Annotated in this window: 54 protein-coding genes, 2 pseudogenes and 1 other annotated feature (1 of these 57 cut by a window edge); of the genes and pseudogenes, 19 read left to right on the forward strand and 37 right to left on the reverse strand. The window is 36.2% G+C overall.

The window, feature by feature from the left end:
* Positions 1-16, reverse strand: the 5' portion of a protein-coding gene (gene wrbA, locus NQ185_RS11660; RefSeq protein ID WP_257581979.1) for an NAD(P)H:quinone oxidoreductase type IV. It extends 596 nt beyond the left edge of the window; only the first 16 of its 612 coding nucleotides appear in the window; it begins with the start codon at positions 14-16; its stop codon lies beyond the left edge, outside the window.
* 177 nt (positions 17-193) lie between these two features.
* Here wrbA (NQ185_RS11660) and pssA point away from each other — a divergent pair, with 177 nt between their 5' ends.
* On the forward strand, positions 194-685 hold the full coding sequence (gene pssA, locus NQ185_RS11665; protein WP_257581980.1) for a CDP-diacylglycerol--serine O-phosphatidyltransferase: 492 nt from the start codon (positions 194-196) through the stop codon (positions 683-685).
* Between the two features lie 640 nt (positions 686-1,325).
* Here the strand turns inward: pssA and aspS are convergent.
* A complete protein-coding gene (aspS, locus tag NQ185_RS11670) occupies positions 1,326-2,624 on the reverse strand; it encodes an aspartate--tRNA(Asn) ligase (protein ID WP_257582055.1) in 1,299 nt (432 codons plus the stop codon).
* Between the two features lie 121 nt (positions 2,625-2,745).
* Positions 2,746-2,953, reverse strand: a binding site (T-box leader).
* Between the two features lie 206 nt (positions 2,954-3,159).
* Between aspS and NQ185_RS11675 the strand changes: the two genes are divergently transcribed.
* The 4 genes and pseudogenes from NQ185_RS11675 to NQ185_RS11690 all read left to right on the forward strand — a co-directional run.
* Complete coding sequence (locus tag NQ185_RS11675) at positions 3,160-4,359, forward strand: iron-containing alcohol dehydrogenase (protein ID WP_257581982.1); 1,200 nt, start codon at positions 3,160-3,162, stop codon at positions 4,357-4,359.
* A gap of 41 nt (positions 4,360-4,400) precedes the next feature.
* Positions 4,401-5,771 carry an aldehyde dehydrogenase gene (locus NQ185_RS11680; protein ID WP_257581984.1) on the forward strand — a complete coding sequence of 457 codons (1,371 nt, stop codon included), beginning with the start codon at positions 4,401-4,403 and terminating at the stop codon, positions 5,769-5,771.
* A gap of 242 nt (positions 5,772-6,013) precedes the next feature.
* Entirely contained in the window at positions 6,014-6,787 is a 774-nt protein-coding gene (locus NQ185_RS11685) for a class I SAM-dependent methyltransferase (RefSeq protein WP_257581985.1), read from the forward strand.
* 119 nt (positions 6,788-6,906) lie between these two features.
* Positions 6,907-7,014, forward strand: a pseudogene (locus NQ185_RS11690) (IS3 family transposase); the annotation flags it as partial.
* A 60-nt stretch (positions 7,015-7,074) separates the two neighbouring features.
* Here NQ185_RS11690 and NQ185_RS11695 read toward each other — a convergent pair.
* Positions 7,075-9,741: a cation-translocating P-type ATPase gene (locus NQ185_RS11695; RefSeq protein ID WP_257581986.1), complete on the reverse strand. Its 2,667-nt coding sequence runs from the start codon at positions 9,739-9,741 to the stop codon at positions 7,075-7,077.
* Positions 9,742-9,940: 199 nt separating this feature from the next.
* Here NQ185_RS11695 and NQ185_RS11700 point away from each other — a divergent pair, with 199 nt between their 5' ends.
* From NQ185_RS11700 to NQ185_RS11725, 6 genes are all read left to right on the forward strand, one after another.
* Positions 9,941-10,348, forward strand: coding sequence for a DUF6220 domain-containing protein (locus NQ185_RS11700; RefSeq protein WP_257581988.1), 408 nt, complete (start codon positions 9,941-9,943; stop codon positions 10,346-10,348).
* Complete coding sequence (locus tag NQ185_RS11705; protein WP_257581992.1) at positions 10,345-10,548, forward strand: DUF5957 family protein; 204 nt, start codon at positions 10,345-10,347, stop codon at positions 10,546-10,548. The genes NQ185_RS11700 and NQ185_RS11705 overlap by 4 nt, the downstream gene beginning before the upstream one ends.
* A 58-nt stretch (positions 10,549-10,606) precedes the next feature.
* Entirely contained in the window at positions 10,607-11,701 is a 1,095-nt protein-coding gene (locus NQ185_RS11710) for a sensor histidine kinase (RefSeq protein ID WP_257581993.1), read from the forward strand.
* A complete protein-coding gene (locus NQ185_RS11715; protein WP_257581994.1) occupies positions 11,702-12,391 on the forward strand; it encodes a response regulator transcription factor in 690 nt (229 codons plus the stop codon).
* A gap of 55 nt (positions 12,392-12,446) precedes the next feature.
* Positions 12,447-13,205 (forward strand): AAA family ATPase, encoded by a 759-nt coding sequence (locus tag NQ185_RS11720; RefSeq protein WP_257581995.1) that lies wholly within the window; start codon positions 12,447-12,449, stop codon positions 13,203-13,205.
* A 287-nt stretch (positions 13,206-13,492) separates the two neighbouring features.
* Positions 13,493-14,269 (forward strand): alpha/beta fold hydrolase, encoded by a 777-nt coding sequence (locus NQ185_RS11725; protein ID WP_257581996.1) that lies wholly within the window; start codon positions 13,493-13,495, stop codon positions 14,267-14,269.
* Between the two features lie 473 nt (positions 14,270-14,742).
* Here NQ185_RS11725 and wrbA (NQ185_RS11730) read toward each other — a convergent pair whose 3' ends face one another.
* From wrbA (NQ185_RS11730) to NQ185_RS11760, 7 genes and pseudogenes are all read right to left on the reverse strand, one after another.
* Positions 14,743-15,354: an NAD(P)H:quinone oxidoreductase gene (gene wrbA, locus NQ185_RS11730; RefSeq protein ID WP_257581998.1), complete on the reverse strand. Its 612-nt coding sequence runs from the start codon at positions 15,352-15,354 to the stop codon at positions 14,743-14,745.
* Between the two features lie 232 nt (positions 15,355-15,586).
* Entirely contained in the window at positions 15,587-15,979 is a 393-nt protein-coding gene (locus tag NQ185_RS11735; RefSeq protein WP_257581999.1) for a DoxX family protein, read from the reverse strand.
* Between the two features lie 157 nt (positions 15,980-16,136).
* A pseudogene (locus tag NQ185_RS11740) lies at positions 16,137-16,790 on the reverse strand (sensor domain-containing diguanylate cyclase).
* A gap of 30 nt (positions 16,791-16,820) precedes the next feature.
* A complete protein-coding gene (locus NQ185_RS11745) occupies positions 16,821-17,423 on the reverse strand; it encodes an alpha/beta hydrolase (protein WP_257582000.1) in 603 nt (200 codons plus the stop codon).
* A 31-nt stretch (positions 17,424-17,454) separates the two neighbouring features.
* Positions 17,455-18,063, reverse strand: a complete 609-nt coding sequence (locus tag NQ185_RS11750; RefSeq protein ID WP_257582002.1) for a flavin reductase family protein — start codon at positions 18,061-18,063, stop codon at positions 17,455-17,457.
* 21 nt (positions 18,064-18,084) lie between these two features.
* Entirely contained in the window at positions 18,085-19,023 is a 939-nt protein-coding gene (locus NQ185_RS11755; RefSeq protein ID WP_257582004.1) for a ring-cleaving dioxygenase, read from the reverse strand.
* A gap of 135 nt (positions 19,024-19,158) precedes the next feature.
* Entirely contained in the window at positions 19,159-19,614 is a 456-nt protein-coding gene (locus NQ185_RS11760; protein ID WP_257582006.1) for a MarR family winged helix-turn-helix transcriptional regulator, read from the reverse strand.
* Between the two features lie 188 nt (positions 19,615-19,802).
* On the opposite strand from NQ185_RS11760, the gene NQ185_RS11765 reads away from it, so the two are divergent.
* Entirely contained in the window at positions 19,803-21,608 is a 1,806-nt protein-coding gene (locus NQ185_RS11765) for a beta/alpha barrel domain-containing protein (protein WP_257582007.1), read from the forward strand.
* Between the two features lie 81 nt (positions 21,609-21,689).
* On the opposite strand, the gene NQ185_RS11770 is transcribed toward NQ185_RS11765, so the two are convergent.
* The gene (locus tag NQ185_RS11770; protein WP_257582009.1) at positions 21,690-22,286 is read right to left on the reverse strand and encodes a class I SAM-dependent methyltransferase; all 597 of its coding nucleotides are present in this window, start codon (positions 22,284-22,286) and stop codon (positions 21,690-21,692) included.
* 502 nt (positions 22,287-22,788) lie between these two features.
* Between NQ185_RS11770 and NQ185_RS11775 the strand changes: the two genes are divergently transcribed.
* From NQ185_RS11775 to NQ185_RS11785, 3 genes are all read left to right on the forward strand, one after another.
* Positions 22,789-24,687, forward strand: a complete 1,899-nt coding sequence (locus NQ185_RS11775) for an endonuclease MutS2 (RefSeq protein ID WP_257582010.1) — start codon at positions 22,789-22,791, stop codon at positions 24,685-24,687.
* A 381-nt stretch (positions 24,688-25,068) separates the two neighbouring features.
* On the forward strand, positions 25,069-25,530 hold the full coding sequence (locus NQ185_RS11780; protein ID WP_257582012.1) for a CcdC protein domain-containing protein: 462 nt from the start codon (positions 25,069-25,071) through the stop codon (positions 25,528-25,530).
* A gap of 228 nt (positions 25,531-25,758) precedes the next feature.
* Positions 25,759-26,976: a multidrug effflux MFS transporter gene (locus NQ185_RS11785; RefSeq protein WP_257582013.1), complete on the forward strand. Its 1,218-nt coding sequence runs from the start codon at positions 25,759-25,761 to the stop codon at positions 26,974-26,976.
* Positions 26,977-27,376: 400 nt separating this feature from the next.
* Here NQ185_RS11785 and NQ185_RS11790 read toward each other — a convergent pair whose 3' ends face one another.
* Together NQ185_RS11790 and NQ185_RS11795 are read right to left on the reverse strand one after the other, a co-directional pair.
* Positions 27,377-28,351 (reverse strand): phosphotransferase enzyme family protein, encoded by a 975-nt coding sequence (locus NQ185_RS11790; protein WP_257582014.1) that lies wholly within the window; start codon positions 28,349-28,351, stop codon positions 27,377-27,379.
* A 247-nt stretch (positions 28,352-28,598) separates the two neighbouring features.
* Positions 28,599-28,952, reverse strand: coding sequence for a VOC family protein (locus NQ185_RS11795; RefSeq protein ID WP_257582015.1), 354 nt, complete (start codon positions 28,950-28,952; stop codon positions 28,599-28,601).
* Positions 28,953-29,176: 224 nt separating this feature from the next.
* Between NQ185_RS11795 and NQ185_RS11800 the strand changes: the two genes are divergently transcribed.
* Positions 29,177-29,992, forward strand: coding sequence for a class I SAM-dependent methyltransferase (locus NQ185_RS11800; RefSeq protein ID WP_257582016.1), 816 nt, complete (start codon positions 29,177-29,179; stop codon positions 29,990-29,992).
* Between the two features lie 148 nt (positions 29,993-30,140).
* Here the strand turns inward: NQ185_RS11800 and NQ185_RS11805 are convergent, their stop codons facing one another.
* From NQ185_RS11805 to NQ185_RS11830, 6 genes are all read right to left on the reverse strand, one after another.
* Positions 30,141-30,770 carry an FMN-binding negative transcriptional regulator gene (locus NQ185_RS11805; protein WP_257582017.1) on the reverse strand — a complete coding sequence of 210 codons (630 nt, stop codon included), beginning with the start codon at positions 30,768-30,770 and terminating at the stop codon, positions 30,141-30,143.
* A 108-nt stretch (positions 30,771-30,878) separates the two neighbouring features.
* Entirely contained in the window at positions 30,879-31,367 is a 489-nt protein-coding gene (locus tag NQ185_RS11810) for an NUDIX domain-containing protein (RefSeq protein WP_257582019.1), read from the reverse strand.
* Positions 31,368-31,389: 22 nt separating this feature from the next.
* A complete protein-coding gene (locus tag NQ185_RS11815; RefSeq protein ID WP_257582020.1) occupies positions 31,390-31,887 on the reverse strand; it encodes a kinase in 498 nt (165 codons plus the stop codon).
* Between the two features lie 75 nt (positions 31,888-31,962).
* Positions 31,963-32,898, reverse strand: coding sequence for an aminoglycoside phosphotransferase family protein (locus NQ185_RS11820; RefSeq protein WP_257582022.1), 936 nt, complete (start codon positions 32,896-32,898; stop codon positions 31,963-31,965).
* A gap of 301 nt (positions 32,899-33,199) precedes the next feature.
* Positions 33,200-33,718, reverse strand: a complete 519-nt coding sequence (paiA, locus tag NQ185_RS11825; protein ID WP_257582023.1) for a spermidine/spermine N(1)-acetyltransferase — start codon at positions 33,716-33,718, stop codon at positions 33,200-33,202.
* Between the two features lie 20 nt (positions 33,719-33,738).
* Positions 33,739-34,191, reverse strand: coding sequence for a MarR family winged helix-turn-helix transcriptional regulator (locus NQ185_RS11830; protein ID WP_257582024.1), 453 nt, complete (start codon positions 34,189-34,191; stop codon positions 33,739-33,741).
* Between the two features lie 382 nt (positions 34,192-34,573).
* On the opposite strand from NQ185_RS11830, the gene NQ185_RS11835 reads away from it, so the two are divergent.
* The gene (locus tag NQ185_RS11835) at positions 34,574-35,056 is read left to right on the forward strand and encodes an RNA polymerase sigma factor (RefSeq protein ID WP_257582025.1); all 483 of its coding nucleotides are present in this window, start codon (positions 34,574-34,576) and stop codon (positions 35,054-35,056) included.
* On the forward strand, positions 35,046-35,894 hold the full coding sequence (locus NQ185_RS11840) for a zf-HC2 domain-containing protein (RefSeq protein ID WP_257582026.1): 849 nt from the start codon (positions 35,046-35,048) through the stop codon (positions 35,892-35,894). The genes NQ185_RS11835 and NQ185_RS11840 overlap by 11 nt, the downstream gene beginning before the upstream one ends.
* 214 nt (positions 35,895-36,108) lie before the next feature.
* Here the strand turns inward: NQ185_RS11840 and NQ185_RS11845 are convergent, their stop codons facing one another.
* The 13 genes from NQ185_RS11845 to NQ185_RS11905 form a co-directional block, all read right to left on the reverse strand.
* The gene (locus NQ185_RS11845; protein ID WP_257582027.1) at positions 36,109-36,576 is read right to left on the reverse strand and encodes a VOC family protein; all 468 of its coding nucleotides are present in this window, start codon (positions 36,574-36,576) and stop codon (positions 36,109-36,111) included.
* Between the two features lie 241 nt (positions 36,577-36,817).
* On the reverse strand, positions 36,818-37,432 hold the full coding sequence (locus NQ185_RS11850) for an ECF transporter S component (protein ID WP_257582030.1): 615 nt from the start codon (positions 37,430-37,432) through the stop codon (positions 36,818-36,820).
* Positions 37,433-37,562: 130 nt separating this feature from the next.
* A complete protein-coding gene (locus tag NQ185_RS11855) occupies positions 37,563-38,390 on the reverse strand; it encodes a dihydrodipicolinate synthase family protein (RefSeq protein ID WP_257582031.1) in 828 nt (275 codons plus the stop codon).
* A 99-nt stretch (positions 38,391-38,489) separates the two neighbouring features.
* The gene (locus NQ185_RS11860; protein WP_257582032.1) at positions 38,490-38,879 is read right to left on the reverse strand and encodes an NUDIX hydrolase; all 390 of its coding nucleotides are present in this window, start codon (positions 38,877-38,879) and stop codon (positions 38,490-38,492) included.
* Between the two features lie 102 nt (positions 38,880-38,981).
* Complete coding sequence (locus tag NQ185_RS11865; protein WP_257582033.1) at positions 38,982-39,380, reverse strand: GNAT family N-acetyltransferase; 399 nt, start codon at positions 39,378-39,380, stop codon at positions 38,982-38,984.
* 388 nt (positions 39,381-39,768) lie between these two features.
* On the reverse strand, positions 39,769-41,481 hold the full coding sequence (gene ptsP / locus NQ185_RS11870; RefSeq protein ID WP_257582035.1) for a phosphoenolpyruvate--protein phosphotransferase: 1,713 nt from the start codon (positions 41,479-41,481) through the stop codon (positions 39,769-39,771).
* On the reverse strand, positions 41,481-41,747 hold the full coding sequence (locus tag NQ185_RS11875; protein WP_307000844.1) for a phosphocarrier protein HPr: 267 nt from the start codon (positions 41,745-41,747) through the stop codon (positions 41,481-41,483). Before NQ185_RS11875 ends, ptsP begins: the two co-directional genes overlap by 1 nt.
* A 295-nt stretch (positions 41,748-42,042) precedes the next feature.
* Positions 42,043-42,855, reverse strand: coding sequence for a Cof-type HAD-IIB family hydrolase (locus NQ185_RS11880; protein ID WP_257582036.1), 813 nt, complete (start codon positions 42,853-42,855; stop codon positions 42,043-42,045).
* Between the two features lie 86 nt (positions 42,856-42,941).
* On the reverse strand, positions 42,942-44,381 hold the full coding sequence (locus NQ185_RS11885) for a 6-phospho-beta-glucosidase (protein ID WP_257582037.1): 1,440 nt from the start codon (positions 44,379-44,381) through the stop codon (positions 42,942-42,944).
* 168 nt (positions 44,382-44,549) lie between these two features.
* Entirely contained in the window at positions 44,550-45,986 is a 1,437-nt protein-coding gene (locus NQ185_RS11890) for a glycoside hydrolase family 1 protein (RefSeq protein WP_307000846.1), read from the reverse strand.
* Positions 45,987-46,071: 85 nt separating this feature from the next.
* Complete coding sequence (locus tag NQ185_RS11895) at positions 46,072-47,988, reverse strand: beta-glucoside-specific PTS transporter subunit IIABC (protein WP_257582040.1); 1,917 nt, start codon at positions 47,986-47,988, stop codon at positions 46,072-46,074.
* 467 nt (positions 47,989-48,455) lie between these two features.
* A complete protein-coding gene (gene licT, locus NQ185_RS11900; protein ID WP_257582042.1) occupies positions 48,456-49,304 on the reverse strand; it encodes a BglG family transcription antiterminator LicT in 849 nt (282 codons plus the stop codon).
* 267 nt (positions 49,305-49,571) lie between these two features.
* Positions 49,572-50,900 carry a 6-phospho-beta-glucosidase gene (locus NQ185_RS11905; RefSeq protein ID WP_257582043.1) on the reverse strand — a complete coding sequence of 443 codons (1,329 nt, stop codon included), beginning with the start codon at positions 50,898-50,900 and terminating at the stop codon, positions 49,572-49,574.
* A gap of 170 nt (positions 50,901-51,070) precedes the next feature.
* Here NQ185_RS11905 and NQ185_RS11910 point away from each other — a divergent pair, with 170 nt between their 5' ends.
* Positions 51,071-51,802, forward strand: a complete 732-nt coding sequence (locus NQ185_RS11910) for a MurR/RpiR family transcriptional regulator (protein ID WP_257582045.1) — start codon at positions 51,071-51,073, stop codon at positions 51,800-51,802.
* Positions 51,803-52,054: 252 nt separating this feature from the next.
* On the opposite strand, the gene NQ185_RS11915 is transcribed toward NQ185_RS11910, so the two are convergent.
* The 5 genes from NQ185_RS11915 to NQ185_RS11935 form a co-directional block, all read right to left on the reverse strand.
* Positions 52,055-52,468 carry a hypothetical protein gene (locus tag NQ185_RS11915; protein ID WP_257582046.1) on the reverse strand — a complete coding sequence of 138 codons (414 nt, stop codon included), beginning with the start codon at positions 52,466-52,468 and terminating at the stop codon, positions 52,055-52,057.
* 85 nt (positions 52,469-52,553) lie between these two features.
* A complete protein-coding gene (locus NQ185_RS11920) occupies positions 52,554-52,814 on the reverse strand; it encodes an ArsR/SmtB family transcription factor (protein ID WP_257582047.1) in 261 nt (86 codons plus the stop codon).
* 398 nt (positions 52,815-53,212) lie between these two features.
* Complete coding sequence (gene arsC, locus NQ185_RS11925) at positions 53,213-53,632, reverse strand: arsenate reductase (thioredoxin) (protein ID WP_257582048.1); 420 nt, start codon at positions 53,630-53,632, stop codon at positions 53,213-53,215.
* Between the two features lie 27 nt (positions 53,633-53,659).
* Positions 53,660-54,955, reverse strand: coding sequence for an arsenic transporter (locus NQ185_RS11930; protein WP_307000851.1), 1,296 nt, complete (start codon positions 54,953-54,955; stop codon positions 53,660-53,662).
* A 16-nt stretch (positions 54,956-54,971) separates the two neighbouring features.
* The gene (locus tag NQ185_RS11935) at positions 54,972-55,316 is read right to left on the reverse strand and encodes an ArsR/SmtB family transcription factor (RefSeq protein ID WP_257582049.1); all 345 of its coding nucleotides are present in this window, start codon (positions 55,314-55,316) and stop codon (positions 54,972-54,974) included.
* Between the last annotated feature and the right edge of the window lie 324 nt (positions 55,317-55,640).

Genomic DNA, 55,640 nt, shown 5'->3' on the forward strand with positions numbered 1-55,640 from the left:
ATTTTACGTTTGTCATTTTTTTCTCCTTATTAGAAAATTTTCATAGCAATTGTATTTTTTCTTATACTTAGATTTCTATTCCTAAAAAGATAGATAACGAAGAAACAGGCAATAGCTTCTTAAGAATAGCCGAAGAATAAATAGAAAATGCTATTTAAATACGGAGCACTTGTTTACGTCAGGAGGAACAGCATTGCTCAATCATATAACAAAAGCAGTACCCAATTTATTCACTATCGGAAATTTATTATGCGGTGTTCTTTCAATCACCTTTAATATGAGTGGTTTTTTTCAAGCAGCCTCTATTTTAATCTTTATATCGGCTATTTTGGATCTCTTTGACGGAAGGATAGCAAGAAGATTAAAAGTGAACAGTGAATTTGGCGTAGAACTGGATTCCTTAGCTGACATTGTTAGTTTCGGTGTTGCTCCCGCACTAATATTTCATTCGTTAGCCTCATCATCGATTTTGGCCTCTTTGGCATTTTTTCTTTTTCCAACGATGGGTGCATTAAGATTGGCTAAATTTAGCGTCCAACCAACCATCGGGTATTTTCAAGGATTGCCTATTCCTGCTGCTGGATTACCGTTGGCAGGTATGGGATTGTTTTTATATAGCAATGCATGGATAACCTTAATCCTAGCTCTTTTAATGGTCAGTCCGATCAGGGTAAAAAAACTTTAAGTTTATATTCATGTCACTATCCCAAATTAGTTTTAGTTACACGAATATTCATTCCGAAATGAGAAATTAATAATAGGGGAAAGAACTATCTGGATGTTTGAGGGGGGTTAAATTGTCTCTAAAATGGATCATGCTCGTCATATAATACTATAAGTGCCCATCCCGTGTTTGCATGATAATAAGCTTCAGCCTCTTTAATAATTTGCATTTGCTACTTCGTCATTGTTAATATAGTCACGTACATTTGAAGCTTTCCGAAGTTGTTCCAATACGTCATCATTTTAAAAAAAGCTTTCGTTAATTTTTTTTTCTGCTCTCCCGTCAATTTTTCGTAATTAACCATTTCTCTAAATGGAACAATAATCCCAAATTCCTTCTCAAAAAGCTACGCAAAATCCTTTAATTTTATCACTGATTTGCCTTTTACATATTTATCTAACGTTTCTTTAGTAATATAATCCACTTTTAACCACCTTCCTTTTTCTTTCATTATAGCATACGACTCGGAAGAGATTTTTACTATGGGACTAATTCAAAAAAATCCACTTTGATAAAAAATTTATCAAAATGGACTTAACCTTTCTTTTTTTGAATCTTTACGGAGCAGTCATTATGACTAACAGAAATCCCCACTTTTTTATTATGGTGCAAGACGTGTGCAATCTCTTGGAAATGCGCTTGCTTCGCGAACATTAGACAGTTCTAAAAACTTATATACTAATCTCTCTAGTCCAATGGCAAAACCACCATGTGGGGGACATCCGTATCGAAATGTATCAATATACGACTGAAAGTCTTCTACATTCAAGCCTTTTTCTTCAAAAGAAACCATTAGCAAATCATGCTCATGTATTCGCTGTGCGCCTGACGTAATTTCCAGCCCTTTATACAACAAATCAAAGGAATCCGTAACCGCGGGATTATCTTTATTCGGCATTGTGTACATGGGTCTCGCTTCTTTTGGATAATGTGTGATGAAGACAAAGTCGCTGCCATACGTTTCCTTCACAAATTTTCCAAGCAGCTTTTCGCCTTCTGTATCTAAGTCTCCTATTGGGGATACTTTTCGATACCTTGTTTTCAAAATATGTTGGGCCTCTGTCAGTGTTATCTTAGGAATCTCTATTATGTTAGGAACAGTAACTTCTAGTAGATTTAATTCTTTTTCACACTTTTCCGCTACCTTTTTAAACATATATCTTAAAACATCTGTTTCTAGCTCCATTACTTCATGAAAATCCTGAATAAAGCCGAACTCTACGTCTAATGAAATATATTCATTTAAATGACGGGAAGAGTTGTGATATTCTGCCCGATAAACTGGAGCAACTTCAAAAACGCGTTCCAATCCACCTGTGACCATCATTTGTTTATAAAATTGTGGTGATTGGGCTAAATAGGCTTCTTGTTGGAAGTAAGGAAGTTTAAAGACATTTGCTCCTCCTTCTGCTCCTTGGGAAACAATTTTTGGTGTAAATATTTGTGCGAAATCATTCTCTATTAAAAATTCACTAAACGCGCGCACAAAGGTGGATTGGACTTTAAAAATAGCCTGTACTCGTTCATGCCGAAGCGATAACACCCGTTCATTTAACATTTGATCCAACCCAACTTGCAGCTGTCTTTTATTCACCTCAAACGGAAGGCGCTCTGAAGTGTTTAACACTTTCACTTTCTTTACAAGTATTTCTACACCTAAGTCTGTTTTTGACGTTTCCACAAGTTCACCAACAATTTCAACTACACTTTCCATATCCACCTTATATCCCGCTAATTCGTTTTCCAACACACATTGTATGACACCAGATCTATCACGTAATAATAAAAAACTTATATTTCCTAAGTGGCGGATTCTTTTCACCCAACCTTGTAGTAAAACTACCTTTTCAATAGATGATTTACATTCACGAATGAGTGACCGTTTCAATGTTTTATCCATGTTTTCTCCTCCTATATTTTCGTATTTATTTACATTATCGTTGTCATCGTTGTCATCGTTGTCATCGTTGTCATCCACGGCCACTCACCTCCTTTAAAGAAATACAAAAATCCGCCCCTAAAATAGGGACGGATTTTTCCGCGGTACCACCCAAATTGTCAACATGACCACTTAGACCTAATAACGGTAGGTGCCGTTGGCTTTTACTAAATATCACGTTCAAAGCTACGCTCACAGGTGTCTTTCCACATGCGGTATCGCAATCTTTTCAGCACCGATTGCTCTCTTTAGACCCTTGCATGAGTACTCTTCCTGATCAACACTTTTTATATATTGTATAGTATTTTATTGATTTGTCTTTAAAATTGCAAGATATTTTTGATCGTCTATTGATTTTTTTATTAGATTAATTTGAAGCAACTGGCGTTTTCAATAGGCTTCTCCTAGAAAACTTTGAATTCTAAACTTTGTGAATATGATATGATTAATATGGCAAGTATTTTTCAATAGAAAACATTGAAAGCGTGGAATTATTATGTATAAAGTATACTGCAGAGTTTTTCAGGGGGTTATGAAAATAGTTTCTTTATTCATGCCTTGGCGTGAACCTGAGTTATTAGAAGGAGAAAACAGTTTGATCAAACTGCCTGAACTTTTTAAAAGTATTAAAATTAATAATGTTTTAATCGTCACTGACCCGGGAATTGCCTCTGTTGGTTTGATGGGCGAATTTCTTGATCACTTAAGATTTGAAGGAATCGAGTACGTAGTGTATGACAAAACCGTCCCCAATCCAACTGTAGAAAATATCGAGGAGGCATATCAACTGTACATATCCAACAACTGTATGGGGATTGTTGCTTTTGGCGGTGGTTCCCCTTTAGATTGTGCGAAAGGGGTCGGGGCACGAGCAACAAGACCCGATAAGAGCATATCACAAATGAAAGGTTTATTGAAAATATTAAAAAAGACCCCACCCTTGTTTGCGATTCCTACCACAGCTGGTACTGGAAGTGAGGCAACAGCAGCAGCAGTTGTTTCCAATAAAAAAACAAATGAAAAATACGTATTAATGGATCTTTCACTTATTCCACATTACGCTGTTCTAGACCCACTGCTTATCGTAAATCTCCCAAAACACATTACCGCTACTACAGGGATTGATGCCCTGACACATGCCGTAGAAGCATACATTGGGAAAGGAAACACTACGGAAACAAAAAAATATAGTTTAAAAGCAATACAATTAATTTTTGAAAATCTTTATGAATCCTATTCAAACGGTGCAAACATTCAAGCTCGTAAAAATATGCAAAAAGCGGCATATTTGGCTGGGATGGCTTTCACCCGTGCATATGTCGGTAATGTACATGCGATTGCCCATACCTTGGGTGGTTTCTACTCCACCCCCCACGGACTTGCGAATGCTGTTATTCTTCCATATGTTCTTGAATACTATGGTGAGACTGTTCACAAGCCTTTATCTGAGCTTGCAGATATTGTGGGAATTGTTGATCCAACAGATACTACTGAACAAAAAGCCATGAAGTTTATAGAGGCCATTAAGAAGTTAAATGTAAAGATGGAAATTCCAAATAAAATCAGTGGGATAATGGATGCAGATATTCCTGTGATGATTAATCGTGCTTTTAAGGAAGCTAATCCACTTTATCCTGTACCTAAGATTTTTAGCAAAGAGGACTTTTTCCACCTATATCAACTACTCAGAGAATAAGTTTTTTTCAAAACTTCAGATGAAAAAGGTGAATTTACAAAATGGGAACTTTTACTACTCTAGTTACGAAACAAAAGGGTTTCTTTAGGACAGGAACGACAAGAGATATAACGTATCGATTAGATGCACTTCAAAAATTAAGAATAGCCATAAAAAGTAATGAACAGGTCTTGATTGATGCTTTAAAAGAGGACTTAAATAAATCTGAATTTGACGCGTATACATCTGAAATTGGTTTAGTTCTTGAAGAAATACGTTTTGCTATTAAACATCTGCGTTTATGGGTGAAACCAAAAAGAGTAAAAACACCTATTACTCATATTGGAGCGCGAAGTTTCATTTTATCAGAGCCATATGGAACAGCGCTCATCATCTCTCCATGGAATTACCCGTTTCAATTGGCTATTGTGCCATTAATCGGTGCTATTTCTGCTGGAAACTGCTCAGTCATCAAGCCTTCTGAATTAACTCCGAAAACTTCTAAGGTATTAGCGAAACTTATTAGTGATTTATTCCCCGAAGAGTATATTTCCGTTGTTGAAGGCGACGCGGAAACGAGTCAGGCATTGCTTAATGAACAATTTGATTATATCTTTTTTACAGGAAGCGTTTCAGTCGGGAAAATTATTATGGAGGCAGCAGCTAAAAATCTAATACCTGTAACCTTAGAATTAGGTGGGAAGAGCCCCTGTATCGTTCATAAGGATGCGAACATTAAGCTTGCCGCAAAACGGATAGCTTGGGGGAAGTTTACCAATGCGGGACAAACCTGTATTGCACCAGATTACTTGTATCTACATAAAAGCATTAAGAATCAATTCCTCCAGCAATTCAAAGAAACAACGATTGATTTGTATGGGAAGCAGCCTTTAACCAATGAAAACTTCACTAGAATAGTAAGTGCGAGGCACTTTGGGCGACTTACTTCCTTCCTTGACAATGGGGAAATTTTTATAGGAGGAGGCTATAATCAAGAAAAATTAACGATAGAACCAACAGTCCTTACGAATATCACTTGGGAAGATCCAATTATGCAGGATGAGATATTTGGGCCAATCCTTCCTGTACTTGAATTTGAGGAACTGCCAGATGTACTGGAAGGAATTCATCGTCACCCAAAACCGCTTTCCCTCTATATCTTTACAGAAAATAATAAAGTTCAAGAGAAAGTCCTTAGCGATGTTTCTTTCGGTGGGGGCTGTGTAAATGACACCGTCTATCACTTTGCCTCCCCCTACCTTCCATTTGGCGGTGTAGGAAGCAGTGGAATTGGCGCCTATCATGGAAAAGGAAACTTCGATTCCTTTTCACATCAAAAAAGCATCCTTAAACAAACGACATTATTCGATATACCTTATCGCTATCCAAATGTTAAGAACGGGCTTCAAAAAATAAAGTTTTTCATGAAATAACATAGCTAAACTCGGGTTCCTTAAAAGAGCAGTCAAATATTTACTGTTTTAAGAGATCCGATCCCAATCTGCTGTATACTAATGGAGCTTTGATGAATAAGGCAGGAAATATCAAACTGGTACCGAATTAATCATTATACTTGGAACAATGGGGGGCAGAAAGGTATTTCTATACTTGTTGGTATTAATTGCACCTGATCAGTTTTTGATTAGTTCCTTTAATGACATTCCGGAGGTGCATTGTGAAAGAATCAGTGATTAAGTTTTATGATGACTTTTCAGAAGATTACCACCTTATTTATTTCGATTGGGACGGTGCCATAGTACGTCAAAGTAAGATTTTGAATCGGTTAATAAAAGATAACCTACCTCATTTAAATAACCGTCCAATCTCACTCCTAGACTGCTCCTGTGGCATAGGTACACAAGCGATAGGATTAGCAAAAAAGGGGTATATAGTTACAGCAACGGACATAAGCCCTGCTTCAATTAAGAGGGCTGAACAAGAGTCCGAGTCACGCGGGGTCAAAATTACCTTTGGTGTTGCTGATTTCCGTTCCTTGAAGGAGGATGTATCAGGAGAATTTGATGTTGTTATATCAGTTGATAACGCCATTCCCCACCTTCAATCTGACGATGATCTACAATTAGCAGGCCAGAATATGTATTCAAAATTACGTCAGGACGGCTTATTGGTTATCTCGATAAGGGACTATGACGCGCTATTACACGATAAACCTCGTGCCACTCAGCCAAGTGTCTTTGATAACGGGAAACGGATAACATTTCAAGTGTGGGATTGGCTAGATGACTCAAAAACGTATACTGTAAATCAATTTATGATTCAAGACATTAACAATCAGTGGGAAACGAAACATTTTTCAACAAATTATCGTGCCCTTAAACGACAAGAGCTTAGCACAATTCTAATTTCCTGTGGATTCACTGATGTCAGGTGGCACATGCCTGAGGAATTAGGCTTTTATCAGCCAATTGTTACTGCGCGTAAACGGTGAATATAAGATAAATTTTGTGTCGAAGAAATGTGAAAATCTAGGTGTATTAAATACAGTTCGGTAAATTAAGTATTGTAAATTAATGTTTTAATAAATATCTTGTTTTTAAATTCAAAACAATAGAATTAGAAAAATATATCAATTACTACAATACGAAACGGATGAAGGCAAAATTAAAAATGAATCCGGTGCAATACCGAACTCATTTTACTCAAGCTGCCTGGTGAAATAACCTTTAGGGGTCACTTCATATTCGGGGTTTTTTTATAGTCTAAAACGACTATTTCCTACTTATCAAAGATCCTTCTTCCAGCCTTGACTAATTCATTGGCGATAATTGGGATAAGGGAGATTCCAACAACAAACAACCAGTCCTTTCCAGTTAACACATGGATGCCAAAGACGTCATGCAAAAATGGAATATAGACCAATGCTGCTTGAATGGCTATACCAAGGACAATAGCACCGATTAAGTATTTATTAGTGAATAATCCAATTTGGAAGATTGATTTTTTCTGACTTCGTAAATTTAAGGAATGGAAAAGCTGCGACACACTTAATGTGATAAATGCCATAGTTTGAGCATGTGTAAGAGCATCGTTAGTTATATTTCCAAAATCTATTGTAAAAATTGAACTCGCCCCTGAGTAAAATCGAAGTCCTTCTACAAAAGCAAATAGTGTGATAAATCCAATCAAAAATCCGTTTAGTAATGCAAATGTACCAGAGCCCTTAGCAAAAATACTTTCTTTTGGATTGCGTGGTTTTTCTTTCATCACATCTGGATCATCGGGATCCATCCCTAGTGCAATGGCAGGAAAAGTGTCTGTTATTAAGTTGACCCACAAGATTTGAACAGCCGTTAAAGGAGTTGGCATGCCTAGAAGAACTCCAATAAAAATCGCTGTAATTTCTCCAAGATTACAAGAAAGCAAAAACAAAATGGATTTTTTAATATTTTGGAAGATATTACGCCCTTGTTCAACAGCTGCTACAATGGTTGAGAAATTATCATCCGTTAGAACAATATCTGCTGCACCTTTTGCTACGTCCGTTCCGGTAATTCCCATCGCCACCCCAACGTCAGCCTGTTTTAATGATGGGGCATCATTGACACCATCACCAGTCATCGAAGTGATATGACCATTTTCTCTTAATGCTTTGACGATCCTTACTTTATGCTCTGGTGAGACACGGGCAAATACGCGAGTTTTTTCCACTTTTTCTTGAAGTTCCACATCACTTATTTCATTCAATTGTTGGCCTGTCATTGTTTCAGATATACTGCTTGCAATGCCGAGGTCTTGAGCGATTGCCAAAGCTGTATTTTGATGGTCTCCTGTAATCATCACCGTACGAATACCGGCGTCTTTACACTCAGCAATCGATGCCTTTACTTCTTCCCTTGGCGGGTCAATCATTCCAACGATACCTAAAAACGTTAAATTCTCCTCCAATTGATGATTAAATTCTTTTTCAGAGGAAATATCTCGTTTTGCTACAGCTAATACACGAAGTGCTTCTTCGGACATTTGATTGGAAATAGCGATAATTCCATTTTTATCTTCCTCTGTCATTGGCTTAATCGAACCATCTATAAAGATTGATGTCATTCTTGGCAGCAGTCGGTCTAAAGCACCTTTCGTAATCGAAAAAAGTTGATTTCCATTTTCATGTACTGTCGTCATCATTTTTCGATCAGAATCAAAAGGAATTTCATACACGCGTTTATGTTGGTCTTCCAATTCCTTTTTTGTTAACCCCGTATACATTCCTGCTGCAACTAAAGCGATTTCTGTTGGGTCCCCTGCTTGTTTGTCATCATTCACAACCGCATCGTTACAAAGCATCATCCCTTTAATAAATTGAAGAGCCACTTCACTTTTTATATGAATGTTTGCTAATTCGGTAAATTTTCCGCCCACATACACTTTTGTCACGGTCATTTTGTTTTGTGTTAATGTACCTGTTTTATCTGAACAGATTACACTAACAGCACCTAAAGTTTCAACAGCTGGAAGCTTCCTGACAATTGCATGGTGTTTGATCATTTTTTGAACTCCAACAGCTAAAACAATGGTTACAATTGCAAGCAGACCTTCTGGAATGGCAGCTACTGCAAGGCTAACAGCTATAAGGAACATTTCTAATACTTCGCGGCCTTGAAAATATCCTACAAAGAACATAATGATACAAACGAGAATAGCACCAATTCCTAATATTTTCCCTAACTCGTCTAGTTTCTTTTGTAGTGGAGTACTTTCTTTTCCTTGATTTCCTAACATCTTTGCAATTTTACCGATTTCTGTTTCCATTCCAGTATGAACCGCAATCCCGATGCCTCTTCCGTATGTAGATAGTGTAGACATAAATGCCATATTCCGCTGATCACCAAGAGGGATTTCACCTTGTTCCAACGAAGTAGCGATTTTATCAACGGGAACAGACTCACCGGTCAATGCTGATTCTTCTATTTGTAAATTTGCGGTTTCAACTAAGCGTAAATCAGCGGGAATAAATCGACCGGCATCAATAAAAATAACATCTCCTGGTACTACTTTTTCTGAAGAAATTTCTTTGACGACCCCATCCCGCTTCACGACAGCACTCGGTGTAGACATTTTTTTTAATTCTTCTAAAGCTTTCTCTGCTTTTGATTCCTGTACAATGCCAATCACTGCATTTAACACAATAACAATTAAAATGATAACTGCGTCACTGATTTCACCAACAATTCCCGAGATGACAGCAGCTGCAATGAGAATATAAATTAACATGCTGTTCATTTGTTCCAAAAGCATTTTCCAAATGGTCGGTTTCTGACCCTCTTGAAATTGATTTGCACCATATTTCCGTAAGCGTTCTTCAGCTTCTTGGTTTGAAAGCCCCATCTCAATATTTGTTTGTAATTCCTTCTTTACATCTTCAATCGATTTTGAATACCACAAAGACACCAAAACCCACTTCCTTTTAGAGTTTGAAATTATCTTTATTTTATCTTTTATTTTCAAAATAATCGACAATATTTGGATAAAATTCCATGATTTTGCACCCCCATCCAAAGTTTTAATAATTATTTAAGAACTTCATAAGAAGTGATTTAGAATTGCCTCGTATGATGTATACAAATCAATATTACAGGAGGTAAATAACGTGGAAGAAAATAATCTGAGGGTTCGAGCAGGAAGAATTATATATTTCATATTAGCCATCATATTTGCATTATGTATCATGGTCCAAATTTATTTTGCTGGGGTGGCTATCTTTTTAGACGGCTCAGCCTGGTCTAAGCACATGATGTTTGTTCACCTATTTGGGTTTAATATACCTGTTTTAATGCTGATTTTTACTTTTGTAGGAGCTTTACCACGCTGGGCATATTTTCAGCTTTCCGGGGCATTTATCTCAATTTTCCTTATGTACTTTACGGCAAATATTAAAGCCATTTTGCCATGGGTTGGTCCATTGCATGTCATTTTGGCCTTTTTATTATTCGCTTTATCATGGTCCATTGTGTTGAAAACATGGAAGTTGCTTTTTAAAAGGAGTGAATCAAATTGAAATTGATTATTTCCATTTTTGTAGGAATTATTGGTGGGCTCGTTCTCGGTATAGCCTTATCAAGTATGATTGGAATTTTCGGTATCGTTTTTCTAAATCAACCGATTGGAATTAAGTATCTTCCTTTTTACACAGCAATACTTTGTGCTGTTGTAGTACCGATTTGGAATAATAAGGTGAAGACTGTCAAGCACTCTTGACAGTCTTATTTCTTAGCTGGATGATAATAAATATAATTCAATACTTTAACATTTATGGGTGATAACATTGTCTATTAAGAAGCGATTAATTTTATCAAATATAGGAATGATTATTATTCCAATTATTGGTTTCCTTTTAGTAGAAATCATATTGGGATACTTATTGTTTGTCGTTTTTAAAGGAAATCCTCATGGCTCAGAGATAACCACTTTTCTCAGTCTTCGATTTATTGCGATGGTGATCATTTTAATCATTACAAACGGATTATTAACGTATTACGTATCAAAAAGTATAATCACCCCAATTAAAAATCTATCTATCGCGGCAAAAAAAATTAGTGAGGGGAATTTGGAATATAGCGTAGCCTCACCTAATAAGGATGAGCTTGGAGAGCTAAGTCAAACATTTGAATCAATGCGTCTAAAACTGAAAAGGGCAAAGGCAGCTCAACAGCAATATGAACAAAATCGAGAAGAACTAATTGCGAGCATCTCTCATGATTTAAAAACCCCTTTAACATCCATAAAAGGATATATAAAAGGCATTCAAGACGGAGTGGCAAATTCTCCGGAAAAATTAGAACGTTATATGGACATTATTTATTCGACAGCGAATGATATGGACGGACTTATAGATGAACTATTTTTACATTCAAAGTTAGATTTAAAACAATTGCCATTCCATTTCGAGAAAGTGGACTTATATTCCTTTTTCGCTGATTTTGTTGAAGAATTAGCGTTTAACTTAGAGAAGGAACAAGGGACAGCTACCCTAATCGCTAATAAAAGTGATTCCTATGTAGTAGAAGCTGACAGAGATCAATTAAAACGTGTTGTAACAAATATTGTCCAAAACAGTTTGAAATATATGGATACAAATCAAAAAGAAGTGAAGGTTCAATTATTATCCAAACCGGACGAAGTCATTGTAGAAATGCAAGATAATGGAAGAGGTATGAATAAAGAAGATCTTCCTTATATTTTTGAAAGCTTTTACCGCACAGATACTTCAAGAAATTCTTCCACTGGCGGCAGCGGGCTAGGATTATCGATTGTTAAGAAAATCATTGAAGAGCATGGTGGAACCGTTTGGGCTAATAGTGACTTAGAAAAAAGAACTAGTATATATTTCACATTGAAGAAGGTGATATAAGTGCAAACCATTTTAATCATTGAAGATGAATTACATATTGCGGAACTGGAACGTGATTATTTAGAGGTCAATGGGTTTGAAAGCGATATTGCTACAAATGGTGAGGAAGGGCTAAAACTAGCTCTGACTAATCGCTACAGCCTAATTCTGTTAGATTTAATGCTTCCTGGTATCGATGGATTTCAATTATGCAAAAAGCTGCGGCAAACACTGGATATACCCATTTTAATGGTAACAGCTAGAAAAGAAGATATTGATATTATTCGGGGATTGGGCTTAGGTGCCGATGACTATATCGTTAAGCCATTTAATCCAAATGAGTTGGTGGCAAGGGTAAAAGCGCATATTTCCAGATATGACCGTTTAAATAATCATGGTGGTTACAAACAAAGTGATATTCAAATCGGTAATCTCCTCATTCAAATTGACTCAAGACGAGTGTACGTAAACAAAAAAGAAAAAATATTTACCGCAAAGGAATATGATTTATTGCACTTTTTGGCGACAAACCCTAACATCGTATTCGGTAAAGAACAATTATTTGAACGCATCTGGGGCTATGATTCAATTGGGGACACGACAACTGTTACAGTACATATTAGGAAAATCAGAGAAAAAATTGAAGATGATCCCTCTACCCCTAAATGGATCGAAACAATTTGGGGCGTAGGGTATCGGTTTAAAAAGTAATATGTTGTATTTGTACGAGGAATGCAGCGTAAATACTATATTGGAGGTATATCCTGTGGAGGAATTGCCGGTAGAACATTATATAAGGGGAATAAAGCTAGATCGTAATATTATCACTTCTTTTGATGACTATCCATTCCATTTACCAAGTATAAAAACTTTGGATGAACTATCCTTTCATCCCAATGTTACATATTTCATCGGCGAAAATGGCATGGGGAAGTCAACATTATTAGAAGCTATTGCGGTTGCTGTTGGATTCAATCCAGAAGGCGGTTCATTTAATTTCAACTTTTCCACCTATGATTCACATTCTCCATTAGAAAAGTATCTTAAACTGATAAAAGGAATCCAAAGGCCAAAAGATGGATTTTTCCTCCGTGCCGAGACTTTTTACAATGTGGCAACGAATATTGAGGAATTAGACAGTGAACCATCGCCGGGACCACGAATCATTGATTCATTCGGAGGGCTATCACTTCACCAACAGTCACATGGAGAATCTTTTTGGGCAACATTTATAAATCGCTTTCGGGGAAATGGCATTTATTTATTGGACGAACCTGAGGCAGCATTATCCCCGCTAAGACAATTATCGATGCTAGCACAAATCCATGAATTAGTTAGGAATGGGTCCCAATTTATCATTGCGACCCATTCCCCTATCATCATGTCATACCCTCATTCGAAGATTATAGAACTTAGCGAAGGCGGAGCAAAAGAAACTTTACTGGAAGAAACGAATCATTATAGTATCATGAAACAATTTTTTGATGATAAAGATAGATTACTACATCATTTGTTGAATCATTAATGAGGAAGCATCTCGCTTCTAAGTCAAAAAAGGAAATCCTCCTCATGTAGTAAACCCTATTTAATATGTAATAATTTAGAAATGAGAGTGTTCCGCAATGGAGTTACAGTTAAAAAACAGAGCAAAAAGGAAAAAGATGATAAAACCTCTATTAATAACTAATATTGTTATATTAATAGTTTTTGCAAGTATATTCATTTATCACTCTATATTAACCAGCGTTTCTAAATACCCACCTATTGGAGAATTAGTTAATATAGGAGATTACGAACTACATATGTACGCTGTTGGAAAAACAAACAAACCTTCCCACTATACTTTTAGAATCTGGTTCTGGTACTCCTTCTTCTGTTTCGGATTGGAGATATGTACAACCAGAATTAGCTAAAATTACAAGGGTGATTTCCTATGATCGCGCTGGTTATGGTTGGAGCGGTAATGCTCATAATGACCGAACAAGCGAACAAATAATAAAAGACCTTCACAAATTGCTGGAAGTTTCCGGTGAAAATGGGCCTTTCATTCTAGTCGGTCATTCCTTTGGCGGTTTCAACATGCAATTATTCGCACATCGTTACCCTAAAAAGGTAGCGGGATTGGTTTTGTTAGACTCATCTCTTGTAGGTAAAAGTCCTGAAATTTCTGATTCAGCTCTCCTACTACAACAATCGTTAAGAAAATTAGGTATTATGAGGTTAATGGGTGAACTAGGCGTATTGCCTGTTCCTGAAGCAGTTATGTCTGATAAAAGATCAAAAGAGTTTTTATACCGCAATTTTTATAATAAGGATCAGAAAAGTGAACTTAAGTTTATCACCACTACTGATGAAAATCTATTAAGTATCGTTCAAAAAGAAGGTTTAGGGGATATTCCTACTATAATCCTTTCCTCAAGAGCCGAAGAAAAGGAACATAAAGACTGGCAGACCTCGCAAGATGCTTTACTTCAACTATCCACAAACAGTCAAAGGAAAATAGTTGAACATTCTAGTCACTACATTCATCATGACCAGCCGAAAGTTGTGATTGATAGCATAATAGATGTATTAGAAAAAACAAAATAGCGATTAAAAACAGTAAGTCCTATGTACTTTGAAAAATGAGAAATTGAAACATTTCCGGCAAACTATATCTTCATTTTTTAACAGTCGTAGTTCTATACTATTCGGAAGCACTGACAACAATAAAAAAGTATCTGTTATCATTCTTAATTTCTATTGTTGTTTTTACGATCTTTTAGATTGCGCTCAATATATATTTTAAACAATTAAATTTTGATTTAAAAAGAATATGGCCATCACCTATGCTTGGTAAGAAAATAAAGATATTGCGTACCAACACCCCTGCCATTTTTATTTGAACAGCAGAAACTTTAGTACACGCATGCAGGTTCTGCTGTTTTCACTCACAATAGATAATTTTTCCTCTTGGGTTTCTTTATAAATCAAGCTATTAGGATTCTGTAATTTCGTATCACCATTAAACTGGTTTGTATTAAAAAAGAGCCAATTGATTGGCCCTTTTTTATAGAAGCAAATTATTGATTTCCTTTTTTAACCCATTCCGCAACAGTAACAGTACGTTTAGCTTGATGTTTCACAGCATCCTTAACGTCCTCAATCATTTTACCATCTTGACCAACCGTAACACTTGTTCCATATGGATTTCCGCCTGCTCCAAACAATACTGGATCAGTGTAACCAGGAGGGACAATAATAGCACCCCAATGCATCATGGAAGTATATAAAGATAACAATGTAGCTTCCTGACCACCATGTGGATTTTGTGCAGAAGACATGGCACTGACTACCTTATTCACTGTTTTACCAGTAGCCCATAGTCCACCTTGCGTATCTAGGAATTGCTTCATTTGTGAAGGCATATTTCCAAAACGAGTAGGGACACTAAAGATGATTGCATCTGCCCATTCAAGGTCAGCTGATGTCGCTACCGGCACGTCCTTTGTTGCGTCGACAGTTGCTTTCCACGCTTCATTCCCTTCGATTACCGACTGAGGAGCCAATTCTTGTACTTTTAATACTTTTACTTCAGCACCTGCTTCTTTTGCTCCTTCTTCTGCCCATTTTGCTAATTCATAGTTTGTACCACCCATGCTGTAAAATACGACTGCTAATTTAACGTTTGACATATTTTCCATCTCCTTTGATTTTTTTCCAAATAATTTATTTAAAAACCCCATGTATAACACCTTCTTTTTATTATTTTTTAATAATCCTTATAGGGACCACCCCCATTGAAAATGGTGAACTTCAAGGCTCTACTTTTTTATTCCCTATTGCACGGAATTTTATAATATAACCATTTCATACTTCTCACTTTCGAGATATTTGGGGTAATTTTACTTATTAAAAATGAATTTTCTATGATGTCCTACCTTTTAGCAGCAATTGACCAAGTGAATATAACTTACTACCATTCAAAACCATGTAAATTGACATGACGAGTAGGACAAGATCTAAAGCATAGCCATTTAAGAATCCATCTGGCAATTTCACAGTAAATATTGCACCTATCATGATTGCTCCAAATAGTAGTGAAACAAGCCGAGTTCCTAAACCTAGAATAATTGCAATACCACCGACCAGTTCAATAATAGCTACTATATATGCAAGAAATCCTGGAATTCCTATGCTATCAAACCAACCTACTGTATTTCCTATACCGCCTTGAAACTTTGCTGCTCCATTTGCTAGAAAAACAAGCCCTAACATAATACGAAGTAATAAAGTTCCGATTTCAGTTTTGTTTAACATAAGATGTCTCCTTGAATATTCATTTCCACTTAAGATAATACCATTTAATATATCTCAATTTCAAGATATATGTATATATATTTTTTACTCTAATATTAATACGACTATTTACTATGTTAAAAAAGAATAAATATAAACTAAATTCCATTATTTATTATTAAATATATGCTTGTTTCTTTTTTTCTTTGGCACGATATAGAGCTTTATCAGCACGATATATTAGTGTTTTGTAATTCGTTCCATCCTTAGGAAAAACTGCGATGCCTATGCTAGAGGTTGCTTGGATAGTTAAATCATTGATTTTGTATGTTTCTTGAAATGAAGAAAGCATCCTTTCGCCAATTTTGATAATAGTCTTTTCGTCATTTATTTCCTTCAGCAGTACAAGGAATTCATCTCCGCCAACTCGGCAAAGAACGTCGCTTTCACGTACACAAGATTTTAACCTTTGAACAAATTCTTAAAGGATATGATCTCCGACATCGTGACCATGGGTATCATTTATTGATTTGAACTTATCAATGTCGATATACATGATAGCGACTTTTTCTTTGGCTATTTTCGCAGCTTTAATAGATTTGGTAAATTTGTTTAAAAGTGTTTGATGTTGTTCTTTTGTCAGATTAACGATAAAAGGCGGAAACTTAATACCGTTTAGTTCCTTCGTTTCCCATCCAAGCATGTTTTGAAAAGCTGGATTTGCGTCAATTACTTCTCCATGATGATCAAGGGCGAAAATAGCATCTGTTGAATTACTCCAAATGAGATCCAATACATTATCATTCACAATAGTCTGTGATTCAGATTTCATGATGACCCCCAAATCCGCCGCTAACCGATATTATAAAGTCAAATACCATCTTCTGGCTGCTTCAACTTCCTCTACTGTTAATTGATGCCCTCTATTTTCCCAATGAATGTCGACTTTCGCCTTTGCCTGTTCTAATAATGACTGAAGTTCCATTGATTCGGATGGTGAGCATATTGGATCGTTTGTTCCCGCGGCAATAAACACGGATTTTCCGGACAAATCAGGAAGCTCCATTCCTCTTCTAGGCACCATAGGATGGTGAAGAACAGCAGCCTTTAAAGCATTTTGATAGTGAAATAATAAACTCGCAGCAATATTCGCTCCATTTGAGTAGCCAATGGCAATGATATTATTACGGTCAAATTCATACTTTTTCGCTGTGTCATCAAGGAACTGATTCAACTCTTTCGTGCGGAAGATAAGATCTTCTTCATCAAATACTCCTTCAGCTAATCTTCTAAAAAAACGCGGCATTCCGTTTTCTAAAACATTCCCACGAACACTCAATACCGAGGCTTCGTCATCAATTATTCCTGCAAGAGGCATCAGATCTAATTCATTGCCACCAGTACCGTGTAATAATAATAACGTTGGTTTTTTGGGGTCTTTTCCCTTATTAAATATATGCTTCATTTATTACCCTCCTTATGGTCTGTAGATGATTCTATTTGGGTCTCTCCATCTCAAAGATTTCTCCGATTTTAGCATAATTGGCACCAGCTAATCGACTTACTGCAGCCAATCCTCTAGGATCAATTCTTCCATTTTCATAAAGATCATTTTCAATATGAAACTGAATCACTTTTCCGATGATAAAATCACAACCAGGAACATCGTTATCTCCCAACTCCAAAGAATGCTCCAGTACACATTCCATGCGGATTTTTGCTTGTTTAACACCTGGAACTGAGATTTTGGTACTATCGACTTTCATTAATTGACCCAACTCAATTTCACTCTCATGTGGCGGCAGACTCGCAGCCGTTTTATTGATCTTTTCAACATTTTCTTCATCAACAATATGAACGACAAATTCCTTTTTCTGAATAATGTTCCTAGCTGTATCCTTCTGTCTGCCTCCAGGTCGCTGTATGGATAACGAAATCATTGGAGGATTAGAAGAAACAATATTAAAATAGCTAAAAGGGGCACCATTCAAAACGCCATCTTCGGATAACGAAGTCACGAAAGCAATAGGTCTTGGTATAATGCTTCCGATAAGTAATTTATAATTATCTCTTTCAGAATTTGTGTTAGGATCAATGGAAAGCATTGAATCATCCCTTTTTTGATATTAATCTAATTCTCTTACCTTAATCGGTATCAATCTCTGTTCAAGTTGTTCTCTATATTGTTCATATTGCTCAGGCAGCTTTAACTGTTCTCCCATTGTTGCTGCAGATTCATCGTGAGCAAATCCAGGAGGATCGGTTGCAATTTCAAAGAGAATTTCGCCATGTTCTCTAAAGTAAATGGCATTAAAATAATTTCTATCCTGAACAGGTGTTACACCATAACCATTTTCAGCTACATATTTCTGCCATTCTAGTTGGTCATTGTCATCGACTGCTCTCCAAGCAATGTGATGGACCATTCCAACTCCCATCTGACCTCTTCCAGCTAGGGTTGCTTTTAAATCGATGATATTTCCTATATCTGCTGAAGAACGGAAACGAATAAAGTCTCCTTCTTTACTAATGAGTTCGAGTCCCATTACCTTTTCTAACAATTCAGCTGTTTTGTTCGGTTGAGAAGAATAGAGAGTAGCACCCCCGAAGCCTTTGATTGCGACCTCAGGCGTTACCCCTCCAAAAGTCCATGTATTGATTTCCCCTTCTTCTCGTTCAACAATTTCTAAGTGCAAACCATGTGGGTCATCAAATTGTAAATACTTTTCTCCGAAGCGCTGATTTTTCGTGAAGGATATATTAAACTTCTCCAATCTTTGTTCCCAAAATTCCATTGCACCTTTAGGAACAACATAGGAAGTAACACCAACCTGACCATCACCGATAATCCCTTGACGTGCTCCTACCCACGGGAAAAATGTAATAATCGTTCCTGGTTTACCACCGTCGTCGCCAAAATAAAGGTGATACGTGCCCGGATCATCAAAATTTACCGTTTGCTTGACTAAACGCAACCCAAGGACTCCAGCATAAAAATCTACGTTTTCCTGCGGATGTCCCACGATTGCAGTAATGTGATGGATTCCACTTGTTTTTTTAGACATTTAATTTCACTCCTTTTTAATAAATAATTTTGCGTATTTTTCCCTAATTTAGGGTACAAATCCACTCATAGATTTACAATATTCAAATTGCACCCAATTAATATATTATTAATTCGAGATATATACTTAAAAAAATTACAAACCTTGTGCGTGGTAGCCTAACTTTTTCAATTGTTCAATCATGATTTCTTTTTCATGGCTATCTAAACCTGCACATATCTCTCTAATGGCTTGTTTATGTTTAGGAAAAACTTCATCCATTAATTCAGTTCCAGCAGTTGTGATTGCAGCATAAGTGATACGCCGATCTTTCGGACAAGGTTTTCTTCTTAATAAGTTTTTCTTCTCTAACTTATCCACCACATACGTTATACTGCTACTTGCAAGCAACACCTTTTCTCCAATTTTTTGAATGGGTTGCTCTCCTTTGCTGTAAATCAGCTCAAGAACCGCAAATTCAGTAGGGTTTAAACCTAAACATTTTATATCTTCTTCAACACGTTTTTTTATTGACTCCAAAGCTCGGGTCAAAACAACGAATAACTTTAAAGACAATTCTTCTTCGATTACATCTTTGTTCTCATTGTCCATAATTATCATTCCTCTTTTTTATCTCGAATTCGAGACAATTATATAATTAATGACTCTCATCTGTCAAGAGGTTATTTTTCGAGTTTCATTTTCAATACTTTTCTTGATGACAAGTGGAAGCATTTTAGCTGTATAGTATAATGTTATGTATATAAGTTCTTATTTTTTGGAGAGGAGGGAGTTCTGCCTTGCCTGATTGGTCATATCACACCATATTTAAACCAATACTTCATAAACTCCCTCCTTCCTTTGGTCGAGAGTTTATTCACCGTGGCATGAGCATCTTATCATCCACCTTAATAGGGGAAGCATTGATTGAATTTCTTGGCCATATGTCCCCTTCAAAGAAAATGGAGAAACACTTATTTGGTGTTAAGTTCACCTCTCCTGTTGGCCTAAGCGGCAAAGTTGACCCTCAATTATCTGGACTTACAGCGTTTCAAAATCTGGGATTTGGCTTTCTTGAAATTGGACCAGTTTCCATTAATGGTTCAGGAAAAAAGGGTGAGCTTTTTATTGATCAAAAGCTAGAGGAGATTCATGGATTTTCTGGCGTACCCATTAAGCTTTCTACTATCGAAGAAAAACTACACTCTCTGAAAAAAAAGAAGATGCCATTCTTTATTAGGGTTGAAGGTTCTTTACAAGAAATCAAGCAAATATGCGGAAAACTTCATTCATATAGTGATGGATTTATAATAGACAGCAGCGCTTTTGATACAGCTAATCAGTATGAAAACTTCAAAGAAAAATTAAGCAAACCTGTTATATTGGGTTGTTCTTCAGATGATATGAATATAATTGAAAAGCTGAATGACTATAATCCGAGTGGGATACTACTTGAGGGGTGCCATTCACCTGACAGGATGAGCGACTTTCTTATAAAAGCAAGGAAATCATTTGGTTCCGATTTGCCTATTATTATTTTAAGTAGAATTAGAGAACCTTTTGATGCCGTAAAATTACTGGACAACGGAGCATCGTTAGTCATGTTGGGCTATGATTATGTTTTTGCTGGTCCTGGTCTGCCGAAGCGAATTAATGAAGCATACAGCAACAGGTTTCCGAAAGAATCAGAGTTGTTTAAAGGATGGATTTGGTATTGGTTGTTTGGATTGGCCATTACAATTGCTGGATTCATAGCATTGTTTTTTAGTATGACCGCCATTATCCTTCCATACGATGAAATCTTTTTGGGATTAATGAGAAAGGATATTTTAGATTTCAATCCAGCCATTTTATACTTTATGGCACATGACCGAATGACTCTCTCGGGAACCATGATTTCTGGTGGAATCATCTATATGCAGCTTGCAAGATGCGGGATCAAGAATGGTCTACACTTTGCAAGAAAGGCTGTCAACATAGCTGGTGTAATTGGGTTTCTAGGGATTTTCTTATTTATCGGTTATGGTTATTTCGATTGGCTTCATGGATTGTTTTGGCTTATTTTATTGCCCTTATTTATTATTGGTTATATGAAATCTAAAAATGCCAAGGCAGCCCCGTCAAGCACGAACCTTTTCAATCATCGATACTGGAAGTTAAGTTTAATTGGGCAACTATCATTTATCCTATTGGGGGCTGCTTTATCATTTGGCGGAGTTGTAATCTCAGTCATTGGAGCATCATCTGTCTTTGTTCCAACTGATCTTTCTTATTTATGTCTTACCCCTGAAATGCTTAATGAATTTAATGAACGATTAATCCCTGTTATTGCACATGACCGAGCAGGGTTTGGCAGTGCCCTACTAAGTGTTGGTTTACTAGTGTTGATGCTTGCCTTATGGGGAATTCGCGAAGGTGAAAGATGGGTCTGGTGGACCTTCACTATTGGAGCCATTCCCGCATTTTTATCCGGAATTATCACTCACTTTATTATTGGATATACAGATTTTGTTCACTTATTACCTGCTTATGTTGCTGTAGTTCTATACATGATCGGAGTCATTTGCACCGCTCCATTTTTATTAAAAAAGGGGATTAAAAAATAAGCCACCGAGGCTTATTTTTTATCCCTAGTAAAGATCCCTATATTTCTTTGTTTGAAACTATAACTGTTTTAAATCCTAGATTTACTTTTTTTGAAATACACTCTGAACGACATGGGCGATACCAGTATGTCCACTGCCTTCAATTCTCTCAACTTCTCCAATAAAGAAATGCTTTATAAAATAGCCGGTAAACATCTCTAATAAGGTTTTGGGATCGCAAAGAAATTCGGGATTTCCCGGGCCTCCAGTCCCATATTGAATCTGTTCTTTTGTATACAGCTCACTTACATAAAATCCATTTGGTTTCAGGGACTTCTGTATCCCCTGCATAGTTCGATTAAATATAGGCTTAGGGAAATGTCCAAAAATATGAACAATTGCATCCCACTTTTCCTCTTCCCAAGTGACATCAGCTAAATCATGCAGCTCGGTTTTTACATCTACGGATCGTTCAGCAGCAAGACTTTTAATTTTTTCAAGCCCTGATGGAGCAAAATCCCAAGCAGTTACATCATACCCTTTACTTGCAAGAAATACGGAGTTTCTTCCTTCTCCTTCTGCTATGCACAGTATGTTTCCTTTTGGAATATAAGGCTGCGCCGTCACTAAAAAGTCGTTAGGCTCTTTCCCATAATAATATTCCTCCGAAGAAAATCGTTCATTCCAATGTGCTTTCACTTATCATTCCCTCCGTTCCTATTTAAAATAGTTTATCTTAGATAAACAAGAATTAAACCTTTTTTGGGTTAAATAGGTAATGACGTTATTTACATTTTCCCTCTCAGAATGTATAATTAATGCTGTAAAGCGATTTCAATGAGCATATCCGACATTTAAAAGAGGTGCATTTTGTGAGTGCGGTAGTTTCTAAATAGGAAAACATTTAAAGGAAATAAGATAGTTTTAACAACAGGGGATTTCGGTTATTTTTACACCCTTATTTTGTTATGAATTTATTTCCACCTATGAAGATACCTACCTAACTTTAAAAAACAAGCGCGTCTTTTTATTTATAGAACTATCATTATGATGGTTTTATTAATATATTTACTTTTGCCTTGTTAACGTAAAGCTGCGGTATCTGCCGCGGCTTTTTTATTTTTCACAACAACTCATTGAAATCCTAAGAGTAGGTTTCTTCATTGCTGATCCATTAAATCACTATGAGGAGAATGAAAAAATGAATGAAAGTACTTTTGAAAAATTACAATATAACGAACTAAAAGAAATTGTAAAATCGTATTGCGTTAGCGGACTGGGCAAAGAACTAATTGATAAATTAACCCCTAGTTCTAACCTAAAAATAGTAAAACATCGATTAACGGAAACATCTGAAGCTCGCGTAATTCTGGATGCTGGTGGAAGCGTACCTTTCGTGGGTGTTTCCAACATTGCACATATCATCACAAAAGTAGAAAAAGGCATCATTTTAGACCCAGCGGAGCTCTTAAATATAACTGATTTTTTAAAAGGCTGCCGCAGAATTAAAATGTTTATATCCAGCAAAGAGTTTTTTGCACCGACATTAGCCTCCTATGCTAATTCCATGACAGAATTCATGGGGATAGAAGAGGAAATAAATTTTTCTATTAAAAATAACCAGGTCGATTCGGCTGCCAGCAATGAGCTTAAACGTGTTCGTTACCATATTCAAACGACTGAGCAAAAAATCAAAGAACGGTTAAATAAATTCTTAAACAGCAGCGCAAATCGCAACTATATCCAAGAATTCATAATTAGTATAAAAGATGACCGCTACACAATACCTATAAAAGCTTCATATAAAAATCAAGTATCTGGAACGATCATTGAAATATCGTCAAAAGGTACGACTGTCTTTATGGAACCAAGCGTAGTAGGAAAACTAAATGTTGAATTAGCGGCACTAAAATCGGAAGAAGCCATATTGGAATATCAAATACTAGCTACGTTAACTGGATTAGTGGCGGAAAATCTCCAAGCTATTAATATCAATATCGAGCTGATATCACAATACGATATGATTTTTGCTAAAGCCAAATATAGCAGACAAATAGATGGAATTGAGCCGAATATTAATGAGTATGGGATGATTAAATTAGTTAATTGCAAGCATCCCTTATTATCAGGTCATGTTGTTCCACTTCATTTTCAGATTGGAAGTCACTATCGCAGCTTAATCATAACTGGTCCTAATGCTGGCGGAAAAACAATTGTACTGAAAACGATCGGCCTTGTTACATTGGCAACAATGTCCGGTTTTCATATTACCGCCTCGAAAGAGACAGAAATTGCTGTATTTGACAACGTTTTTGTAGACATTGGCGACAATCAGAGCTTAGAAAATGCTCTTAGTACGTTCTCATCTCATATGAAAAATTTGTCAGAGATTCTTCAATCCGTAAACAACAACACGCTATTACTATTCGATGAGATTGGCAGTGGGACAGAACCAAATGAAGGAGCAGCATTAGCCATCTCCCTTTTAGAAGAGTTTTATCTTAAAGGATGTATTACCGTTGCGACAACACATTATGGAGAAATTAAACGTTTTTCCGAATTGCATAGTGACTTTATGAATGCTGCTATGCAATTCAATCAAGAAACATTAGAGCCGTTATTTAAGCTTCTTATCGGACAATCCGGAGACAGTAATGCCTTATGGATTTCAAGAAAGATGAGCGTGCCGGAAAATGTTCTAAAAAGAGCGGAAGATTATATGAAAAATAAAGAATATCGGTTAGAGCTCTTAAATGAAAGCAAAATCCGAAAACCAAAAGCAGTTGCTGAAAAAATGGTAAATCATATCGATTATCAAAAAGGGGATCGTGTAAAACTACTGGATCACGACGACTTCGGAATTGTGTACGAAGAAAAAGACGAATATCATAACGTTACTGTGTTTTATCAAAATCAATTGATGGAGGTAAATGATAAGCGGCTAGTCCTGGAATTAAAAGCTGTAGAGTTATATCCAGAAGGCTATGACTTAGATACTTTATTTATTGATTATAAAACGAGAAAACTTAATCACGATATTGAACGAGGTTCAAAAAAAGCACTTCGAAAAATTAATAAGGAAATACGAAAAAATCAGTGATTCAAAAAAAAGGTAGCCAAGATAAAAAAAATTCAAAAAACCATTGAATTTTCGAAAACGACATGCTATTTTTTACGAGGTGATAATTTTATATTTAAAAAAGCTCTGTTATTTTTTATTCTTGATTTTGGTGCAGGCATGAGAATTCATAGGCGGAGAATTTCCTTCTAATGTATACAGAGGAAGCTTAAAAGCAGATATAAGCGAAGATATTCCGATTAACCGCTCTAAATAAGACAAAATTCAAAGATTTAGATTATATAAACGGAAAAACTTCCTTTATTTTTACGGAAATATGGGTATTTCCCGATTTAAAAGGAATTTATCCGTTTATTTTTCAAATACAGTGATATAAAAAAATAACTTGAAAGCTGGTTTGAGATGAACTATAGCCCAATTCTCATCATTATCATCCTTGTAGCTGCTTTGATTTTTTATCGTCAAATCATCTCAATGTTTAACCCTATTAAAGGTAAAGGAACGAGGATTATTGCAACTTTATTCTTGTTAACACCAGGATATGCACTAATCATGAATCCTAATGCGGAAGTAACCCCAACAGAAATTACTGTAGCTTTATTGGTAGGATGTGTCTTCTCCGCCCCCTTGATCTTTACGACTGGCTACGAACGACGAGAAGACGGAAGGATTTATGTGAAGAAAAGTCTGGCATTCGTCGTTACATTTTTATTACTTTTCGCAATAAGGTGGACCATTCGTGGATTAATTGATATGGATTCTGATTCGAGAATGCTGCTCTTCTTCGTCACAGCATGCGGGTATCTTATTCCTTGGAAAGTTTCTAGTTATTTTAGGTTTCGCAATGTCTATATATCAAAATAAATTAGAAATAATAAATAGTATTCAATAAGGGACTTAGAAAGGTCCCTTATTTTATATTTAGCGAACAAAAATATAATTCTTACTTCATAATTTCTTCCGAGCTAAATAGATGTTTTCCCATATCAGATCGTACATCCGCTTTTGATATATTAATATTTAATGTATATACTGACTAAGATTACATGAATGAAAATTAGTGATTTTTGAATTTAAAATAGGAGCTGTAAAATGAATAAAAAGAATCCGGTTAGGTTTGCCCTGTTGTTAGCAGCCTTTTCTGCATTAGGGCCATTTACTTTTGATATGTATCTTCCGGCATTTCCCCAATTGACGGAGTTTTTTGGAACAAGTGCTTCAGCCATTCAAGTAAGTATTACTGCCTGCTTGTTAGGGGTGGGTGTAGGACAGATCGTCATGGGGCCTTTGAGTGATGTTCACGGAAGGCGTAAACCTTTATGGATAGCAACGATTGTTTATGCCCTTGCTTCTTTCGGCTGTGCTTTGTCGCCAAACATTGCTACTTTTATAGCTTTACGATTTTTACAAGGATTTGCGGCATCCGCTGGAATGGTCATTTCTCGTGCGATTGTTCGTGATCAGTATAGTGGAGTGGAACTAACGAAGTTTTTTTCACTTCTTACGATGATTGGTAATCTCGCTCCTTTACTCGCTCCGATTGCGGGGAGTGCTGTCATTTCCTTCACCTCTTGGAACGGTGTATTCGTATTTCTAGGATTTCTTGGTATATTTTTAACAAGTATCACTACATGGAAATTAAAAGAAACGTTGCCAGTTGAAAAGCGTGTTTCTAGCAACTTTACGGAGTTATTGCGAAACTTTAAAACATTAATTCAAAATCGGACATTTATGGGCTACGCACTGGCACAAGGAATCATGATGGCCGGTATCTTTGCCTACATTTCTGGAACTCCATTTATCTACCAAAAAATTTATGGCGTGTCGCCACAAGTGTTCGCTTTCCTTTTTGCAATGAATGGAATTAGTTTGATCATAGGGGCGCAGACGGTTAGACGATTAGCAGGAAGGATACCAGAGCGTCGGATTCTCCTGATTGGAATGTCTTTGGCATTTATCACGAGCATTGCTGTTCTGATTGTCGTTCTTTCTCACGGTCCATTATATTCTTTGGTGATCCCGCTCTTTTTATTTGTTGCATCGCTTGGTTTAATTGGTCCTGTCACATTTACATTAGCAATGGAGTCGCAAGGACATATTGCAGGCAGTGCGGCTGCACTTCTAGGTGTACTTCCATTTTTATTGGGTTCCATTACTTCCCCACTTGTGGGAATCGCCGGTGAATATTCTGCCATACCTTTCGGGGTTATTATTTTTACAACTAGTTCGCTTGCCATCATCAACTATGCAATCCTAGTTAAAAGAGATAAAACCGTGACGCCTTCCGAAAAACAAGTGCTTAATCATTAATTGAAAGAAATAAAGAATAAACTTCTCATTCACGATAAGTCTATTAATATGCCAAAATCCCTGGTTTAATCAAAATCAGGGATTTTTTTTAGACGGGGGCATATTATTTTTTAAAAGAAGATGAGACTCAACCCTTTAAGCTGATACACTAGACAACCATATTCTACGTTCATGCTTTTTGAAAAAATAATATTACCGACTACATTTTTACAACATATTTGAAATGTTACTTTTTCGGCATTCTTGACAATTTAATAAAAACGCCCAACCCTGCTAAGAAAAATCCTAAACAAAATAAACTACCTGGACTCCCCCAAACTATTTCACCCATTAAGAAACCTCCTATTTTTGACAAATATAGTTATATTTTACTATATAGCATTGTTAATTTGTCTATTCTTTACAAACTAATAGAAAAATTTATTAAAGGTTGAGCCGTTTCAATCTCTGTTTTTAAACGTAACCATTTCATTTTCCTTTCATCATCTACCGTTTTCCAGTCATAACGTTGGTGAAGAAAATTGTAATCAAGTAATCGACGATAACTTAGAAACTTTGGCATCGCTTTTAACCACCAATTTTCTACAGTATGTACCTCCCGATATCCTTTAAGAAACCAGTCGAGGAACCAAGCTACATGGTCATCGAGTATTTCATTGTTTTTAATTTGTCGGTTATATCTCAAGATGACCGAGTAAAGGACTATGGCGATGTCATAAGCGAACCAATGATAGCAAGAATCATCAAAGTCGAATGCGGTAATCATACTATCGTTAGTTACGAAAATATTGTGCGCATGAAGGTCACAGTGGACTAGACCATAGTTCTTCGAATCTTTTGGAAGAGTTTCTAACCAGATTAATAACTCCTTAGCTTTCTGCCGAGCGATCGTTTCTTCATGTGGCAGGTGCTGCATCATATCCATCCACGATTCCTGCTTCCAATCACGGCGTTTAACATCTTTCAGAGGGACGTAAGACTGGGTAAGTACGTGCATCTGTCCAACTAAGCGGCCCCAATTAACAAACATTTCCTCGTCCCATTCATCATCCGTGGGGGTTCGACCAGGAGCCTCGGAAAACATAGAGGCGTGATACCCACCTGTTACATTTTCAACTAATTTCCCTGACTTTGATGGGAAAATTTCTGGAACAGAAACCCCGTTTTCAAACAGATACCTCATGAAATGCAGCTCTGCTAATGCCTCTTTTTCATTACGCCATTTCTGATTCGATACACGTAATATCCGAGAAGGATACTCATTTTGTGCTGGATATCGATACACAGCATTCACATTTCCACCAACATAAGTTAGTAGACTCACATTAAGTCCAAATGCATTTGATGTTGTTTGCAACACACTTTTATCTACCATTCCATTCACTCTTTCAGATTATTAATCAATAATTCTCCAATTCATTAACTTAGCTCAGCATTACTCGTTTGTTTAATGTGCTCATATTTCTTGAAAAAAGGAATTAAAAAAATCCCGAAGTTATCTCAAAAAACAATCGACTTCAAGGATATATAGCTTTTGCAACTTCCTTTTTTCTGTGCACTTTTATTATATTTAACAACATAATTTTAATCAGACCATAGTTTAATTCTCCATATATAAAGAATTATTTCAGAGGTCCACCAATACAGAATCGATACCCATCAATATCGTAGACAAGAACTTCCCTCATACCATATGACTGATTAGACGGTTCCGCCTCCAAAATGGCCCCTCTTGCCTTAAAGTCTTCATACACTTTATCCACGTCATCCACCCAGATGTACGCATCCATAAATCCATTTACGGTATGGTTTGGACGAATAACTTCTTTACTATCTGCCTTTTTAATTAAAAAACTTACTCCGTCCCGTTCAACAAACTGCCCATCAATCTTAAAGCCAAGTTGGTCTCTGAAATAGTCTTGGGACTTTTTTACATCGGATACAAGTAAACATTGAGACGATTTGTTTAATCTCATAAGCAAACCCCCATTTTGAATAACTTTCACTTAATCTTATTCTCTCTCTGCCATTGAATTCCTGCCTCATCTTACCCTAAACGTTTCATTTTCATTTCTTCTTTGTAATTGGATCTTTTTATGATTTCCTTAATAAAGTTAAAAAAAGTTTAACTTCCATGCTAATAGGCATATGGTATAATCAGTCCGATAATAAGCTACGAATAGAAAAGGATGAGGATAATATGACAGACATTCATACTAATAATATAGAACGTTTTTTAGGATATAGTCAGCTCTATGATCAAAGTCGTCCAATTCCTCCAGATGATATTATCAAAATTTTGACGAGGTATTTGGCACGGAGACCTAAACGAGTTGTGGATGTCGGCTGTGGAACGGGATTGTCTTCATTTATCTGGTTATCTCAAGCAGACGAAATAATCGGAGTAGAACCAAATGATGATATGAGAGAAACTGCGCTCTCCCAATGGCGCACGCAACAGGAGCCAAAAGACCTTCGGTTTATGAAAGGTCTGTCAGATCATTTAGAATTGGAATCTGAATCAGTAGATATCCTCACTTGTTCACAATCCTTTCATTGGATGGATCCGCAGCCCACTTTACGTGAGTTTGCTCGTGTGCTCTGCAATGGCGGAGTCTTTGCAGCTTATGATTGTGACTGGCCCCCGACTTTTACAAAAGAAATTGAAGTACGTTATCAAAACCTAATATCGCTTGCTGAATCACGTGTTGCCGAACTTGCCCAAACTGATCAATTAGCCTTCAAATGGAATAAAGAAAAACACCTTCAACAAATTCGAGATTCCAGCCTATTCCAGTTTTCAAAAGAAATTGTTTTTCACCATTGGGAACGTTGTGATGCAATTCGGTATGCTAATATCGCTTTAAGCCAAGGTGGGTTACAGACGGCATTGAAATTAGGGGCAGGAGATCTAAAGGATGAGGTCAATGAATTCCAAAATCAAGTTCACCGAGCTTTTGATGGTCAATCTCAAGATATTCTTTTTAGTTATCGCATGCGTATTGGAATTAAGTGATTAGAAAAAAATCTTGAAAACAGTTTTTCCAGATTTCGAAACATATGGCGAGTAGTATCAGGAAGTTTATGAGATTCTACAATGATTCTATTCTTCGATTCTTATCCTAACAGTCGAAAATGCCTTTGTACCGGGGAGATAATAGAATTTATGGATTTACGTTATTTTTAAATCTCATTTCCATCAGCTCTGCCATTTGTTTCGAATTTGGATTTCCTTCTTTTTTTAATTTATTAATGATCTCTATATAATCTGTCTCACTGCGGTTTTGACTTAATTTATATGCAGCCTGAATTTCTACCACTATAATCTTAAATCCAACTATACCTTTTATTTGCTTTTTAGTTTTTGAAGATAGATTTTCCCATAGAGCAGCATTATTACGATGACGTTCGTATCTTTGCAATAACAATATAAGGTCTTCCTCCAACTCTTGTTCACTCATAATACTAGCTGTTCCATATACATGGACAGATTGATAATTCCATGTTGGTACATTTTCATGTTTATACCAAGATGATGAAATATAAGCATGTGGGCCTTGAAACATAACAAGAACATTATCATTCGCAGCCTCTAACGTTTTCCATTGAGGGTTTGCATAAGCCATATGCCCAGTGATATAGTAATCATCATCTTTTTTTACTAATCCCAAAGGCAAATGAGTGGCTATTGGTTTTCCTTGTTCAGTTGTGACAATCGTACCAAATGAGTTTTCTTGAACAAAATCCCAGATTTCATCAACATTTGTAACCTTAAAATGATTTGGAGTATACATAATAACCCGCCTCATATATATTAATTGAGTGTTTCAATCATAATGTAGTCTACTTTTTCTTCATCACCCATAACAGCTATAGGTAGGTATCCACTTATTATAAATTGCTTATGTTCTATATACATCATAAGATTTATAATGTGTATTTGTAATTATCTCTTTTTCGACTTTTTGTATACCTAAGGTTGATTCATACGCTGCACTAATAAATTCTTTAGATAAATCAATTACATTACTATTTGATAATGCCTCTTCGATGGAAAAAAACTCGATATTAGAAATTTCATTGATGTCCAACGCTTTAGTTATTCCTGAAATATATTCCATTTCAAAAACTACATAAATGCTTGCTTCTACCATATTATTAACTTGTTTAACCCCATTTCTTAAACCAACTATTCTTTTTGGGTTTAATACTAACCCCGTTTCCTCTTTAATTTCTCGTTTTACTGCTTCTTCCAATGATTCGCCCGGTTCAACAATCCCTCCAGGAATCATCCATAAACCTTTATTCGGGCCGTAATTTACTTGAACTAATAAAACTTTATTATCTTTTATCAAAATTCCGCCTGTCGATACTGAATGTAACGATTTCATTATGTATCTCCTCAACTATTAATTACTTTCCCAGTTGATTTAAAATCTGTTTCAATACGTCATTCTGTGACATATCATTAGTCAATATTGTTTCTCCATCCACGCCGAGATAATCGTTTGGATTCCACCAAGCACGTAAAGACTCTTCCCCAAATTCCATCTTTTTTGGACTAGAGTTGTGACGTATGACTGTTTCCTCAAAAGATAAATCAAAATAATAACTATATGTCTTTTGGTTATAGAAATGGATTAAGTTTTTCAACATTTCACCGTAACGATCTTTATATAAAATCCCTTCCACAATAACAAATTCACATTTACCTTTACCGTACTCTGCGATTTGGCGAATTAAATCAATTGATAGGTTTCCATCTCTATCGTGAACCTTTAACATTTCACGGCGAACGACATCCTGAGATACCAAAAGTGTTCCATGCCCCAAATGACTTTGAAGGCTTTTCGCAGTCGTTGTTTTTCCACTCCCAGAGTTTCCCCGAATGATAATTAGCTTGGATTCCATATTTCCCCCCGCGGATCCTACTTAATCTTGTTCTTTATCCATAGGTGTAAATTTGAGGCAAAAGACAGTATTTATCTAGTCCAAAGCCATATCAACAACTTGTTTCGCAAACGCAGCAAAGGATTCAATAAGATCTGGACTTTTATCAATCGCCCATCTGAGTTTGTCAAAAGCTCTTAACAGCAACAAAGCACTCATACTGGAAAGGTCCTTTTCCTTTAAACCATATCCATCTAAATATGCTTTAAATTCCTCAATATTAGGTGCCTCACCTAGAATTTGGCACTTCATCATTTCAATAATGTCACCATACGGCGCCACAGTTACTTCTGCACTGCCCCAATCTAGTAGAACTACCTGCCCTTCATTATCGATGATTGTATTTTTCAATGAGACATCCCCATGATTTAAAGCAAAATGAAACTTTTCTTTCTTCAAACCTTCGAATAGTTTTCTTACTCTATTCGATTCAGTCTGATTGATTACCCCAAGTTCAATTAACCGATCATTCTCTGTTAAACTATTGATATTATAATTTACATAACCTAGCCAACTACCATCTGATCCTGCATGGGGAGGCGACTGAAACACACCATGTATTGGATTTATCAGGTTTTCCCCGAATCCCTTAACTGGAATCGTATGAATAAGTTTGGCGTACGTGCCAAGTTGCCTCCAAATATCCGGCTTAGGCTTATTACTATCTAATCCGTTCTCTCCATCTACGAAGGTTTGGATCATATACGCTGTTTCGTCAACTATACCAATAGATAACACCTTCGGACTAGGAATGCCAACTGCTCGAGCTTGCTCGATGCACCAACTTTCTTTAACAAAAGTTGAATATGAAGTTGAATTATTCATGCGGACAACAACTTTGCTGTTATCAGTCTCGACTACACAAACTTGATTTACGCTTCCTTTGCCTATTATTTGAAATGATTTTTTGACCCTTTCTTGCAAAAAGTCCTCTGTAATTTGCTCTGCTTTCAAAAGAACTAAATCTACCATGAAGCTCTCCTTAATATCTATGTATTTATAACTGCTTACATTAGGCTAGCAAAAACAGTACTGGAAAACCTTTTGGTGATGGAAACTTATTTTTTCTAAGGAACATTAATTTTTCTATAGAGACATTTTATCACTATCTTTCTATACTCACTTCAACAACACTTCGTTATTTATATGGAAATATCCTTTCATGATTAACATTTTTATTTTCAATTATTTCACACTGAAAGTTGAGTAAACAAAATAATAAACAATTATATTTATTATTAGAATTTTAATTATAACAAGGTTATATAATTTTTTAATTGAGTGTTTTAGTCATAATAAAGTCTACTTGTTCTTCATCACCCATATAGAAAGAGTGGGCTCCTGTTTGAACAAACCCCAATTTCTTATAAAAAGCAATCGCATTTTCATTTTTTTCCCATACGCCTAGCCAGATTTTCTTTTTATTACTTTCTAACGCTATTTCCAAAGCTTTATTTAGCAAAACTTTACCAAGCCCCAGTTTTTGAAATGTATTTCTTATATATATACGTTCGATTTCAAGTGATTTATCACCCATTATTTCAGACTGAGCTTCATTGGTATTAACCTTTAAATATCCCGCTACTTCATTATTGAAGTAAACAAAAAAGAATTGCGAACCACTTTTGGATAACTCTTTTTCCAATTGTTCAAAGTTAAATGCCCTTTCTAAATAGACTTTCATATTTTCAGATGAATTTTGATCTTTAAATGTCTCATTAAATGTTTCATAACTAATTTCTTGAACTGTGCGTAAATCTTCGAGAGTGCACTTTTTTAAACTTATATTCATTTTGATATGTTTCTCCTTTATCAATAATTTCTCTTGTTTCCCTTTTTTACATATTCCCAGTCTTTTTCAATATTCTTTCTTATTCTTTGAAGAAGATTGGAAATGGTTTCCGCTTCTTTCTCGGAAAATCCAGCCAATGCAACGGAATTGGAATAATCATTTTCACTTTTTATAAAAGGATAAACATTTCTCCCTTTCTCTGTTGGATAGAGTTTTTTTATTTTTTTGTTATGATCATCTTCTTTTTTTTCAATCATGCTATTCATTTCAAGTTTTTTTATAGCACGTGATGCTGTTGTTCGATCTACTTTTATCATTTCAGCCAACGTTTCTTGAATAATTCCTGGGTTTTCACATATTCGCACAAGGTACAAATACTGCCCTTTTGTAAGATCATACTCTTTAAATTCTATATTGCTTATTGAATCTAATGCCCTGGCTATCATTCCAATTTCTCGAAGAATTTCCTTCATCATTAACCCCTTAGTGTATATTTTGTTGCAAATGCAATAAAAGTGGCATGCAACTAATTTAATATATTTTTGTTGCATCTGCAACAAAATTTAAACCTTTTAATTCTATCTTTTTCTTTTCTCTACAAAATTGTCTTCCTTCCTCAAACTAAAAAACAAAAATATCCATATTGCAAATAATGCTATAAGACTACCCCGAGAATGATAAAATAATATCCTTGAATATTTCTCAAAAAAAACCTAATTTCTTGGGATTTTAAATATCGTAGATTACACCATGAAAAACAAAAACGAGATAGTTCATATAAAAAATAAAAAAACGAAATAGTTTGTAACGAAACGAAGGTTTTTTAGATATATAGGTTGGAAAGGAGGTAGAGCATTGGGCGAGCTTACGAAAGTCTATGAACAATATGCAGAACAAGTCTTCAAATATTTAATGGTCCTTTGTCATAATTCAGATATTGCAGAGGAGCTAACACAAGAGACTTTCTATCAGGCTATTCGTTCAATCGATACTTATAACGGCGAATGCAAAATGTCGGTTTGGCTTTGTCAAATTGCAAAGCATACATATTATAAGTACGTGGATAAACAGATGAAGCAACCACAATTACAAGATTTGCTGAGCCATTTACCATCAGTAGAAGCAAATCTCATCGAAAGCGAAAATAAAATTGAACTTTATCGGATGATTCATTTGATGGAGGAGCCATTTAAAGAAATACTTTTACTTCGCCTACTTGGCGGACTAACCTTTAAAGAAATTGGAGAAATACACTTAAAAAATGAGAATTGGGCAAGGGTTACCTTTTATCGAGCAAAATTGAAATTAAGAGAGCGGGGGAATATGAATGAAAAATGAATGTTATATAGTGCGTGACTTGTTACCATCTTATATAGATCAACTATGTAGTGAGGAAAGCGCTAGATTTGTAGAGCAACATATTGACATTTGTGAAAAATGTTCTCAACTTCTTCATCAAATGCGTATAGAAGTTGATACTGAAAAGCAACCGGAAATTTCAGCTAGACTAGAACAAAAAAAGCCATTTCAAAAAATAGCATATTTTTTTAATGCACAAAAAAATTTCTCGAAGTTTTTTAAAATTTCCTTTTGGATTGCACTCCTCGCAACGCTGGGGTTTTTTGTATATTCTATAAGCGTATTTTCTAATCTTGTGCATGAGCGAAAAGAGTCCAGTATAGTTGAACAGCAAAAAAAAGATATTATGAAAAAGGCATTTGCCATATTATCAACGGAAGCAAGTATAGATGAAAAAGGACTCCAAACTATTTTTGATGAATATAGTGGGCAACTGCAGCATTTATCCGTATTTTCTTCTAAAATTATAAACGATGTCACACGTTTACAAAAAGGCCCTATAAATACTTTCCCTATTGATTATTCACAAGCAGTACTTATCATTGGAGAAAACGGAAAAATCACGGAGCCAATCATTCCAAGTGATTATGATATTGGTACTGTAGCAATGGCTAATGATCGGTGGATTGTGCAATACGAATATAAAGAGTCGTATCTTAAAACAGTTGAAAATGCCCATCAAATAAAACATTATGCACCTTCTATTTGGACAATCTTTCAGTTGCCGATTGTGTTTACCATCATAACTGTTTTCATTTTAGGAGGTTGGCTATTTCAAAAACGTATGATAAAACCAGTGGAAAACCTATTGGACTAACAACTTGTAGTAAACTAAGTATATATAACTTATTAAGACAAAAAGAACAGAGCTAATTCTACACGTTTTGTAGATTACTCTGTTTTTATTTTTGATCTCAACAATCAATATCCGAAACATCAGTTCCATGATCCTTCATTTGGCTGTATGGTTTATGAAAGTTATTTACTTCTAGAGCATGTGCATATTGTTCAGTTCCGCTTATTTCTGAAGGCTATGGTTGCCATACTTCCCACACGTTTCCATCAGGGTCCGCGAACGTTACATTTGGACCGCAAGTCACCCGATCGCTTAAAATGTTCACGCCATTTTCCTGAAAACGTTCGTAAAGTTCTAGTATATGGGGGGTAACGAAACATCCAACTGCGTGTTGCTTACCTCCGTCTAGTGTCCATGAAAAGCCTAAACGACCGCCTTCTTCCGCCGACTCATGAAGAAACAACGCAGGAATCGTCCCTGTAGCCGGATCTGAAGTGTTGCCGTCAGCTTCGAAAAACCTCATGATGGACATTTTCATCCCTGGCTCAACGATATGATTATTTGCAGGTTGGCATCCTAGATTTTTCTGATACCATTTTACGGATTCGTAGACGTTGCTGACTGGAACATAAATGCAAGTTATTCCTGTAATGTCTCTTATTCTTTTCTCAGCTTTTGCTTCTTCATTCGTTTTTATATCCATATCCCATCTCCTCTACATAATACGGTTATATATCTATCATTATTTTCTATTTCTAAAGAATGCTTTCCTGCTACTAACAAAAAAATAGTGTGTGTCCTTTATTATTCCGCCTAGTTCATTCCAAGTCTAATCCTCACACATAAAAAGAAATATATTAAAAAAACCTGCGCTTGAATGTTCAAGTGTAGGTTTCTTTTTTGATCAAAATTCATACGCTCAGTAGACCTAATTAAAGAATTATTCATTTTTTGGATACCTTCAATAACGGTGGTGCCACTGCCATTGTAACAATTCCAGCAAGGATTGCTTCAGCAAGACCATTTGTTAAAAACACAGTTATAATGGCTTTATAAATGGCACTAATACTACCCGCATTAATTGCTTGAGCATAAGCTTTATTAAATATCAAAGAGATTAAACCCATAACTAAAAATGTGTGAAGGAACGTAGTGAGTAAGCCAGTTACAAATAATGCCGGCTTTTGTTTCCTTTTTATAACTTTTTGAACAACCTTGAATAAGTAATAGGGAATAAACCCAATGATTACTCTTGGAACAAGTGCAATAAATAACGCCCAAAAACTTCCTTGACTTGTTCCTAAAACAGGAATTACTGGTGAAAAAGCAAATGATAACAATGTTGGACTAGTTGTATTAGTTGCAATACTAGTGAATCCAAACATCAGTCCTAGAAAAGCACCAATTTTGGGTCCTAAAATAATCGAGGCTATAATGATTGGAATGTGAATCAAGGTCGCTTTAATGATTCCTAAATGTATAAACCCAAATGGTGTGAAAGCAAGTAATAAAATAATGGATAAAAAAAGTGCGGTTAATGTAAAGTCTTTTATTTTCAACTTCTAACTCCTTTAGTAACCTAAAATTTTTTATATACCTATAGACTTGAACCTCACCCGCCATATTATTCATTTGGATGGAAATCTACATATTAAAGGTTGAGATGAGATAAATACCATTGGAATCGGTCTACAGACTTCCTATTGGACTCCTACAAATCCCCATTGAAATACCTTTATGATTAATGATTTTTTTTAGATTTACAACAGCATTTCCTTGATAAACTTGTTCCATTAGATTTGCTATTGTTTCGCTTTCTTCTTTACTTATTTTCTGCTTCATAGTCAATTTTTGGAACCATTGAATGATGTCCATCGGAGATATATTTCCAGCAATGGAAGAAAGACGATCGTATCCATGTAATACTTTTTCTTCTAAATCGACTTCCCCACCAGCGTAAAAATAGAAATCATTTCTATGAATACCTTTTTTTATTTGTTCAACTTTTTCTTTATTGCCAGCATCTTTTATTCCAACCACTAAGTCTATCTCACTTAATTGAATAATACTCTTCTCTGATAAATCAAATCCAGTTCTTTTTGGGTTGTTATATAAAATGGTCGGTTTATTACTAAGCTGTATAATTCTCTTTGTATAAAAGACAGCTTCTTCTTGTGTCGGTATAACATACGGTGGATACCCAAGCATGACACCTGATAGTTTTGTATGACGAATATTTTCAGCTAATTCTTCCGCCTCTTTTTGTCTAATGGAAGCCACACCAAAAATAATTTCCATATTATTAATAAGTTCTTCTTCCTGATCCAAACGGTTTATTATTTCAATTTTCTCTCGTAGATTTATACTATGCTGTTCTCCTGTAGTTCCGGAAACAAGAACAGATTTTACCCCTCGTCTATACAGATCTTTTATATGGCTCATGGTCCCTTGAATATTTAATGATTCATCTTTCAAAAATGCTGTAGGTACCGCAATATGAACTTTTTCTGTTAACATTTAGTTATCCTCTTTCCCTGTTTATCTACTATTGCTAAACTTCCTTTCGTTTAATAATTTAGACAAAAAGAGCGTTAATCCATCTGATTGACGCCCTTGCTACTTAAATAAGGATTCTATTTTTTGGGCAACTTCCCTTGGTTTAACATCAATGGATGGAAGGTCATCTATCTCCACCCACATAGGGATATAAATCCCTTTGTTTTTATCCGAAAATTCTTCGCCTCGACCAGTACCGAAAGTTCCCCCAACGATTTCCCCTAAAAAGAAAAATTGCTTACCGTTAAAGTCAATTTCAGCAATACATTCACTTACATCAATATCGATGCCTAACTCTTCATACGCTTCCCTTTTTGCTGCCTCTTCAGGTGCTTCCCCTTTTTCTATACCTCCACCTGGAAAAACATAATAAGTTACGCCATTCTTTATTCTTTTAATTAGGGCAACTTTTTTATTTTCAATAATAACAGTCGAACCTCTATCCCTCATAGTAATCCTCCCACCCTTTTAACGACAGCCTTTACTATAATAATTTCGACAAAAAGGTCGCTTCTCCTTTATAAATTAGTCCAACAGGTATATCTTTAACTCTTAAATCCCAGAACATTGCCAAACTCCCCCCGAGCCAGGTACAAAACCACAAGTTTTGTAAAAGTTAGTATTACTTTCCTCATAGGATACAGTTACAATTCCTAATCCATAGCGTTCTGCTTCCCGTAACAATTCTTTTACCAATTTAACTCCAATTCCCTTTTTTTGATACTCAGGATGTACGATAATGTCTTCCATATACCCGTGTTCCAAGCCCATTCCACAAACATACCCAAATGCTATAAGTTTATCGTTTTCATTTCTCACTCCAGCCCAGAAGTTACAACGTTCAAACAAATCAGGATAATCTTTATCACGTCTTCCCCATCCAACAATCTCTCTTAAATCGGGTACCTCATTATTAGATATTGGAAGGTTTATCATAACTTTGCAATCCATTATTTTCTCCCCTTTACTTTTTTTATTTTGGTAAGCCTGAAAGACTATTAATCTCAAATTCTGTTTTAACATCGAAGTTTATATACATACTAATCACCAGAATTTAGTATGTAAGGCTTTAACATTTGTACATATTTAAATTAGCATTTGTGGATCGAGAAACCAACTAAAAAAAACTAGAGGCATACCGCCCCCTTACCGGACGATGTTTAGAGAAAGACGGATTAAAAATAGGATCGAATCAGGATTTGACTCCCTTAAATTGGGCACAAAAAAATCCGAAGTAATGCCGGAATAGAACCGGAAAAACCTTCGGATCGGGAAACTTTTTCTTTCTAAGGAAACCCACCTAGAAAGATAGCTATTTTAAGACACCTAAATTGTTCTTTTATACAATGCTTTCTTTAACTGCCTCAATGACTTCCTTTGTTGTGCTCATTTTCAAGGCTTTTTCTGCTAAATCTTCCATATCTTTTTTGGAAAGCTGAGCAATTTGCGAGCGTGCTTTTAAAATGGATGTCGCACTCATGGAAAATTCATCTAGACCAAGTCCAAGCAATAACGGAATCGCTGTTTCGTCGCCTGCCATTTCCCCGCACATTCCAACCCATTTACCTTCATGATGGGCTGCATCAATAACCATTTTCACCAATCGTAAAATAGCTGGTGAGTATGGCTGATACAAATAGGAGACACGTTCATTCATACGGTCAGCAGCCATTGTGTACTGAATCAAATCATTTGTTCCAATACTAAAGAAATCAACTTCTTTTGCAAATTGGTCAGCCAATACTGCAGTGGACGGAATTTCGACCATGATTCCGAGTTCAATATGGTCAGAAACAGTAATTCCTTCACTTACTAATTTTTGCTTTTCTTCTTCTAAAATGGTTTTCGCTGCTCGGAATTCATCTAAGGTTGCAATCATTGGAAACATTATCTTTAAATTGCCATATGAGCTCGCTCTTAACAAGGCTCGCAATTGGGTACGGAACAAATCTTGTTCCTCTAAACAAAGACGGATGGCACGAAAACCAAGAAAAGGATTCATTTCTTTCGGTAACTCTAAATAAGGCAATTCCTTATCTCCGCCAATATCTAGTGTTCTAACCACAACAGGCTTTCCATTCATTCCTTCTAGGACAGCCTTATAGGATTCAAACTGTTCTTCTTCGGAGGGTAGTTCATTTCGACCCATATATAAAAACTCGGTCCTGTATAGACCAATGCCTTCCCCACCATTATTGGCCACTCCTTCTAAATCATCAGGTGTTCCAATATTGGCCGCTAATTCAACATGATGACCATCAGCTGAAATCGTCTTTTCATTTACAAGCTTTGCCCATTCCGCTTTTTGTTCTTCAAAGCGAATTTGTTCCTTTTCGTAATGGTCAAGTACTTCTGATGTGGGATTGATATGTATTTCACCTTTTAAACCATCGACGATGATTACATCTCCATTTTGAATTTCTACCGTTGCTGACTTTGTTCCAACTACAGCGGGAATTTCCATTGAACGTGCCATGATAGCAGAATGAGAAGTTCGCCCGCCGATATTTGTTGTGAAGCCTTTAACAAATTTACGATTTAATTGAGCCGTGTCGGAAGGTGTTAAATCCTCAGCCACAACGATTGCTTCTTCAGAAATCATACTGGCATTCACAATTTGAACACCAAGTAAATGAGATAGAACACGTTTTGTCACATCACGAATGTCAGCAGCACGTTCTTTCATATATTCATTGTCCATTTGTTCAAACATTGCGATAAACATATCAGCAATTTCTTTTAATGCTTGTTCTGCATTCACTCGTTCTGTGTTAATTTTATTCTCGATTGGGGTTATCAGTTCTGGATCACTTAAGACAAGTAAATGAGCTTCAAATATCGCTGCTTTATCGGCACCAAGCTCTATATTTGCTTTTTCACGAATAGCCTCAAGTTCGGTTTTAGAAGTATTTAAGGCAGCTTGGAGCCGTTCCACTTCCAATGCTGTATCTACTATTGTTTTCTTTTCAAATGATAGATCTGGCTCGACTAAACGATAGGCCCTTGCAATCGCTATACCACTCGAGGCGGCTATTCCTTTTAATACATTCATTATTTTGCCAGCCCTTCTTGATTTAAAGTTTCCTGCAACGTGCTTAATGCTTCTTGCTCATCTTTTCCATCCGCACTAATTTTTATTTCTGCTCCTTGCCCAATCCCTAATGACATGACACCCATTATTGATTTTAGATTCACTGATTTACCGTTATATTCTAATTTAATTTCAGAAGCAAATTTACCTGCGGCTTGTACTATAATTGTTGCAGGACGTGCATGTATGCCGGATTGGTCAATGACAGTAAATTTTTGTTCCACCATAATTTATTTAGCTCCTTTATTATCCATTTAATATTTTGCTTAGACTAATTATTTTAAGGACTTCTTATAATATCCCCTTAAAACAAAAAAACCTAAACAAGTATATTCCTTTTCCAAAAAGGAATACTTATTTAGGTTTTGCCTGCGTTACCAGTCACAATCCTTAAAAAATAATTATATAATTAACTCTAATTATAGACGAATGCTAATATATTTGCAAAGTGTATATATTAAGAAACACGACAAGAAAAAGCAGAAAGATTGTAGTTGAAGAATAACATTGCACGAACTTTGTTCATATCAAGCCAAAATGTTTAAATGCGTTAAATAAGCCGTTCTGTTCTACATCTTCTGTAATATAATCTGCTACTTCTTTTAAAACACTTTCAGCATTCCCCATGGCTACTCCAATTCCACAACTTTCCACCATTTTGGCATCACTTTCTGCATCCCCAAAAGCAAATGTATCTTTCATGTCTCCATTCAAATACTCCAAGAGAGTGTGGACCGCATTTACTTTATCGACCCCTAATAAGGCAAATTCACCAAACTCTCGTCTTTTGCCAGTCGCAGTCCAACTTCCAGCTTTTAATTTACCGCCAAAATCCCTCTCCGCAGCTTCAAGAGCATCAGATTCTAAAACATAGCTTATTTTCGCCACATCATCACGATATAGATCCCCATCATAAATCATGTCCGGAAGCATGCTACGGACTTTTTCTTGATTTTCGATTGTGTTCTCTCCGTAAATAGATGCAGCCTTTTGTAGAAAATATTTGTTTGCAAACAAACCATTTTTGCTTTCTAAATAAAAACCGTGTTCTCTTTTATTCAGCCACTCTACGACCTGTCTGACCATTTCCATATCCATTCTTTTGTCTTGGATGACCATTCCATCGTGTTCAATATACATGCCATTTCCGCCAATCATTCCATCCAAGCCAATATCCCATAAATACGGATAAATTTCTGCCTTGCTTCTACCTGTTGTGATATATACTTTGTGACCATTTTTTCTAGCTTCTTTTACCGCAGTAGAAGCCGATTCTGGCAGTTTTCCCGCATAATCAACTAAAGTACCATCAATATCTAAAAAAATGAATTTCATTTTTATCTCTTCTCCGTTCTTATACAAAAAATAAATGACCAAATAATCATGCGATCTGGTCATTTATCTTTCACTAAACTGGGGCTCTAAAGCTCCTCCCCATTCGTCGCAATCACCTTTTTATACCAATGAAAGCTGTTCTTTTTGATTCTCTTTAATGAGCCGTTGCCTTCATTATCCCGATCCACGTAAATATAGCCGTAGCGTTTTTTCATTTCACCAGTTGAGGCGCTAACAAGGTCAATTGGTCCCCAGCTTGTAAACCCTAGAATTTCTACTCCATCTTTGATAGCTTCTGCCATAGCAGCAATATGTTTTCTTAAGTAGTCAATACGGTAGTCATCGTTGATTTCCCCTTCAGCGGTGACTTTGTCCACAGCGCCGAGTCCATTTTCGACGACAAACAATGGTTTTTGATAACGATCGTATAACTGATTTGCGGTAATTCGGAAGCCTTTCGCATCAATTGGCCATCCCCACTCAGACTTTTCCAAATATGGGTTTTCAACTGATGCGAACACATTTCCACTCGTGATTTGTCTTAAGATTTCCGGATCCGTACTTGTTGCTCGGCTGCCATAATAACTAAAGCCGATATAGTCTACGGTACCATTTTTTAAAAGCTCTTCATCGCCCGCTTCCATCTCGATGGATAGATTATTGTCTTTAAAGAAACGCTTTGCATATCCTGGATATTCACCGCGTGACTGGACATCGATAAAGAAGAAAGACTCACGGTCTTTATCCATGGCTTTAAAGACATCATCTGGGTTACATGTATATGGATACGTCATACCCGCGGCAAGCATACAGCCAATCATTGCATCTGGTATGATTTCATGACACGCCTTCACAGCTAAAGCACTTGCGACAAGCTGATGATGTGCTGCTTGATATTGAATTTGCAGCTTGTCATCACCTTCTTTAAACACAAGCCCAGCACCGACAAAAGGCAAGTGCAAAAGCATATTGATTTCGTTAAACGTCATCCAATATTTCACTTTATCCTTATAACGATTGAAAAGGGTAGTGGCGTATTTTTCAAAAAACCCGACAAGCTTACGATTTCTCCAGCTCCCATATTTTTCAACGAGATGAACTGGAACATCAAAATGGGCAATTGTTACGACCGGTTGAATGCCGTGTTTTAACAACTCATCAAACACATCATCATAAAACTTTAAGCCCGCCTCATTCGGCTGTTCTTCATCGCCATTTGGAAAAATCCGTGCCCAAGAAATCGATAGACGGAATGATTTAAAGCCCATTTCTGCAAAAAGAGCAATATCCTCTTTATATCGATGGTAAAAATCAATTGCTTCATGTGAAGGATAAAATTCTTCTGCCAGCGGTGTAAAGGACTCAACACTTCCTGTTAAAATGCCCCATCTATTTTTTCCAGTCGGCATGAGATCAACAGTAGTCAACGCCTTCCCACCTTCTAAATAGGCGCCTTCAACTTGGTTCGCAGCAGTGGCCCCGCCCCATAGGAAACCTTCTGGAAAGTTTCTCACGTTTTCCCCCATTTTCCATTCCTCCTCAAATTTGTTTGTTACGATTGGCTTTCCCTATGACTTCTTTTTTGTGCTCATTTTCAAGGTTCTTTCTATTAAATCGGCTATTTCCTTTTTGGAAGGTTGAACAATTGTGATTATTATTAAAAATCAGTGAGGAAAGACCCTCACCGATCAATGCTACAAATTTTCACCATTCGAAGAAATAAGATCTTTATACCAGTAAAATGATTTTTTACGTTTACGTTCTAATGTACCGCTGCCGTCATCATGTTTATCTACATAGATAAATCCGTAACGTTTGGAATACTGACCAGTAGACATACTGACTAGATCAATACAGCCCCAGCTAGTGTAACCAATTAGGTCAACGCCATCTTCAATTGCTTCACCCATTTGTTTTATATGGTCACGCATGTAGTCGATACGATAGTCATCATTAATGGAGCCATCTTCTTCTACTTTGTCATGAGCACCAAGACCGTTTTCAACAATCATTAATGGTTTTTGGTAACGACCATAAAGTTCATTTAAAGCAATTCGTAAACCAACTGGATCAATTTCCCAACCCCAGTCACTTGCTTGTAAAAATGGATTCTTCACTCCGCCAATCAGATTACCTTCGCCAACCTCTGCTGGTGTTTTTTCCTTTTTATCTGTACGGGACATGTAGTAACTAAAGGAAATGAAGTCTACCGTTCCTTCTTTTATTGTTTCTAGATCTCCTTCTTGAATATCTAGTTCAATATTATTTTCTTTAAAATAACGCTTCGCAAAATATGGATATTCCCCACGCACCTGTATATCTCCACAGAAATAGTTAAAGATATCTGCTTCCTGTCTAGCATACATCACGTTGTCGGGATTAGAATCGAATGAATATACCGGTGCATAAATTAACATACAACCAATTTTGGATTCAGGAATAATCTCATGACCAATTTTAACAGCTTGTGCACTTGCAACGAATTGGTGATGTAGACCTTGGAAACTATCTTGTAGACGTGTTTCTTCACTTTCAGGGGAAAAACCTAGTCCTATTAATGGCATATGAGTTGCACCATTGATTTCGTTAAACGTTAACCAGTATTTCACTTTATCTTTATAACGGGTAAAGACAGTTCTTACATAACGCTCAAACAATTCTACTAATTTACGATTTCTCCAGCCACCATATTCTTTAATTAGGTGTAATGGTGTTTCATAATGAGCAAGAGTAACCAAAGGCTCAATCCCATGTTTATGTAGTTCATCAAAGACACGGTCATAAAATGCCAAGCCTTCCTCATTCGGCTCCAGCTCATCACCATTCGGAAAAATACGACTCCATGAAATACTCAAACGGAATACTTTGAAGCCCATTTCTGCAAATAAGGCGATGTCTTCTTTATAACGATGGTAGAAGTCAATGCCTTCATGATTCGGATAAGTATATTTTGAATGATCGATTTCATAGTTAAAACCAGGCTGTGAGATTACTTGTAATCTTACTTTTCCTCCTGGTAGTACGTCTGCAAGATTTAGACCTTTTCCGCCTTCTTTGTATGCACCTTCAAATTGGTTGGCAGCAGTTGCGCCACCCCATAAGAATCCTTCTGGAAATTGTGTTGCCATCATTATTCCTCCTAAGTCTTCATTAGCCAAGGCACCTACTTAAAATCTTAAGCAGATGCCGGCCTCATTTTTTAAAATTATTTCTTTATTATTTAGGTTTTACTTGTAATAATACGTCTTGTGACTTAACGACTGCATCACAAGCTGGTGTAACCTCATAGTTAGCATAGTTTGTTACTACTACAGGAGTTGTTAATGGAAATCCTGCTTCTTTAATTCCTTCTATATTAAATTCAATTAATAATTGGCCTTTTTCTACTCGATTACCTTGTGTTGTGTGTGAAGTAAAGTGTTTACCGTCTAGTTGAACAGTGTCCATACCAATGTGAATTAATATTTCTGCTCCATCATCGGATGTAATACCAATTGCATGATTTGTAGGGAACAAAGCAGTAACTGTACCGGATACAGGGGCAAATAGTTTACCTTCTGTTGGTTCAATCGCAACACCTTGTCCTAATGCTCCAGAAGCAAATGCTGCGTCGTCAATGTCAGCTAAGTTTTTCACTTCGCCGCTTAATGGGCTAACAATTGTTTCAGCTTTTGTATTTCCAACAGTTTTTTCTGCAACTTTCTCTTCCGTTACTGGTGTTGCTTCTTGATTTTTATTAATTCCACCAAAAAAGTAAGTTAATACGAATGCTAAAACCATTCCAACTACAGCTGCGATTACTGCACCGATAACGGACATATCTATACCTGATTCAGGAATAAAGCTAGGGAGCTGGAAGACACCTAAACCTCCCATGACATATCCTACCGTACCAAATACTCCTAACATCGCTCCGCCGATAGCTGAAGAAATGAGTGTAAAGATAAACGGCTTTTTGAGTGGTAGAGCAATACCATACATACCCGGCTCTGTTACACCAAATATTGCAGATATAAATGCGGGTGCACTAAGTGTTTTCATTTTAGAGTTCCTTGTTTTAATCCAGACTGCTAGGATAGCACCAGCAAGTGCAAATGAATGAACAAAAATTAATGCTAATATTGGATCCCAACCTTGACTTACAAAGTTGTTGATTCCAATTGGAACAAGCCCCCAGTGAAGCCCAAACATAACAAATATTAACCAAAATCCACCAATGAATGCCCCTGCAATAATTGGACTTAAATCATAAACCCAAATAGTTGCTTGTCCTAATAACTGACTAGCCCAAGTTGCAATTGGACCAATTACAATAAAAGTTAATGGAATGATTATTAGTAAAGTAAACATTGGAACTAAGAACATTTTCACTACGTCAGGAATTACTTTAGCAAAGAACTTTTCTAACTTAGCTGCAAAGAACGCAGATACGATAATAGGAATAACCGACATAGCATAAGTCATTAATATCACTGGAATACCAAAAAACTCAATATAAACCGGTGATTCAAACATGGTACCTTTAAATAATGTATACAAAGGTTCTCCAGCTTTCGGAATTCCTTCAAGTGCTGGATAAACGAGAGCCATTGCAATAACCATACCTAGGAATGGTGTACCGCCAAACTTTTTCATTGCTGTGTAACCTAATAAGATTGGTAAGAAATAAAACAGTGCATCCCCAATTGCATTTAAAATTTGATATGTTCCACCTGAAGCATCAAGCCAACCACTAGCTATAAATAATGCATTAAAACCTTTAATCATACCGGAAGCTGCTAATACCCCAAGAATTGGAGTAAAGATTCCGGAAACCAAATCTATAAAGCTATTTAATATATTCCCTTTTTTACCTTCATCTTCAGCATCAACTGGGCTTGAACCCTGGAAACCACCTTCTGCTACGACTGCTTTATAGACATCCGGAACGTGGTTGCCAATGACAACCTGATACTGTCCGCCACTTTTCATAACCGTGACAACGCCATCCATATCTTTTAATACATCTGTATTCGCCTTTCCTTCATCTTTTAACTTGAAGCGCAGACGAGTGATACAATGGACAACACTGTTAACGTTTTCCTTACCTCCGACATTTTCAATAATGTCTTTGGCTAATTGTTCATATTTCATAGATTGGCCCTTCTTCCTTCAATTAGTTTTTTATCCCGCATTAACTGGCAGTAAGACCCCACCTCAAGAATTCGATATAGACCAAGAAGTGTAAGTGGGGATCAACTGCCAGTAAAAGCCCGATTCGTTCAACTAACAATCAGTGAAACCCCCCACTGATTGAAGTTTCACGTTATCAAATAAAAAACCTGAACCGCTCTTAAACACACTGATAGCATGTTCAAGATCAATTCAGGTTATGCCCAAAAAAGGTAACATTCCTTAGCGTTTCTATTAAATTGATAATAATATTCTTAATCCCCCTCCTAAAAAACAAAAAACCTAAATTGCGCGTCATAAATATGACGTAACAATTTAGGTTTTGCCTGCATAATCAGTAACAATCCTAATTAAGATTATTATTAAGTTTATAATGGTAGTTTAGCATGCGCTTTCAGAAAATGTCAACATTATCTCAGCATAATATTTTAATTCAATTTATGGCGATTTGTTACACGATGAATATGCACAGTTAGATAGACTTCTTCATCCTTAGTTAGACTCCAATTAAATTGATTAATTAAGTAAGTGGCAATCTTTTGAGTGCAAGCATAAGCATTAGGATACTTTAACTGGATCTGTTCAAAAAAGAATAAATCCATTGTGTCCTCCAATTTTTCTTTACGGGCAAAACGGATAGAAAAGAAGCGAAGATGGGTTAAAAACCGTTCATAATTAACGGAATTCTCATCTAAATCCATTTTAAAGTGATATTTTACTATGTTCAGAATGGTATTAACCATCTCGGTAGTTTGTACAGCCACTGCCATGTTTTCACCAGATAACTGACTATTAACTAAATGCAGTGCAATTGATGCTGCCTCATCCTCTCCTAACGCAATACCTGTTTCTTGCTCAATAATTTCCAGGGCCTTTAAGGCAATTTGGAATTCCGGTTTATAGTATTTGCGTATTTCCCATAGCAGTGGATTTTTTAATTCAATCCCTTGCTTATGTCTACTAATCGCAAAGCTTATATGATCGGTTAAGGCAACGTATAAATATTCATCCAATATGTACGGAAGTTGAGATTGTGCAAAATCTATAACTTTTGAAGATATATTCAAGTAAAGTTCCGATGTATCTTTAAGTAATAGAGCAAGTTTATCAGAAACACCTTGTTTTTTTAATACAAATGTCTTTTCAATTTTAGAATCATCGATAACATCCCCTACCCTTTTTTGAAAAGCCAACCCCTTTCCCATAACGACCATTTCTTGGTTGGATTCATTTGTAATCATGACTACATTATTATTTATAACCTTCTCAATTCTCATTTTGCACCTCTATCTTAATTAAGAATTTGAAGTAAAATTCTAATAAAAAAAACCCAAATTTGAATAATAGAATAACATCATTGATATTCTATAGCAAATTTAGGTTTTGCCTGCGATGCACTAACAATCCTTTTATGTACTTGTAAACGCTTCTCCTTTACTTTACCATATGTCTACAGAAATTAAAAACACAAAAAACAGACAGTATAGAGTTTCCCTGTCTGTTTTAATTATTTTCATATATAAACTTCTCTGTTTTCTTAAATATTATACTTCTGCCTTTTGGAAAAATTGTGGTAAATATTCTTTATGTGCATCAAGCATTTCATCCAGAATCACTTTACCTATTTTATCGGAAGGAACTAGTGGATTTATTATCATCGCAAGTAATGCTGTATCATAGTTTCCTGTTACAGCTGCTTCGGCTGCTACTCGTTCAAAAGATTTTATTTGTTGCACCAATCCTCTAACCGCAACTGGTAAATCTCCATTAACGATTGGTCTTGGACCTTCTTTCGTAATCACACAACTGACCTCAACTGCAGAGTCATCTGGGATACTAGCAATGGCCCCATTATTAATAGTATTAACCGGCTGAATGTCTCGCTTATCGTTATAGATAGATGAGATTAAACGTACAGCTGCATCACTGTAGTACGCTCCGCCTCTTTCCTCTAACTGTGGTGGTTTAATTGCTAAATTTGGATCTTTATACAGCTCGAACAAATCCTCTTCTAGTTTCTTAACTACTTCCGCTCTTGTTGTACCGTTTTTAAAGTTTCCCAACTCCGTTTGCAGCATTTCATCCTGTTTATAATAGTAAAGATGGTATGGGCAAGTAAGGGCATTTAATGCACGGATAAATTCCGGCTCCCAGCCTTGTCCTTTTACATTTTTTACAAAGCTGCTGTTTTCTGGCTTGGTTAACAGTTCAATTACTTGATCCTTTACACTAACTCCATCCAGATAAACATCCAATCCATATACCATATGATTTAAACCGACAAAATCTACCCGAATGCGCGAATGGTCAACATCTAGAAGTTTGGCAACCCCCATCTCAATACCGATTGGAACGTTGCATAAACCAACGACTTTCTTATGGTCAGTATACCTAAGAACCGCTTCTGTCACCATGCCTGCAGGATTTGTAAAGTTTATCAACCAAGCATCTGGACATAATTCTTTCATGTCCTTAACAATGTCTAATATGACTGGAATCGTACGCAATCCCTTAAATAGTCCACCTGGACCATTTGTCTCTTGTCCTAGCACTCCATGACTCAAGGGAATTCTTTCATCTTTTGCGCGAGCATCAAGTAGGCCCACACGAAATTGTGTCGTAACAAAATCAGCATCTTTTAAAGCAGTTTTTCTATCAAGTGTTATATAAACCTCGATAGGGAGCCCTGCTTTTTCAATCATTCTTTTTGCGAGATTCCCAACAATCTCTAACTTTTCCTTGCCCGCTTCTATATCAACCAACCATAATTCCCTAATAGGGAGTTCACTGTATCTTTTAATAAATCCTTCAATTAATTCTGGAGTATAACTCGAACCTCCGCCAATTGTAGCGATCTTAAGTCCTTTATTCATTGCACATCCTCCTAAAAAACTTATTTACAAACCTATAGTAGGAGAAAAAAGGTCAATAAGATATAGTTTCAGGAGCGTTAGATCTATTTTTCACGGAAAGGTATTTGTTTCATAAAAGTAACACTGTGTTTCTCGGATGATGTACAATGAAGTGGAAGGGGGAATTGACTTTGTTTACAAACGAGATCATCACAACATTCAATGAACTTGAGATGCTGCTTTACAAATACATTATGCAAAATAAAGAAAAAGTCGTTTATATGCGCATACGAGACCTTGCAGACGAAACGCATGTTTCCACTTCAACAATCATGCGTTTTTGTAGAAAACTAAATTGCAATGGTTTTTCGGAGTTTAAAGTAAAGCTAAAGTTATTAATTGAAGAAAAACAATACCCCACTATTAAAAGCAGCCAATATGTATTAGCGGAGTTTTTTGAGCGGTCTCAAAATAAGAAATTCATTTCTAAGATAGAGGACGCAGCAGAAATAATTTCCAAAAAGGAAACTGTTATTTTTATCGGATTTGGCAGTTCAGGAACGTTTGCCGAATATGGTGCTAGATACCTTTCAAGCTTAGGAAAGTTCTCTATGTATATAAAGGATTGGTTTATGCCCATCCATGCCGACTTGAATAATAGTATTACCATTGCTCTGTCTGTTTCGGGCGAAAATTCTTTTACTATTTCGCACATACAAAAGTTAAAAGAAAAAGGCAGCAAGATTTTAAGTATTACAAACAACGAACAGTCTACCATTGCCAAACTAGCTGATATAAATATTTCCTATTATGTAACAGAGGAATTCATAGGGGATATGAATATCACCACACAAATCCCTGTTATTTTTATATTGGAGGAAACGGCGCGAAAGGTGTATGAAGTGAACAAAATGGAAGAATAAGAAAACAGCTGAAACCGTATTGGATCCATCCCGAATTTGTTTTGATTTTTGGATTGAAAAACCGATTGGGGAATGATTGAAAACACACCGAAATCAGATTGATTGACAGTCCTTTATTCTTCCCCCGTTTTCCATTTCAGACAACAACAACTAGGGGATATAGTAGAAAAGAAAAATGGAATAAGAATAATTCTAAATGCAATTTCGAATGGTTAAGAATTAAAAGAATCCCAAGGTTCAGAAACCTTCTTGCTATTTATGCCGCTTTCGGCAAACGCAAACCATAAGTCGGCTATCTGCTTGAAATGGGCTCTTGTCAAAATTACCATACATCTCCTTAAGTACAAATCCATTATAATACAGCAAACTTTCAAGCTCTTGAGGAAAAAAGTAACGAAGCGCAAATGGCTCTATTGTTTCCACTACGTTCGACACATCCTTCCATCGACGGTTCGTAAAAATATAGTGCTCTAACTGACTTTTATGATCATACGATCGTCGGTATACACTGCTACAATGATAGCCTTCATTATCTGTCCATGAACCGGCATCCTTTTCTATATCTTTTTCCGCCGCCAAAACTGAAATAGTCGGATTCCTAGTTTCGAACGCAAATACTCCTTCATCATCTAGATGTCTGTGAACTGCACCGAGCATTTTGTCCACAGATGTTCTATCTAGAAAGTGCTGAAATGAATTTCCTGTTGTAAATATGAATTGATACTTGCGGCTTAACTCAAATTGTCTTGCGTCAGCGTGAACCCTTTTTTGTCCCTTCTTTACGCATTAAAATAACACCGGCATCTCGTAAAACTTTAAGATGATGGGACACAGCAGGTCGAGAAAGATGTGTTTGTTCAGTGATTTCACCCACACGTAATCCTGTTTGACAATCCGTCCCCATTAGAACTAACAAGATTGATTGACGTGTTTCATCACCAATTGCCAATAGTACTTTTTGACACTTAATAAAATCCTCTTTGATTATATTTAGTTGGTCCTGTTTATTCATTCAGTAAAATACATCCAATAATTGGTTTAATAGTTTAAGTTAATGAACCATAAAACTGAATACAACAATATACTGTTGTTATGTTAGGTGCAATATTGAGAAAGCAAATCGAGACGAATGCATTTTGGAGAGGAAGCAACATTAACTTTTAATGTTTAGCAACTTAAAAAAGGGGACTATGTTTGGTGATTACATGAAGAAATAAAGCAACTTTAGTATTCACTCGATCCATTAATTAAAATAAACACTGGATATGTAATCTAGAGGGCTTTTAAAAAAGAGACCTGAATCGTATAGTCAATTTAATCCGCAACTTAGTTGGTACTGATATAGGAACGTGCTTATGCATTAGTAAAGTAAAAGCCAAGAGAATTTCTCCCAGCTTAGTAAAATAGTTATTATTCTCCAGTTTTTGCGAAACGTTCTATTCTTTTTCCAATTTCGTCACGTACACGTTGGAAGAACGCCCATTTTTCCTCTTCTGTTCCTTCTGCTTTTGCAGGATCATCGAATCCCCAGTGAACACGTTTGATATGTGGAGGTGTTACCGGGCAATTGTCTGCTGCATGACCACAAAGGGTTACGATCAATTCTGCAGTATTTATTATTTCGGGATTTATCACATCAGATGTTTGATTTGAAATATCGATACCTGCTTCTTTCATTGCTTTCACTGCATTCGGATTTAATCCGTGTGCTTCAAGTCCAGCACTTTTCACTTCCCACTTATCACCTAAATGCCTTTTTGCCCATCCTTCTGCCATCTGGCTACGGCAAGAGTTTCCTGTACATAGAAAATAAATTGTTTTTTTAGACATGTTGAGATTCTCCTATTAAGTAATTTATCAAATGATAAGTAACCAAACATATAGACCTACCAGTGTAATGAACAAGGTCGGTATGGTTAATATAATTCCTGTCTTAAAATAGGTTCCCCAGGAGATTTTAACTCCCTTAAGGGACAATACATGCAGCCATAGCAAGGTTGCAAGGGATCCTATCGGAGTAATCTTTGGGCCTAAATCAGAACCTATAACATTCGCATAAATGAGTGCTTCTCGAAGAATACCACTTGTATTCGTATCTGCAATAGCTAGCGCATCAATCATGACAGTCGGCATATTGTTCATTACAGAAGATAGGATTGCCGAGATGAATCCCATCCCCACCGTTGCCGTAAACAGTCCCTGGTCTGCCGTCATCTGGATTAAATCAACTAAAACATTTGTAAGACCTACGTTTCTTAAACCGTAAACCACTACATACATTCCGATAGAGAAGAAAACGATTGCCCAAGGTGCGCCTTTGATAACAGTACCCGTATTAACAGCTGAGCTTCTTTGTGCCATAAACAAGAAGAATATAGCTACAATACCAGCTATGAAAGAAACAGGAACTCCAATAAATTCACTTGCGAAATAGCCTATTAATAAAATCCCTAAAACAATCCATGACAATGTAAACATTTTTTTGTCCCGAATTGCCTCAGCTGGTGCCTTCAAATTCGATAAATCGTAATTCTTTGGAATGCTTTTTCTAAAAAATAAGTACAAGACAATAATGCTAGCAGCTAAAGAAAAGAAATTCGGAATAATCATTCTTGATGCAAACTCTACAAAACCTATTCCAAAAAAGTCAGCAGAAACGATATTAACTAAGTTACTTACAACCAATGGGAGTGATGTTGTATCCGCAATAAATCCACTCGCAATGATAAAAGGAAAAACCATTTTTTCATTAAAATTAAGGTTTCTCACCATGGCAAGGACAATCGGCGTTAGAATCAGTGCTGCCCCATCATTCGCGAAAAATGCAGCGACTATCGCTCCCAGAATGGAAACGTAAATGAACATCTTTACCCCGTTACCCTTTGCCGCTCTTGCCATATGCAAGGCTGCCCACTCAAAAAAGCCAATCTCATCTAGGATGAGAGAAATAATAATGATAGCTATGAAAGCCAAAGTGGCATTCCAAACGATTGATGTTACATCAATGACATCTTTAAAATCTACAACTCCTACTATAAGAGCCAATATAGCTCCACTACATGCGGACCAACCTATAGATAGTCCTTTGGGTTGCCATATAACAAGTATAAGTGTGAATAAAAAGATCACTGATGCTAAAATAATTGATGTCATTAATTAAATCCTCCATCTAGTCACACGAAATTCGTAAACCCTGTTCTTCCAATTCTTTTAATTTATAATCTTGACTTGGAAGGTGATCCAGTAGGTCTTGAACCATCGGATAATACTCACTGTCCTTATTTAGTGAATAAATAATCCATTGTCCTTTTCTGGTTTCTCCTACCACTCCCGCATCTTTTAATTTTCGAATATGCTGGCTTATAGCGGGCTGGCTCATTTTAAAAATCGCCACAAACTCACACACACAGCAATCATGGTTATCTAAAATTGATACCATAGTTAATCGCGTCTTATCGCCTAATAATTTTAAAATGTTTGCCGCCTTATCAATCTCCACTGTGAATTGTTTCATCCTATGCTCACCTCCGCTTTCCAAACATTAATATATAACGATTTGCTTATATAAGTAAATGCTTTTATTCTCATTTACAAAATCTTTACATTTAGGATGTTCATTTCAAAGTTCTACTTAATTATGATGATTAGTGAACAAAAAAGCTGATAAGTGAAATTAATTTTAAAACCTCAAAAAAGCGTTAATCACTCTTCATACAGATAGGTAAGGGTTTGAAGTTATCGCTCCCTTTTCCCCCTGTTCACACCGTACGTGCGACTTTCACCGCATACGGCGTTCCAACTAATCCATTTCATTCAATTTTCTATGTACTTTGTTGAA

Origin of the sequence: Lederbergia panacisoli (assembly GCF_024626525.1) — a bacterium.
Classification (GTDB): domain Bacteria; phylum Bacillota; class Bacilli; order Bacillales; family Bacillaceae_C; genus Lederbergia; species Lederbergia panacisoli.

Coding starts and splice junctions, on each gene's coding strand:
- aspS (WP_257582055.1), bottom strand. CDS start 2,624: ATGGATAAAACATTGAAACGGTCACTCATTCGTGAATGTAAATCATCT.
- NQ185_RS11675 (WP_257581982.1), top strand. CDS start 3,160: ATGTATAAAGTATACTGCAGAGTTTTTCAGGGGGTTATGAAAATAGTT.
- NQ185_RS11680 (WP_257581984.1), top strand. CDS start 4,401: ATGGGAACTTTTACTACTCTAGTTACGAAACAAAAGGGTTTCTTTAGG.
- wrbA (WP_257581998.1), bottom strand. CDS start 15,354: ATGTCAAACGTTAAATTAGCAGTCGTATTTTACAGCATGGGTGGTACA.
- NQ185_RS11735 (WP_257581999.1), bottom strand. CDS start 15,979: ATGTTAAACAAAACTGAAATCGGAACTTTATTACTTCGTATTATGTTA.
- NQ185_RS11745 (WP_257582000.1), bottom strand. CDS start 17,423: ATGAAGCATATATTTAATAAGGGAAAAGACCCCAAAAAACCAACGTTA.
- NQ185_RS11750 (WP_257582002.1), bottom strand. CDS start 18,063: ATGCTTTCCATTGATCCTAACACAAATTCTGAAAGAGATAATTATAAA.
- NQ185_RS11755 (WP_257582004.1), bottom strand. CDS start 19,023: ATGTCTAAAAAAACAAGTGGAATCCATCACATTACTGCAATCGTGGGA.
- NQ185_RS11760 (WP_257582006.1), bottom strand. CDS start 19,614: ATGGACAATGAGAACAAAGATGTAATCGAAGAAGAATTGTCTTTAAAG.
- NQ185_RS11775 (WP_257582010.1), top strand. CDS start 22,789: ATGAATGAAAGTACTTTTGAAAAATTACAATATAACGAACTAAAAGAA.
- NQ185_RS11780 (WP_257582012.1), top strand. CDS start 25,069: ATGAACTATAGCCCAATTCTCATCATTATCATCCTTGTAGCTGCTTTG.
- NQ185_RS11785 (WP_257582013.1), top strand. CDS start 25,759: ATGAATAAAAAGAATCCGGTTAGGTTTGCCCTGTTGTTAGCAGCCTTT.
- NQ185_RS11790 (WP_257582014.1), bottom strand. CDS start 28,351: ATGGTAGATAAAAGTGTGTTGCAAACAACATCAAATGCATTTGGACTT.
- NQ185_RS11795 (WP_257582015.1), bottom strand. CDS start 28,952: ATGAGATTAAACAAATCGTCTCAATGTTTACTTGTATCCGATGTAAAA.
- NQ185_RS11800 (WP_257582016.1), top strand. CDS start 29,177: ATGACAGACATTCATACTAATAATATAGAACGTTTTTTAGGATATAGT.
- NQ185_RS11805 (WP_257582017.1), bottom strand. CDS start 30,770: ATGTATACTCCAAATCATTTTAAGGTTACAAATGTTGATGAAATCTGG.
- NQ185_RS11810 (WP_257582019.1), bottom strand. CDS start 31,367: ATGAAATCGTTACATTCAGTATCGACAGGCGGAATTTTGATAAAAGAT.
- NQ185_RS11815 (WP_257582020.1), bottom strand. CDS start 31,887: ATGGAATCCAAGCTAATTATCATTCGGGGAAACTCTGGGAGTGGAAAA.
- NQ185_RS11820 (WP_257582022.1), bottom strand. CDS start 32,898: ATGGTAGATTTAGTTCTTTTGAAAGCAGAGCAAATTACAGAGGACTTT.
- paiA (WP_257582023.1), bottom strand. CDS start 33,718: ATGAATATAAGTTTAAAAAAGTGCACTCTCGAAGATTTACGCACAGTT.
- NQ185_RS11830 (WP_257582024.1), bottom strand. CDS start 34,191: ATGAAGGAAATTCTTCGAGAAATTGGAATGATAGCCAGGGCATTAGAT.
- NQ185_RS11840 (WP_257582026.1), top strand. CDS start 35,046: ATGAAAAATGAATGTTATATAGTGCGTGACTTGTTACCATCTTATATA.
- NQ185_RS11845 (WP_257582027.1), bottom strand. CDS start 36,576: ATGGATATAAAAACGAATGAAGAAGCAAAAGCTGAGAAAAGAATAAGA.
- NQ185_RS11855 (WP_257582031.1), bottom strand. CDS start 38,390: ATGTTAACAGAAAAAGTTCATATTGCGGTACCTACAGCATTTTTGAAA.
- NQ185_RS11860 (WP_257582032.1), bottom strand. CDS start 38,879: ATGAGGGATAGAGGTTCGACTGTTATTATTGAAAATAAAAAAGTTGCC.
- NQ185_RS11865 (WP_257582033.1), bottom strand. CDS start 39,380: ATGGATTGCAAAGTTATGATAAACCTTCCAATATCTAATAATGAGGTA.
- ptsP (WP_257582035.1), bottom strand. CDS start 41,481: ATGAATGTATTAAAAGGAATAGCCGCCTCGAGTGGTATAGCGATTGCA.
- NQ185_RS11875 (WP_307000844.1), bottom strand. CDS start 41,747: ATGGTGGAACAAAAATTTACTGTCATTGACCAATCCGGCATACATGCA.
- NQ185_RS11880 (WP_257582036.1), bottom strand. CDS start 42,855: ATGAAATTCATTTTTTTAGATATTGATGGTACTTTAGTTGATTATGCG.
- NQ185_RS11885 (WP_257582037.1), bottom strand. CDS start 44,381: ATGGGGGAAAACGTGAGAAACTTTCCAGAAGGTTTCCTATGGGGCGGG.
- NQ185_RS11890 (WP_307000846.1), bottom strand. CDS start 45,986: ATGATGGCAACACAATTTCCAGAAGGATTCTTATGGGGTGGCGCAACT.
- NQ185_RS11895 (WP_257582040.1), bottom strand. CDS start 47,988: ATGAAATATGAACAATTAGCCAAAGACATTATTGAAAATGTCGGAGGT.
- licT (WP_257582042.1), bottom strand. CDS start 49,304: ATGAGAATTGAGAAGGTTATAAATAATAATGTAGTCATGATTACAAAT.
- NQ185_RS11905 (WP_257582043.1), bottom strand. CDS start 50,900: ATGAATAAAGGACTTAAGATCGCTACAATTGGCGGAGGTTCGAGTTAT.
- NQ185_RS11920 (WP_257582047.1), bottom strand. CDS start 52,814: ATGAATAAACAGGACCAACTAAATATAATCAAAGAGGATTTTATTAAG.
- arsC (WP_257582048.1), bottom strand. CDS start 53,632: ATGTCTAAAAAAACAATTTATTTTCTATGTACAGGAAACTCTTGCCGT.
- NQ185_RS11930 (WP_307000851.1), bottom strand. CDS start 54,955: ATGACATCAATTATTTTAGCATCAGTGATCTTTTTATTCACACTTATA.
- NQ185_RS11935 (WP_257582049.1), bottom strand. CDS start 55,316: ATGAAACAATTCACAGTGGAGATTGATAAGGCGGCAAACATTTTAAAA.